We start from the raw sequence: 55,671 nt of genomic DNA, 5'->3' as shown, positions 1-55,671 counted from the left end.
GATCAGTTCCCGGTCGATGTCTATCAGGGCGGCGCCGGTACCTCCGTCAACATGAACACCAACGAAGTGCTGGCCAACATCGCCCTCGAGCTGATGGGACTTGAAAAGGGTCGCTACGACGTCATCAACCCCAATGATCACGTCAACAAGTGCCAGTCCACCAACGATGCCTACCCCACCGGTTTCCGCGTGGCCGTGGTCAACAGCACCGACACCACCCTGCACGCTCTGGAAGCCCTCATCGCCGCCTTCGATGTCAAAGCCAAGGAATTCAAACATATCCTGAAAATGGGCCGTACCCAGTTGCAGGACGCCGTGCCCATGACCCTGGGTCAGGAGTTCCACGCCTTCGCCGTCACCCTGCGTGAAGAGATCAAATCCATCAAGCGTTGCCAGGAGCTGCTGCTGGAAGTGAACCTGGGCGCCACCGCCATCGGTACCGGTCTGAACACTCCGCCCGAGTACTCCGGTCTTGCCATCAAGCGTCTGGCCGAGATCACCGGTCGTGCCTACGTGCCGGCAGAGGACCTCATCGAAGCGACCTCCGACTGCGGCGCCTATGTGATGCTGCACGGTGCGGTCAAGCGTCTGGCCATGAAGCTCTCCAAGATCTGTAATGACCTGCGTCTGCTCTCCTCCGGCCCGCGCACCGCGCTCAAAGAGATCAACCTGCCGGAAATGCAGGCTGGCTCCTCCATCATGCCGGCCAAGGTCAACCCGGTCATTCCGGAAGTGGTCAACCAGTCCTGCTTCAAGGTATTCGGCAACGACGTCACCATCACCTTCGCTGCCGAGGCCGGTCAGCTGCAGCTGAACGTCATGGAGCCGGTGATCGGTCAGGCCATGTTCGAATCCCTCAGCCTGATGGAAAAAGCCTGCATCTCCCTGCGCGAGAAGTGCGTGGAAGGCATCACCGCCAACCCGGACATCTGCATGAACCACGTGCTGAACTCCATCGGCATCGTGACCTACCTGAACCCCTTCATCGGTCACCATGAAGGCGACATCGTCGGCAAGATCTGTGCCCAAACCGGCAAGAACGTCCGCGAAGTCGTGCTGGAACGCGGCCTGCTGACCGCCGAACAGCTGGACGAGATCCTCTCCATCGAGAACCTGATGAACCCGCAATACAAAGCCAAGCGTTACACCCGCGAAGCCACCGTATAAGCGAGCAGATGGGCCGGGGTTATCCCGGCCCATTTAAAGTCAATTCCCGAGCGGTCTCTCCACAGCCCCATCGGGAATTGGCTTTTCAGCCTAATAAAACCTAAAAAAACTGGAAAATGGAGTGTTCGCTATGATTGGAATCGAGTTACTTGTCGTGCTCGCCGCTATCTATCTGGGGGCCCGGATAGGCAGCATAGGTATCGGCTTTGCCGGTGGTCTTGGGGTACTGGTGCTGACCTGGGGGCTGGGCATGCCCATCCCGAGCGATCAGCTGGTGACCTATCTCCCGTGGGACGTGATCATGATCATCGCGTCTGTCATCTGCGCCATCGCCTGTATGCAGCTGGCTGGCGGGATGGATTATCTGGTGCACCTGGCCGAAAAAGCCCTGCGCAAGAATCCCAAGCACATCACCTTCGCCGCGCCGGTCGTCACCTACCTGATGACCATGCTGGCCGGTACCGGTCACACCGCCTTCTCCACCCTGCCGGTGATCGCCGAAGTGGCCAAGGAGCAGGGCATTCGCCCCTCCCGTCCGCTCTCCATCGCGGTCGTTGCCTCCCAGATTGCCATCACCGCCTCCCCCATCTCGGCGGCCGTGGTCGCCTTCTCCGGCATGCTGGAGCCGCTTGGCGTCGACTACCTGACCCTGCTGGCCATCTGCATCCCGTCCAGCTTCATCGCCTGTCTGCTGGGGGCCTTCATCGCCAACCTGCTGGGCAAGCCGCTGGATCAGGACGAAGTCTATCTGGAGCGCAAAGCCAAGGGACTCATCAAGCTGCGCGGTACCAGCCAGGTTGAGATCAAGCCTTATGCCAAGCTCTCCGTCGGCATCTTCGTCGCTTCCATCGTGGCCGTGATGGCCTATGCCACCGCCATCTCCGGCAACGTGGGCCTCATCAGCAATCCGCCGATCCCCCGCGATGGCGCCATCATGGGCATCATGCTCTCCGCCGCCACCCTGATGGTACTGTTCTGCAAACTGGACGCGGCCCAGATCACCAACATGCCGACCTTCAAGTCCGGTATGTCCGCCTGTATCTGCGTGCTGGGCGTGGCCTGGCTGGGCAACGTCTTCGTGAAGGGCAACATGGTCGAGATCCAGGCGTTCGCCGGCGATCTGCTGAGCCAATACAGCTGGCTGCTGGCCGTGGTGCTGTTCTTCTCCTCCATGCTGCTCTACTCGCAAGGTGCCACCACCAAGGCCCTGATGCCTGCCGCCCTGGCACTGGGTGTCAGCCCGCTGGCGGCCATCGCCTCCTTCGCCGCCGTGAGCGCCCTGTTCGTGCTGCCGACCTACCCGACCCTGCTGGCCGCGGTCGAGATGGACGACACCGGCTCCACCCGCATCGGCAAGGCCGTGTTCAACCACCCCTTCTTCATCCCGGGTGTGGCCACCATCGCCATGGCTGTGGCGCTCGGCTTCTTCTTCGGTGGTCTCATCCTCTGACCGGTGAACCACCCCATGCAAAACGGCCCGAACGGGCCGTTTTTTTATGCCAGGCCACCGCCGGGCTCCCATGAAAAAGCCGCTCCCGGGAGCGGCTTTCGTCATCCTGGCGGCATCCTCAGACCGTGGTCTGGCGGGTACCGAAATAGTCAGCCAGGAAGTCGTCGAACGACAGACTGTCACTGCGTTCCCGCTCCCGCTGCTTGGCCAGGGAGTCCCGCGCCTCGCCGGCAAAGTAGGCCTCGTCCCAGTATTGCAGCTCGCCGGCCAGCATCTCTTCCCGGTAGCGGCTCGCCAGCGCATCGCCGAAGCAGCCGTTGTCCTGGCCGCTTGAAAGCAACTGCTTGAGCAGGCGGGCGGAGTAGGTCTGCTCGGGGTCGAGCAGCTTCTCACGGTGCATCGCCAGCGTCTCGCGATAGCGGTTGCGACCACAGCAGCGATCCAGCAGCGCTGCGACCTCGGCCAGCTCGTCGAACAGCTTGAGGCCGTACTCCTTGAGGCCGATGGCATTGCCCTGCTCATCTTCAAGCGTCAGGCCGGGGCGGCGCCCCTCCAGCACCACCTTGTTCTGGTTGCGGCGGTTGCGGGCAACCTCGTCATCCGAGAGCACGGGGGACGGGCGCAACAGGCACCAGACCAGGAAGAGATCGAAGAAGCGGATTTGATCCACCTCGATACCGAACGGGGTGAAAGGATTGACGTCCACCGTGCGCAGTTCGATGTATTCGATGCCGCGCTGCTCCAGCGCATCCGAGGGCTTCTCGCCGCTGCGGGGGGTACGCTTGGGGCGGATCGGCGCGTAGAGCTCGTTCTCCAGCTGCAGCACGTTGTCGTTGAGCTGGCGGTACTCGCCGTTCACCTTGACCCCTATCCTGGCGAAGTCGGGATCATGGGTGTTGATGGCCCGGCGCAGACTGCTCACATAGGCGGGCAGGCTGTCATGACTGATCTTGAGCCCCGCCTGGGCGCTGTTGGTGTAACCGAGATCGGACAGGCGCAGAGCCGTGGCATAGGGCAGGTAAAGGGTGCCCTTGCCGGTCTTCTGGAACGGCAGGCTGCTCTTGCGCCCCTTGAGGAAGGAGTCGCAGATGGCCGGAGACGCGCCGAACAGATAGGGCACCAGCCAGCCGAAGCGGTAGACGTTGCGAATAAGCCCCATGTACTTGTCGGAGATGAAGCGCTGGCTGCAGCAGCCCTCTCCCACCAGATCCTGCCACTCGCACCAGAAGCTGTCCGGCATGGAGAAGTTGAAGTGCACCCCGGCGATCACCTGCATCAGGCTGCCGTAGCGGTTCTTCAGCCCCTGGCGATAGAGGGTCTTCATCCGCCCGATGTTGGAGCTGCCGTACTGGGCCAGGCGGATGCTCTCCTCGTCACCGACGAAGCAGGGCATGGAGAGGGGCCAGATCCGCTCCTCTCCCAGATGATGAATGGTGTGGCGGTGAATGTCGCCGAGCTGCTCGATCAGGCTCTCGATGGAGTCGGTGGCCGGCGTGATGAACTCCAGCAGGCTCTCGGAGTAATCGGTGGTGATGTTGGCATGGGTCAGGGCCGACCCCAGGCTTCTGGGGTGATCGGTCTGGGCCAGGGTCCCTTCGGGGGTGATGCGCAGACATTCGCGCTCGATCCCGCGCCGGATCCCCTTGAGGGCGGTCACCCGTTCCGGGGTGCCCAGCGCAGCCAGCAACTCGGTGAGCGACAAGCTAGTAGTAGTCATATTCACGGCTCATGTGTGGCCGCCCCACCCGGGGCGGCACTTATTGTTGCGACGCCCCTCAGGGCAGTTGCAGTGGATAGATGGGAAGATGAAGCTCGCTCAGGGGTTTTTCAAGCTTTTGCTTGTCTCCCACCACCACAATCACCATCTCGGCCGGATCCAGCCAGCGGGCTGCACTGGCCTTCAGCGTCTCGGGTGACACCGTTTTGATCAGGTTGTTCTGGGCCTGCACATAGTCCGGCTTCAGGTCGTACATGATCATCTGCAGCAGGAAGCCAGCCTTCTGCCCCAGGGTCTCGTAGGAGAGCGCATCCTGCTGGGAGACGGCGCTGCGCATGTAGGCCAGCTCCACCGGGGTCGGCCCGCTCTTGCGGTAGCCGTCCATCTCCTTGAGGAACTGGCGGATGGCATCCACGGTCGCATCGGTGCGCACATTGGCGCCGGTCGCGAAGACACCCGCCTCGCGGTTGGCCTGGAAGCCCGAGCTGGCACCATAGGTGTAGCCCTTGTCTTCCCGCAGGTTGAGGTTGATGCGGCTGTTGAAGTTGCCACCCAGGTTGAAGTTCATCAGGTTGGCGATGAAATAGTCTCCCGTGGTGTCAAACGGCATGGCGCGACGGCCGATACGGATCACCGACTGGGGGGCCCCCGGCTTGTCCACCAGATAGATGCCTGGCTTGGCCTGCTCTCCCCCGGGCTTGAGATCCCCCAGGGTCGGGGCGGCTCCCTGCCACTGGGTCAGGAAGGCGAGACCGGATTCCACCTGCTGGGCGGTCACATCACCTGTCACCACCACCTTGGCATTGGTCGGATTGTAATAGGCCTCATAGAAGCGCTTCACATCCGCCAGGGTCAGCTTCTCCACGTCCGCCAGCACCCCGTCAGAGGGTTGGCCGAGGCGGTTCTGCTTGCCATAGACCAGTTCGCGGAACGCCTGACCCGCCAGCCACTCGGGTTGCTGCTCGCTCTGTTTCATGCCTTGCAGCATCTGGGTCTTGAGCCGCTCGAAGTCCGCTTCCCGCAGGCCGGGTTGCAGCAGCACTTCCCGCACCAGCGCCAGGGTTTCGGGCAGCTTGTCCGCCAGACTGCTGATGGTGATGAGGTTGTTGTACTGGGCGCTGGAGACGCTGATGCTGGCGCCGAGTTTTTGCAGCTCGTCGCTCAGCTCGGCCTCGGAGAGGCGCGTCGTCCCCTGCTCCAGCATGGCGGCGGTAAGACTCGCCAGCCCCAGCTCTCCCTTGCCTTCGGCCCGGATGCCACCCGGCAGGGCGATCATGATGGAGACGGCCGGGATCTCGTCGCTGTGGGTGCCGATGATCTCGATCCCCTTGTCGAGCTTGCCACGCCAGATGGCGGGCACCTTGACGCTCACCGCATCGGCCGCCTTGGGCTGCACGCTGCGATCGAAGTCATCTTTCACCGGCCGCTCGGCCAGCACCTTGTCATGCTTGCTGTAATCCGGCAGCTCCCGCTTGGCGGGAGTGAAGTTCGGGGTCGCGGCCTGCCAGTCGCTCTTGCCCTTGGGCACCACGCTCAGCACCACGGCAGGCTTGTTCTGGATGAACTTGTCGTAGGCAGCCTTGACGTCAGACCCCTTGACCCGGGCGATGGCATCCAGATTCTTGAACACATAGTCGGGATCCCGGGCCAGCACCTGCCCCATGGCAAGCTGGCTTACCTTGCCCTCGATGCTGTCGAGTCCCCAGATGGCGGACGCGCGATAGCTGCTGATGGCCTTCTCCAGATCCGCGGGCTTGATGCCGCGCTGGGCGAACTCGCCGATCACCTTGTCCACCTCGCCCTTGAGGGTCTTGAGGCTGCCATCCGCCGCCGGATTGGGGTAGGCATAGACCGTCAGGGTACAGGCAAGTTCTTCGCAGGAGTGGGAGGCACCCGCCTCGATGGCCTTGCCGGTTTTCACCAGGGACTGGTAGAGCATGGAGCTGGCAGAGCCCCCCAGCACATCGGCAAAGATGTCCAGCGCCGGCTCCTGCGGGTCACCCAGGGAGACGGTCGGGTAGCTGATATACAGGAGCGGCAGATGCACCTTGTCTTCCAGCGTCACGTAGCGGGTTGCCGGCAGGGTGGCCGGCTGAGGCGTCGGTTCGGCCACATCCGGACCGCGCGGGATGGAACCGAAGTACTGCTCAATCCAGGCCAGCGCCTGCTTGGTATCAAAGTCGCCGCCCAGGGTCAGGGTCGCGTTGTTGGGACCATACCAGCGCAGGAAGAACTGCTTGAGGTCGTTGACGTCGACCCGGTCGAGATCCTCCACATAACCGATGGGTTGCCAGGAGTAGGGGTGGGTACGCGGATAGAGTGCCTCCCCCACCCGCTCGCCCACCAGGCCATAAGGCTGGTTGTCGATGCGCTGGGCCCGTTCGTTCTTGACGGTGGCGCGCTGGATCTCGAACTTCTTCTGGCTCACCGCATCGAGCAGGAAGCCCATGCGGTCCGCCTCCAGCCAGAGCACCTTCTCCAGTTGATTGGCCGGCACGGTTTCGTAGTAGTTGGTGCGGTCCTTGTTGGTGGTGCCGTTCATGTCACCGCCCGCCTCGTTGATGATCCGCATGTGTTCCTGATCACCAACGTGCTTGGAGCCCTGGAACATCATGTGCTCGAAGAAGTGGGCAAAGCCCGACTTGCCCACGGTTTCCCGGGAGGAGCCGACGTGATAGGTGACATCCAGGTGCACCAGAGGGTCAGACTTGTCCGGCGCGAGGATCACGGTCAAACCGTTGTCCAGCTTGTACATCTGGTAGGGAATGCCGAGCTTGCCCTCTTGTTTGACCTGCTCGGACACCAGGGTCGGGGCCGCCAGCACGGGAAGGGAGAAGCCCAGCAGCATGCTTAATGGAATGAGTTTGTTCACGGGTACCTCGTGAGTGACAAAAGGGCTAGAAGATCTGACTGGCCAGCAGAAACACCAGGGCATAACGAAGCAATTTGCCAAGCCCGATCAAGATGAGGGAGCGCCAGAAGGAGAGGCGCAGCCAACCAGCCAGCAGACAGAGACCATCGCCGACCACAGGCGTCCAGGCAAGCAGCAGACACCAGTGGCCATGACGTTTGAGCCAACCAAGGGCTTTTTGTTCCCCACGGCCTTGAAAATCTTCCGGTTTTTTCTTGTGGGTGGCGAGCCAGCCGAGCCACCAGGTGGTCATGGAACCCAGGGTATTGCCCAGCGTCGCCCAGAAAAGCAGGCTGGTCATGCTCCACTCCCCCTTGACCGCCATGGCACCCAGCAGCACTTCCGAGCTGCCGGGCAACAGGGTGGCGGAGGTGAAGGCGCTCAGAAACAGCCCTCCCAGCCCCATCCCGGTGAAGTCTATCATCCGGGCTGACCGTCTGCGGCGGACATGCGCAGCAACAGCTTGCCGCGCACATGGCCCTGCTCGATGGCCTGATGGGCCAGCGCCCCTTCTGCCAGCGTGTATTCACCGGAGACAGTGACCTTCACCTCCCCCTGGCGAAGCAGCGTCAGCATCTGGGTCAGCTGCGTTCGATCGGGATGGACCAGCATGCCGACAACCTCGACGCCGAGCTCGGCTCCCGCGTCCTTGAGCTGCTGGGCCGTGATGGTGGGGACCGTCACCAGACGGCCGCCCGGCTTGACGCAGGCCAGCGCCGCCTTGCCGCTCTCGCCCCCCACCAGATCCAGCACCAGATCGAACGGACCATCGGTGATCGCCTCGGTGCACCACCCGGCCTGGTGGTAATCCACCATCCGGCTCGCCCCGAGACTATGAAGGAAGCTGTGATTGTCGCCGCTTGCCGTGGCAACCACGTGGGCGCCATAGGCGGCGGCAAACTGCACCGCCAGATGGCCGACGCCACCGGCACCGGCCAGGATCAGTACCCGTTGCCCCGACTGCAAGCCACCGTGCTCCAGCAGCCCCTGCCAGGCGGTGAGTCCCGCCAGCGGCAGGGCCGCTCCCTGCCTGAGGCTCACCCCATCGAGCTTGACCAGCTCCTCCTCGCGGGCCACCACGGATTCGGCATATGCACCGGCGGCGAGGGGGAAACCCACCATGCCGCACACCTGATCCCCCTCGGCCAGGGAGGTCACGCCGGGCCCCACCTTTTCCACCACACCGGAGACATCATAGCCCGGCGTCCAGGGCAGGTTGTCCTTGTTCTGGGCGGCCGCCCAGCCGAGACCGGCCCGGGTCTTGGCATCGATGGGGTTGACCCCCGCAAAGCAGATGCGCACCCGGACCTCTCCCTCCGCGGGCACCTTGTCCAGGGAAGGGTTGAGCCTGAGTACCGAGGGGTCGCCGAATGCGGTAATCTGTAGCTGCGTCATTGCACAATCCATCCTGTTGATTGATCAAGGGTCAACAGAATAACAGCGAGGACACCATGGCTCGAATGTTTCTTATTCCTCTGTTGCTGGCCCTGGGGTGGTGGGCGTTTCTGCTCTACTTCCGCATCCCGCTCAAACAGGGGGCCAGGGGCTTTTACTGGATCATCGGCATCGGCGGCGGGCTTGCCGCCTTCCTCAGCCTGATGATGGTGCTCACTCACTAGGGTTCGGGGACAAGGGGGAACAAGAGAAGATGCTGCATGGACTGAACCATCTCACGCTGGCAACCGGCGATCTCGACAGCAGCGTTGCCTTTTATGTCGACTTGCTGGGATGTCGCCCCAGGGTGAGATGGGCACGGGGAGCCTATCTCACCCTCGGCGATCTCTGGCTCTGTCTCTCCTGCGATCCTCCCCAACCGGCCAGAGATTACAGTCATGTCGCGTTTGGCATCTCGCCTGAACAGTTTCCAGCCTTCTGCGCCCGTCTGCGCGCGGCGGGCGTCGTGGAGTGGAAGAAGAACAGCAGCGAAGGGGATTCACTCTATCTGCTGGATCCCGACGGGCACCGGCTGGAAATCCATGCAGGCAACCTGGATAGCCGGCTCGCCTCCCTCAGACAGCAACCCTATGAGGGTCTTATCTGGTTCGACTGAGCCGGATTCACCCCTGCTCGGCACGAAGATGGTAGTGACGATTGCTGCCCTGCCCCAGCACGCCCTGCGCCAGCAGATGCTGGAACACCCGGTCCACCTCCTCCAGAGACAGTGACAATGCCTCAGCCACCTTGCGTTTGCTGCATTTGAGCTCGCCGCTCTCCAGCGCACCGCGCACCTGGGCGACCACGGCTGGCTCGGGCATGGGTCTGCTGATGGCTGGCGGCTCCGAGGTCGGCACTGCGGCCCGGGCCTCGGCTTGCGCCTTCTCCCGTTGCCACATCCATTGACGGCGGAAGCGGTTCTCCTCACCGATCAGGCTGACGAAAAAGGCACCAAATGCATCGAGCAGGATAGACAGGAAGCAGACCAGCAGGAACTGCACCTGGCCGATGCTCATGCCCACCCCGTCCGCCAGACTGCTCATCAGCCCCAGCATGGAGGACTGCTCCCCCAGCGGCTTGGCGTCCCGCTCCTGGCGCAGCTCGTCCTGACGCAGCCTGAGCTTGGTGTTGGCCTGCTGCAGACCGCTGACGCCGCTCGAGATACGCGCCATCTCGATGTATTTGCGGGCCGCCTCTTCGTTGAGCTGGATCTGCCGCTCTATGCTGGCTATCTGCTCGTCGAAACGGGCTATCTCCCGCTCGTGACGCGCCTGCTGGCTCAGGATGGTGTTGGTGGCGCTGTTGATGCCGCCGATACTGCCCCCGATGGATATGGCGGCCAGCACGCTGTAGAACAGCAGCGACCAGAAGGCGCCGCCCAGATCCCGCCTCGCCTTGCACTCGCCATACTCGTACCAGACGTAGAACTTGCCCAGCTCGAAGATGATGGCCAGCCCGCCAAACAGCCACTTCATCAGGGGGTTTTCGTCGATGGAGAGAAACAGCAGCAGGGAGAAGACGATGGATGCCAGAATGGCCAGCCCGGTAAAACTGTAGACAGTCGTGAGGGCGAACCATCCCTTGGGGTAACGCAATGCGGCGCAAGCCTGAGTAGTCATGATGAAGCGGGAAACATCTGCAGGAAAAGTTGGCTGCCGATTATAGTCGCCACTCCCCCGGAGAGAAGGGCAAATCCCCGAATTCCCGCCGATGGACGATCAGCTGCCCAGAGTGCGACCAAAACGTGCAAATCGACAGCAGAAAAACACTACAATCGACCCCGTACCTGAAGGACATCTGCGGTTATGCTCGGGTTAAGCCCGCCGCATTACACTCATTTCCACCGAACACGACTCGAGGACATCATGAACAGAACGACGGCTTTGTTGCTCTCTCTTTTTCTGATCACTGGTAGCGCCCTGGCACAGGACGAAGGGAGCCAGACCTTCTCCGTGGATGCGCTGACCTTCAATCTGGACTGGAATGACACGCAGTTTGACTGGTCCCAGAGCAACTGCTTCGATCTCGGGAGCGGTGACACGGCCGCCGCCGACTGCAAGAGGATCAACCTCAATCTGGAGGATGAGACGCAGCGCAACCAGCCCCCCAGCACCAACCAGATCAGCACGCAACCGGATCAATGATCCCCCTGACAGGAGCCTTGATGCGATGACCCACATGACCATGACTTCCCGCGGCGCACTGCTGCTCTCCCTGCTTCTGGTTCAGGGAATGGCCTTTGCTGCCCCCCCCCCTTCCAAACACGATGACGACATCCGGATCTCCACCGACCGGGGCCGGGTAAGCCTGGATTGGGACGACAAGGAGTACGAGTGGTAGCAACACAACTGCCTGGATGTCAGCACCCGGACCAGCCGTATCCAGCTCAACTGCGACAACGTGGATGGCAAATACCGCGACCATTACAACCGCAGCATTCACAGTGGCAACAACCCAGGTCAGGGCCATGACAAGCCCGGAAACAAGCACGGCGGCAACGGCCACCAAAAACACTGACCAGCATGCCCATGGACATGGTTGAGGGGCCTGTGGCCCCTGGAGTCATGTCCCCTACCAGTAGTTTTCCATGCTGATATTGCCGGGGGCGCGACGCAGGTTCTTGGCAAGCCCCAGCCCGAGAAGGGTCTGCTGAGTCTCTTTCACCATGGCGGGGTTGCCGCAGATCATCACCTGGCTCAACTCGGGGGAGAAGTTCAGCCCCACCCTCGCCTGCAAGCTGCCATCGACGATGGCTGCCGGGATGCGCCCTGCCATCGCCCCCGGCCAGGTCTCACGACTGACGAAGGGAACATAGCGAAAACGCTCGCCATGCTGCTCGGCAAAACTGGCAATAAGCGGCTGATAGCTGAGCTCTTCCCCTTTTCTCACCCCGTGTACCAGCACCAGATGCTCGAAGCGGTCGAAGACCTGTCCCTCGGCCAGCATGGCGAGGAAGGGGCCGATGGCGGTGCCGGTTGAGAGCAGCCAGAGGTCCCGTCCCGGGGGAATCTCATCCAGGGTCAGAAAACCGGTGGCCTGGGACTGCACCAGCAGGCGGTCGCCCACCTGCAGGGAACCGAGAGAGGGACTCAGCTCACCGCCGGGGATCTCCACCAGATAGAATTCGTGATAGGGCGTGCCGGGAGGATTGACGAAGGAGTAGGCACGCTGGACTCGACGCTCGCCCTGCTCCAGGGCCAGCTTGGTGAATTGACCCGCCTTGTAGGGGGCAAGTTCCGCCTCCACACGCAGGGAGAGCAGGGTGGGTGTCCACTCGATGCGCTCGATGACCCGACCTTCGACCCAGGCAGCCATAAAGGTTCTCCTCCAGAGGAACAGACCTTCACTTTACCCCTTGATCTGAAAATAAAAAACCCGCGCATGTGCGCGGGTTTTTCTGCAAGAGCGGAACGCTATTACAGAGCAACAACCTGGATTTGTACGGTTGCTTTGACGTCAGCGTGCAGCTGAACAACAACTTCGTACTCACCGGTGTTACGCAGAACGTTGCCCATGCGGACTTCGCTCTTGGCAACGGCTACGCCGGCAGCAGTGATGGCTTCAGCCACGTCACGGGTACCGATGGAACCGAACAGCTTGCCTTCGTCGCCAGACTTGGAGGCGATGACAACGGCAGCCAGCTCACCCAGCTTGGCAGCGCGCTCTTCGGCAGCAGCCTTGTTGGCAGCCAGTTTGGCTTCCAGCTCAGCGCGACGAGCACCGAAGGCTTCGATGTTGGCCTTGGTGGCCATAACAGCTTTGCCTTGCGGGATCAGGTAGTTACGGGCATAACCAGCTTTTACGGAAACTTGGTCACCCAGACCGCCCAGTTTGGCGATCTTATCGAGCAGGATAACTTGCATTACCTTTCCTCTATAAATTTCGTTGAGTTAGGCGTAAGCGCCGGGCCGATTCTTACTTGTTGTGCAGATCGGTGTACGGCAGCAGAGCCAGGTAACGAGCACGCTTGATGGCGCGTGCCAGCTGACGCTGATACTTGGCGCGGGTACCGGTGATACGGCTCGGTACGATCTTGCCAGATTCAGTGACGTAGTTTTTCAGAGTAACGATATCTTTGTAGTCGATCTCGGTAACGTTCTCGGCGGTGAAGCGGCAGAACTTACGACGACGGAAATAACGTGCCATGGCCTTTATCCTCTAATGCGGTGATCTAAGAATTACTCTTCGGAAGACGCTTCAACAGCATCTTCGCGACGCTCGTCGTCACGACGGGTGAAGCGCTCTTCCTTGGCCTTGGCCATCGGAGAAACTTCAGTCACGGCGTGCTTGGTGCGCATGATCATGTTGCGGATAACGGCATCGTTGAAGCGGAAGTTGGTTTCCAGCTCATCGATAACGGCCTGTTCAGCTTCTACGTTCATCAGAACGTAGTGAGCCTTGTGCAGCTTGTCGATCGGGTAAGCCAGTTGACGACGGCCCCAATCTTCCAGGCGATGAATGGTACCACCAGCGGTGGTGATAGCGCCGGTGTAACGCTCGATCATGCCAGGTACTTGCTCGCTCTGGTCCGGATGAACCATGAAGACGATTTCGTAATGACGCATTTTAGCTCCTTACGGATTAATTCAGCCTCCGCCCAGGTGCAGCCAGACCTCGGAGGCAAGGAACATTGTGATGTTTAGACGCTGCTTTCTAGGGCGGCGTATTGTACGAAATCACCTCTCCCACTGCAACTGGCGAAGCAAGATGTTTTTCTCGATGAGCCCGATACAAAACTTTAATTGATAACAATTATCATTTAGATCCATACTCTCCTCATATCCCCACGGAGGATGACAGTATGCAACCTGCGCTCACCACGGCCATCCCGGCCCGCAAATTCAAGCTGACCCTGCTCGGCCCCGCCTTCATCGCCGCCATCGGTTATATCGACCCGGGCAATTTTGCGACCAACATCCAGGCCGGCTCCACCTTCGGCTATCAACTGCTGTGGGTAGTGGTGTGGGCCAATCTGATGGCCATGCTGGTGCAGACCCTCTCGGCCAAGCTCGGTATCGTCACTGGCAAGAACCTGGCGGAACACATTCGTGATCGTCTGCCCAGGCCCGCAGTCTGGGCCTATTGGGTGCAGGCCGAGATCATCGCCATGGCCACCGATCTCGCCGAGTTCATCGGCGCTGCGGTCGGCTTCAAACTGCTGCTCGGCATCACCCTGCTGGAAGGGGCCTGCATCACCGCCGTGGTCACCTGGGGGATCCTGATGCTTCAATCCCGCGGCCAGAAGCCGCTGGAGTTCGTGGTGGGCGGCCTGCTGCTGTTCGTGGCCGCCGCCTACATCGTCGAGCTGATCTTCTCGCGCCCCCACCTGCCGAGTCTGCTGGAAGGGGCACTCTTCCCCGGCCTCCCCAATGGTGATGCTGTCTATCTTGCCGCCGGCGTGCTTGGTGCCACCGTGATGCCCCATGTCATCTATCTCCACTCGGCCCTGACCCAGCACACCCAGGAGCAGGGCACGGTGACCCAGCGACTGCACAGCACCCGGGTCGACGTGGCCATCGCCATGACCATCGCCGGCTTCGTCAACCTGGCCATGATGGCCATGGCGGCTGCCGCCTTCCACAGCTCCGGCAACCAGCAGGTGGCCGAGCTGGAATCGGCCTACCAGACCCTCACGCCCCTGCTGGGCCCGGCAGCCGCCACCCTGTTCGGCCTCTCCCTGGTCGCCTCCGGCATCTCCTCCACCGTGGTGGGGACGCTGGCGGGACAAGTGGTGATGCAGGGCTTCGTGCGCTTCACCATTCCGCTCTGGCTGCGCCGAGCCATCACCATGGCCCCCGCCTTCGTGGTGATCGCCATGGGCCTCAACACCACTGAAATCCTGGTGTTGAGCCAGGTAGTGCTGAGCTTCGGCATCGCCCTCGCTCTCATTCCGCTGCTGATCCTGACCGGTGATCGCGCCCTGATGGGGGCACATCGCAATCACCCCGTCACCCAGGCCGTGGGGCGCCTCATCGTCGCCCTGGTGATCGGCCTCAATGCCTATCTGCTGGTCACCACCCTCTAACGCCATCTTGAGGCTCATTGACCCGGGTTGATGAGCCTCTTCGCACTTTCGCGTATGCTGCCCCTTTCCCTTCTCATCATCTCGTTGCGGGAGCCCTGCCATGGAACATACCCGAGCCAGCTTCGTACTGGGCCACCATCAGGAACAGGCCAGCGTCGTCTGTTGCAAACAGGGGGATCCGACCCTGCTGGTCACCGACCTCACCCCCTTTCATCCCCAGAGCCACCTCTGGCCCGATCAACCCGGTGACGTGGGCACTGTGCGCTGGGAAGGGGGGGAAGCGGCCGTGGGCCCCTGCCGCATGGGCGCCATCAGTCCCGAGGGCGAGCTGTTCGTGGATACGGAGATTCCGGTCAAGCGGGGGGCGGATGGGTGGGCTTTCGTGGTGGTGCATCCCCTCGCCGGTTCCCATCACCTTGCCATTGGCTCGCCTGTGGAACTGACAGTGGATGCCGAGGCACGCCATGCCCTGAGCCTGGGCCACAGCGCCTGCCACCTGGTGGCACTGGCCCTCAATCGGGCGCTCACGCCCTATTGGCGAAAGGAGACGAGCGAGCTTGACGCTCTCGGGCAGCCGGATTTCGACCGCCTCGCCATCCAGCACTCCCGGGTCGAGCCCAGAGGATCAAAGGAGCAGTACCGGATCGGCAAGAGCCTTCGGAAAAAGGGAATCAACAGCGAGGCACTGCTGACCGACCTCGACAGGATAGCGCTCCAGGTCAACGAGCAGCTGATGCGCTGGCTCAAAGAGGGAGGCGAGATCCGCCGTAGCCGGGCCGGTGATGCCGTCATCGATTCCCGCTACTGGCATGGCATGGTGGACGGTCGGGAGATCACCATTCCCTGTGGCGGCACCCATGTGAGCAGTCTGACCGAGTTGGGCCAGGTTCAGGTGACGCTGGCCCCCAGTGAAGAGGGATTTACCCTCACCACCCGGGTCACTCCCTGAACCACCCCAGCCCTCCTGATGCCGCACCGCCCTGACCGGGGCGGTGCCCCGACAGAGAGGCCCGCAGGCAGATCAGCGCGGCGGTATCTCACCCCGGACTGACGACCACATGACCACGGGGTAGCAAAAAACCATGAGATGCACCACGGATGAGGGGCCACTTGCCCCTTTCCTGGCGCCTGACGATGTCAGGCAGGCTCCCTTCGCATCCCCATGTGAGGGATGTCATCTTCCAGATACCCTTCCCCTTCGGCCACGAAACCATGCTGGCCGTAAAAACCTTGCAGGTGGGCCTGTGCACCGAGCCAGATGCTGTGTGCAGGCCAGCGTGCCTCGCACTCTCTGACCGCTTGCGCCAGCAGGCGGTGACCCAGTCCGCCCCCCCGCGACGTGGGAGAGGTGACCACGCGGCCGATGGCGGCGCCGCTGTCATCACCAATGCCGGGTGCCATGATGCGGGCATAGGCCGCCAGGTGATCCCCCTCACGACCGAGCAGATGCAACACGCCGTCACGGCGATCCAGCCCGTCCAGATCCTGGAAGGGACAGGTCTGCTCCACCACGAACACCTCGGCGCGCAGGGCAAGCAGCTCATACAATTCATCCGTGGTCAGCTCGGACCAGGATTTCATACTCCAGTTCATGAATGACTCCTGTTTAATGGGGTCTGACAGCATAATCTTGCTCCCGACGAGGGGCATTAACCTTGGTTAAGTTGGCCCCCTTCTCATCCAATGCGGACATGGCCGGCAAAGAGCCGATCTCTGCCCAGGTTCATCGGCAACCCCTTCTGGCTCAACCCTGATCGCGCGTTTTCAGCCGCCTGCGGATGCGGCTCAGGCTGATGGGGGTGATCCCCAGATAGGCGGCAATCTGGTGATCCGGGACCCTGGCATCCAGCGCGGGGAAGCTTCGCAGAAAATGCTGATAGCGCGCCTCTGGGCCCCCGGTCAGCCGCAACAGCTCTTTCTCCTCCTTGATGCGCAGTTGCACTTCAAGGAGATGGTGATACCAGGCGGGCCAGCAAGGGAGTCGGCGCAGATCCGCCAGCGGAAGAAGCTGCAGTCGGCAAGGCTCCAGCGCCTCCACGCTGTAGCGGGCGGGCTCACCACTGAGCAGGTGGTGGAAGTCGATAAACTCGTCCCCCTCCCAATAGAACTCCTTGATGTACTCGCGGCCATCCGCCAGCACCACCTTGGCCCGCAGCAACCCCTCCTCCACCCTGACCAGCAGCGCCGGACTGTCACCGGCATGCCAGAGGCAGGTGCGAGGGGGCAAGGTCAGGGAGCGGACAAAAGAGAGGAGGCGCTCGGCCTCCTGCTCATCTGCAACCCGTTCCCAGACAAAGGGGGGTCTGTCGGTCATCGTCTTGTCAGACGCGGCGCTGGCGCACGGCTTCGAACAGGCAGACACCGCTCGCCACCGAGACGTTGAGGCTGGATACCGCCCCCGCCATCGGGATGCTCACCAGCTCGTCGCAGTGCTCGCGGGTCAGGCGGCGCATCCCCTTGCCTTCGGCCCCCATCACCAGCGCCATGGGGCCGGTGAGTTTGGCCTGATAGAGATCGTGATCCGCCTCGCCGGCGGTGCCGACGATCCAGACGCCGCGCTCCTGCAGCTCGCGCAGGCTGCGGGCCAGGTTGGTGACCTGGATGAGCGGCACCACTTCGGCGGCGCCACAGGCGACCTTGCGCACCACGGACGTGAGGCCGGTGGCCTTGTCCCGCGGCACGATCACCGCATGCACCCCGGCCGCATCGGCACTGCGCAGACAGGCACCGAGATTGTGCGGATCGGTCACCCCGTCCAGTACCAGCAGGAAGGGCGCTGTCTCTTGCGCCGCCAGACCGTCCAGTAGGCTGGCCAGGTCATGCTCGGCCAGCTTGGGCGCTTCAATCACCTTGGCCATGATGCCCTGGTGATTGTTGCCTTCCGCCTTGTCATCCAGCGTCTTGCGGTTCACGCTCTGCACCCTGATACCGAGGGACTCCAGCTCGGCCAGCAGGGGATGCAGCCGCTCGTCATCGCGGCCCTTGAGAGCCCACACCTCGATGAAGCGCTCGGGGGTACGCTCCAGCAGCGCGGAGACGGCGTGAATGCCGTAGATCAGTTCAGTACTCATTTAGTGCTCTTGGCCTTGTCGCGAGCCTTTTTGCTCGGTCGTCTGTTGCTGGGCTTGGCACGGCCACCCTTGTCGGATTTACCGCTCTCCTTGCCCTCTTTGCGTTTCTCGTGGCGCTGGGCGCTCTTGGCCTTCTCTTTCTTGATCTCGGCCTGCTTGCGCGCCATCTCCTTGGCGTTCTTGCCGGTGGCCTTGAGGGGCTCTTCCACCATCACGAAGTCGATCTTGCGATCGTCCAGGTTCACGCCTATCACCTTGACCCGCACCTTGTCACCCAGACGATAGCGACGGCGGAAGTTCTCGCCGATCAGCTGCTGGTGCAGGGGGTCGAACTGGTAGTAGTCGTTGGTGAGGGTGCTGACGTGCACCAGACCGTCGATGTGGATCTCCGCCAGACGCACGAAGAAGCCAAAGCCGGTGACGCTGGCGATGACGCCGTCAAACTCGTCACCCACGTGATCCAGCATGTACTCGCACTTGAGCCAGTCTGCCACGTCGCGGGTGGCGTCATCAGCACGGCGCTCCGTCATGGAGCAGTGCTCGCCCATCGGGTCCACTTCTTCCAGCTGGTAGTGGTAGCCACCGCTCGGCGTCCACTTGTGGCGCAGGTTGCCCTGCTGCTCCTTGGCGGTCTGATACTTGATCGCCCGGTGCAGGATGAGATCCGGGTAGCGACGGATTGGCGAGGTGAAGTGCGCGTAGGACTTCAGGGCCAAACCGAAGTGACCGATGTTGTCGGCCTGATAGATGGCCTGACGCATGGAGCGCAGCAGCATGGTGGAGAGCAGTTCCGCATCCGGGCGCCCTTCGAATTTGGCGGCCAGGTCGGCAAAGTCCTTCGGCTCGGGCTCCAGGCCCCCCTTGAGCTCCAGACCCAGTTCGGCCAGGAAGTCGCGGAAACCGGTGAGACGCTCCTCGCCCGGGCGGTCGTGCACCCGGAACAGGGCGGCGGCCTCGTTCTTCTCGATGTAGCGGGCGGCCGCCACGTTCGCCTGGATCATGCACTCTTCGATGATCTTGTGGGCGTCATTGCGCACCAGCGGTACGATACGGTCGATCTTGCGCTGGGCGTTGAAGATGAAGCGGGTCTCCTCGCTTTCGAACTCCACCGCACCGCGTTGATGGCGGGCATGCTTGAGCGCCTTGTAGAGGTTGCTCAGTTCCTCGATGTGGCCCACCAGCGGATCATACTGCTGACGCAGCTTGGGATCCCCGTCCAGGATCGCCGCTACCTTGGTGTAGGTCAGGCGAGCGTGGGAGTTCATTACCGCTTCGTAGAACTTGTAGCCGGACATGCGGCCGGCGGCGGAGATGGTCATCTCGCACACCATGCAGAGCCGGTCGACCTGCGGGTTCAGGGAACACAGACCGTTGGAGAGCACCTCCGGCAGCATGGGCACCACGAACTCGGGGAAGTAGACCGAGTTGCCGCGCTGATAGGCTTCAGTGTCGAGGGCGGTGCCCGGCTTCACGTAGGCGGAGACGTCGGCGATGGCGACCCACAGGCGCCAGCCGCCACCGCGCTTGGCTTCACAGAAGACAGCGTCATCGAAGTCGCGGGCGTCTTCCCCGTCGATGGTCACCAGCGGCAGGGCGCGCAGGTCGATGCGACCCTCTTTGGCCTTCTCCGGCACCTGCTCACCGAGACCGGCGACCTCCTTGGTCACCTCTTCCGGCCAGGTGTGCGGAATGCCGTGGGTACGCAGGGCGATCTCGATCTCCATACCGGGCGCCATGTTCTCACCCAGGACTTCCAAGACGGTACCGACCGCATTGAAGCGGGCAGTGGCGCGCTGGTTGATGCGCACGACTACGACCTGGCTCTGGCGAGCCCCCTTGTTCTCCCCTTCCGGGATGATGATGTCCTGGCCGATGCGGCTGTCATCGGGTACCACGAAACCGACGCCGTTCTCGACGAAGTAACGACCGACGATGTCCGCCTCCCGGGATTTGAGCAGGCGCACCAGACGCGCTTCCTGACGACCCTTGCGATCGATCTCGGTCGGCTGCACCAGGGCATAGTCGCCATGCATCAGGCGCTGCATCTCGCGGTTGTTCAGGAAGAGATCCGCTCCACCACCCTCGGGGCGCAGAAAACCGAATCCATCTTTGTGGCCAAGCACATAGCCTTTGACCAGATTCAGGCGATCCGGCAGGGCGTAACATTGGTTGCGGGTGAACACGAGCTGCCCGTCGCGCTCCATGGCGCGCAGACGACGTCGCAAGGCTTCCAACGGCTCTTCATCGGTCAGCTTGAGGACCTTGGCCAGCTCTTCCCGGGACATGGGTTTCTCATGGCCCTTGATGAGCTCCAGCAGCATCTCGCGACTGGCGATGGGGTTTTCGTATTTTTCGGCCTCGCGTTGGAGGAAAGGATCTTTTTGAGACATAAGCAGGCCTTAGGGTAGGTAATAACGCAGACATTATATCGGAGGGGGGAGCTAATGGCATCCATCGACTGCCTTTTGGCCATTCTCTCTGTCATACTGGACACAGTTTGCAGGTATGTGAGACTCGGAACTCATGAGCAAGGACTCGTTCGCCCAATCTGCCGCCTATTTGAAACAAGCGGTTCCCCTGATGATCAAGTATCAAATTCCCACCACGCCGAACAACTATCACCTTTGGTACAGCTATGTCTCCGGCGACATGCCCGAACTCAACCATGCCGTCGATCAGGCGATAAAACAACAGGGGACCTTCTCCCTGACCACCTGTGAGCGTCTCTACCACCAGCACCTTGCAGCCCAGGATGAGCAGCAGATCGAGGCGATGAAACTCAACCTGGCTGCCATGGCCAGCGAGCTGAGTCACTCGATGCAGGATGCCATCTCCGATACCGGGCTGTTTCAGGAGATGCTCGACAAGAGTTTCGACAAGCTGAGCAAGATAGACGACGAGGGGCTCAGCCTGGAAGACACCATGGGGATCCTGCGGGATCTCGTGCGCGAGTCGCGTGACGTACGCATGTCCACCCTCCACTTTCGCAACCAGCTCAGCAGCGCCGAGAAAGAGATCAAGGAGCTGAAACAGGCCCTGAACGAGACGAGAAAGCTCGCCACCGAGGACCCGCTCACGTCTCTGCTCAATCGACGCGCCTTCGATCTCGAGATGGACAGCCTCATCCGCAGCAAGCAGCCCTTCTCGCTGATCCTGACCGATATCGATCGCTTCAAGAACTTCAACGACGAATACGGACATCTGCTGGGGGACCAGGTGCTTCGCATCGTCGGCAAGCGGCTGCGAGAGGCCAGCAAGGAGGGCATAACCGCCTATCGCCTGGGGGGTGAGGAGTTTGCCCTCTTGGTGCCAAACCGCGCCCTGGCGCTGACCCGCCAGATGGCCGAGAGCCTGCGTCGCGTCATCGAGCGGATGTCGATTCTGGATCGCAAATCCGGGCGACGCATCGATCACATCACCGCCTCGTTCGGTGTGGGGGAATACATCCCTCAGGAGACGGCAGACACCCTGATCGAGCGTACCGACAAGCTGCTCTACAAGGCCAAGGAGCTGGGACGCAATCGGGTGATGCCACTGCCCTCATGATCCCACCAGATGCAAAAAGGCCGGTCATTGACCGGCCTTTTTCATGTTTCCCTTCTCGGGATCAGAGGCTTTTCAGCTTCTCTTCCGGCAGGGCCAGCTCGTCATTGTGGTTGACACCGATACCGCGCTCCAGCACATGGCGGGCGATGGCATGGGCCTCTTCCAGCGAATGCATGCTGTAAGTACCGCACTGGTATTCGTTCAGCTCGGGGATCTTGCCCTGATCCTGCACGGTCAGCACGTCGCTCATGGCGGCCTGCCAGGCAGCGCCAACACGGGCTTCATCCGGCGCACCGATCAGGCTCATGTAGAAGCCGGTGCGGCAACCCATGGGAGAGATGTCGATGATCTCCACCCCATTCCCATTGAGATGGTCACGCATGAAGCCGGCAAACAGATGCTCCAGAGTATGGATGCCGCGCTCGGAGAGGATCTCCTCGTTCGGCACGCAGAAACGCAGGTCGAACACGGTGATGGTGTCCTTGTTCGGGGTCTGCATGGTCTTAGCCACCCGCACTGCCGGGGCGGCCATGCGGGTATGGTCGACGGTAAAACTGTCCAATAACGGCATTTCTGACTCCTGATTTGGTTACCAGAACCAGCCCCCGCTGGAGAGCTGATCCTTGCATTGTCGATACTGGGCACCGTAGCGCTGGGCACGGGCCTCCACCTTGCGGGAGACCTTCATCAGCCATCCCTTGCTGCGGTAGCTGCCACGTCGGTAGCCCCCCCAGCCTTCGTGATAATTGAGATACTGGCCATAGGCATCCCACTTGGACGTGCCGTTGAGCCGCTGTGCCTTGTGAGTGTACCAGCCCATGAAATCGATGGCGTCGGCAAAGTCGTCGCGATCGCTCCAGCCGTTGCCGGTTTCCCGCTGGTAGTCGGCCCAGGTTTCGTCTTTCACCTGGGCATAGCCGTAGGCTGAACTGGCCCGCCCGGTGGGGATGAAGAGGAAATACTGCATCGGCGGCTGGGCATCATGCACGAAGGAGGACTCCTGGTACATCATGGCCATCACTACCTGGACAGGTGTCCCCCACTTCTCGTTCATCTTGAGCGCCGCCTCGTGCCACTCGGGTTTCTCCCGAAAGATCTGGCACAGGTTTTCCGGCTGGGCCGGCGGCCGGGTACTGCACGCGGTGAGCGCCATCAGGCACGCCGCCACGACCCCGATACGGTACAACGACATCAGAACGACAGACTCTTGCTGTTCATCACAGGGCACATCCACCACATCAGATCGCGTCTTCGTTCTCTTCACCAGTACGAATACGAATGACGCGCTCCACCTCGCAGACGAAGATCTTGCCATCACCGATCTTGCCGGTACGCGCTGTGTTCTGGATGGCTTCCAGGCAGGCATCGAGATCCTCGTCCTGCACCACCAGCTCCACCTTGACCTTAGGCAGGAAGTCGACCATGTACTCGGCACCGCGATAGAGCTCGGTATGGCCCTTCTGGCGGCCGAACCCCTTGACCTCGGACACTGTCATGCCGTTGATGCCGATCTCGGCCAGGGCCTCGCGTACATCGTCCAGCTTGAACGGTTTGATGATGGCTTCAATCTTCTTCATGGTGACTCCTTACCAGTTCTGTTTGCCGAACCCGGACGTGATGGGATAACGGCGGTCCTTACCAAAGTTGCGAGCCGTGATGCGAGGGCCGACGGCGGCCTGACGGCGCTTGTATTCGTTGAGATCCACCAGGCGGATCACCTTGCGTACCACCGCCTCTTCGAAACCTTCCGCCACCATGTCGGCGACAGACGCATCCTCTTCCACGTAGCGCTTGAGGATGGCATCCAGAATGTCATAGGGGGGTAGGCTGTCCTGGTCCACCTGATCCGGTGCCAGTTCGGCCGACGGGGGACGATCGATGACCCGCTGCGGGATCACGTACTCCACGCTGTTGCGATATTCGCACAACTTGAAGACCAGGGTCTTGGGGACATCCTTGAGCACATCAAAGCCACCCGCCATATCGCCATACAGCGTGGCATATCCCACGGCCATCTCGCTCTTGTTGCCAGTGGTCAGCACGATACGGCGGCGCTTGTTGGAGAGCGCCATCAAGAGCACGCCGCGGCAGCGGGCCTGCAGGTTCTCTTCGGTGGTGTCGCGGGCAGTCCCTTCAAACAGAGGCGCCAGCTGGGTCATGAAGCCTTCGAACATGGGTTCGATGGAGATGATGTTGAACTCCACCCCCATCCGCTCGGCCTGCTCCTTGGCATCCTCCACGCTCATCTGGGCGGTGTAGCGGAACGGCATCATCACCGCCTGCACCTTGTCCGCCCCGATGGCATCGGCCGCAATGGCCAGGGTCAGCGCCGAGTCGATACCACCGGAGAGGCCCAGCACGGCGCCCTGAAAACCGTTCTTGGTGACATAGTCGCGCACCGCCAGCACCAGGGCCTGATAGGTCTCGGCCAACGGCTCCAGCGGTGCGGCGGGTTCCCGCTCCTTCACCGGCTGACCATCGGCAAAGCGCACCAGCGCCAGCTCTTCGGCAAAGGGGGCAAGCTTGTGGGTCAGCTCGCCCTGGCTGTTGAACACTTTGGAGCAGCCGTCGAAGATCAGCTCGTCCTGGCCGCATACCTGGTTGAGGTAGATGAGCGGCAGGCCGGTCTGATCGCAGCGTTCCGCCATCAGCTCGCGGCGGATCCAGGGTTTTTCCTGATCATAAGGAGAGGCATTGATGGTGAGCAGCAGCTCGGCCCCCGCCGCCTTGGCGGCCAGCGCCGGACCCGGCTGCCAGAGATCTTCGCAGATGAGCAAACCCAGCTGATGGCCACGGAACGGCACCACACAGGTATCGGTCGCCGCAGTGAAGTAGCGCTTCTCGTCGAACACCCCGTAGTTGGGCAAGTCCTGTTTGAAATAACGTGCCCGCAGTTGACCGCGCTCGTAGAGAGACGCCGTATTGTAAAGCGCCCCCTCTTCGCGCCAGGGATGGCCCACCAGAATGGCACATTGTCCCTGCCATGCCGCGATGCGGGACAGCGCGGCCTCGACCCGGATCATCAGGTCGGCGCGCAGCAGCAGATCCTCAGGCGGGTATCCTGTCAGGGCCAGCTCGGAGCAAACCAGCAGATCGGCCCCTTGCTGATCGGCCTGGGCTGCTGCCGCCAGTACCTTGTCACAGTTATCTTCGATGGCGCCTACCGTCAGATTTAACTGGGCAAGCATCAGAGAGAGGGCTTTTGCCATGGCGATGCATCTTGAATTCGAAAATGATGGGGAATGATAAAGAAAAGGCGCTGGCTGTGCCAGCTCAACACTTGGGCTTTGCGCTGGTGTTCTGGCTGTCTGGAGATAAGATGTAACTAATCGAGGGAGATATTGACATGATCAAGGACGAGAAAGGATTCACCCTGCTGGAACTGATGATCGCCGTCAGTCTGGGGGTCATCTTGCTTGGCATTGGTGCACCGGCCATGTCGAGCCTGCTCAATGAGAATGCCTTGAAATTTGAATCTCGCACACTCTTGAAATATCTGCGTTTTGCTCGTAGCCAAGCCATCGACAACCAGCAATCTGTCACTGTGTGCCTTGCCAATGCCAGTGACAATTGTGTCACCGCCAATCCGACCCAATTCCTCGTTTTCGTCGACGGTAATGGCAATGACATTTTCAATAACGGTGAGCAGATCCTGGCAAGAAGCCCTCAGCTATCTGACTCGCTGACTGCTGCAAACAATCGAACGTCCACTACCTTCAGCCCTGATGGCACCAGCCTGGGTACCAATGCCACCATCATGCTGTGTCGTTCAGGAAATGCCCAGATAAATCTGGTCATCTCTCCCTCCGGCCGCACCACCCAATCTACCCAGGCAAATATCTGCCTCTGAATGAAGTCCTTCGCTATCGCAGTTGACGGGCATCCTGTTGCTGACCCTCTTTTGACTGGAAATTTTCCTCCGCAGTGCGGCATTCCAGGATTTTCTTCACAGGCTGTACCGCACCATCCACCTCGTATCCTCTTTGTTTGAATTTATCCTGCACCGCCTTTGGCGTGCTGTCTGCCACAGTACCGTGCAGGACAACCTTCTGGCCGTTAACCAACTCGACATAACATTTTATGTCATCTGCCAAGACGGACCCGGATAACAAGAGGCACAAACCCAACACCCCGCTGCGTGTTTTCATTGCGCCTCTCCTTCGTAGAGGTAAATTTTCTTGGGCGACATATCCATCTCAGCCTCCTCTGCCCCCTGGTTGCACTCTCCCGCTCCGGTACAACGCTCAGGCTCACCATCCCCTTCATCTTTCAGGATGACCTCTTCCCCGACACCGCCTCCAATAATGCGGATCTTGGCATCGTCTCCTGCATGCACCACCAAATCGTCGGCAACCTTGTTCTGTACTTCGACATAACGCTCAGGTGTCTGGTTGCCTTCAAGATCAACCACATAACGGAAGGAACTGCCATAATGCATGTCTACCATGTATTGGCGTGCAGCCCCGATGGATTGAATGGTGCATTGCTGGAACGACTGCACTTGCGGCAGGAACGAGGTGAAGTAAAGCTTGCCCTGAAGTACGACCCCGGCCCCCATGGATTTCTCACCCGGTTCGTTCAACCAATTGACCCACCCTTTGGCAGTGGTAATTCCCGCCTTGGTCGCCAATATTCCATCCGTGTTTGTCTGGGCAGACAAAGGATCAGAGGTCACATCATAAAGGTCAGTAATCAAGATGGGGCTTCTCGTCTGCGCATTGGCGGCACGCGGCACGACATCATAATCACGCAACATGAAATAGCCATTGCGGACGGTCGCTTCCGATGAGGGGCGATTGCGGTCTCCACTCCCAATCAGCACTGCATCAAAGGGACGATCCTGATAGGAGTAGACCACATTCCCTCCCACAACGGTGCGGGTGACCTGCTTGTTGATGGTACGCACCACGATAGGCTGGGTGAAGAAACGGCGATCATCGGCTTGAGTGACATCCGACCCCAGGCTGGCAAATTTGAAGACGCTCCAGTCAGACTTGTTGGTGCTAGGGAGATCCATGCGCCAGATATTGCCCCCCGTATCACCCACATAGATGCGATCGACTTTGCCATCACCATCGCTGTCAAGCGTAGCTACCGACCCGGGCATACTGTCGGTCATCCCCGTGACCCTGAGGTTGCTGGTTGAAGTCGCAGCAGGGGTCGCACTGAATATCAGCGCCCCAGTATCGGCATTGACGATGTAGATACCTCTCCCCATGCTGTCACTGGTTCCCAATCCCAGCACGCTCTTGTTCACGTCATAACCGCCAGCAAAGATAAGCACGGGATCACTGACTCCCGGCACAAACGCGACTTCCGGCACCGACCAGGTCAGCCCCAGCTCACCAAAACCAGTCGTCAGACTGTTCAGACGCCATTTCAGTGTCGGCGTATCCGGGCTGGAAACGTTGAATGCATAATAGGCTTTGCCGCCGCTCCTCAAGCCGGTGAATACCCAGACAAAATCGCTCTCCGAGGATTTCAGCACCCCGTTGCGATTGGCATCTTTGATAAGGGCCACCGGAGAAGAGTCAACGCCGTAGATATGTTCGGCTGATTCCGCATTGAGACGCAGCGCCTTCTGATTGGCCATGAACTCATAAGGTATCGCCGCCCAGCTTTCGTCTATGGTGCTCCCCATGTCCTTGAACATATGCAGGAAACCGGCATTGGTCCCAAACAGAATACGCAAGTCCGGTGCATCCGTCGGGTTACCGGATTGCGGGCCATAGTTCAGCACCAGGGGACGTGAGTGCAGGGGGTCACCCATGATATGGGCGCGGATCAGGGTTGATGTATCAAAGTCCTCATCGTCGACATCCAACCCCTTGGTCCAGTTGATCAGGGAATCGAGTTCAGTCGTCGTAACTGCCTGCATGAAGGTCATGAGCACGGCTTCACTGCCAGCCTGCGTTACCAGATTTGCCTTGGTCAGCTGATCGAGACGGTTCTGGGCATTGTTGATGACATAGAGGCTGCGGTTGCTTTTCCCCGCCAACATCTCTTGCGCCCCACCTTCGGCCACAACGTTCCCGTCACGGCCGGATGACCAGAAAGTCTGGGCACTGTCGATGATGGTGCCATCAAACTTGATAGCAGGCAGTCCCCGGCTGTCAGCCACATAGCCGTCAGGAGAAAAGATCAGTTTTTTCAGATTGCCCCGCCATCTGGGACCATCATCCGGCTCAAACATGGCGTAATAGATGTTGTTGAGACTGCGTGTCCGGTCAAAGTTGTTGCTGGCAATGGCGGGGGACACCAGCGAGGTATTGATCCGCAGGATCGCCAGCAGCGATGCCTTCAACGCATCACTCAAGGCAGAGGCGTTGGTTGCCGGATAATAAACGCCGCCACCACGACGGGCAGTTTCAGCAAGCAAATTACCGGCCCCGCTTATCGCCTCGTCACCAAACCCGACGGTAAAGGTCGTGACTGTCTGGGTACCAGGGGAAACGGCATTCACATCCTTGTGTTTCATATAACCCGCCAATGCGGCCAGATAGCTGCTGGACCTGTTCCCTGACCCATAAGTAACGGTAGTGCCATAAGCCGCTTTTTCATCGCTGGACAATGTATTTATCAATCCCTGGACAAAGGTATTGGCATCCCCATCCTGAGTCGGCTCTCCATCGGTGATGTATATGACGTAACCGTTGTTTGAGCAGTTGTCATAGGGTGCTTGATAGGTACCAGCCGGGCTTTCGGCGGTCGTATCTCTCGTACCTCCTTGCAAGCCATAAACAACGCTTCGTCCCCCGAAGAAGCGATACGCCTCACTCAACGTCTCGCATAATGGTGTGTTGGTACTGGCAGTCAGTCCTTCGACCCTGTCGAGCAGGTCTTGTTCTCCGGTCTTGCCATTTGACAACGTGATCTCGCTACCCAGAATATCCCGGACAACTCTGCCGCCATTGGTACTGCTACTGTCATTCCTGTTGAAAATAGCCAGACCAAAATCAACCCCGGGGGCAGATGATATCAATCCTTTGACTGCATCTTTGGCAATACGCAGCCGGGATTCTATAGAGTAACCCGTAGGCCCGTAATACCACCTGATATAGTTGGCAGAATAAAGCACCACGGCCGTATTGCTGGCATTAACAGAGTCTCTTGTTGCCGCTGTATAAAACCATGAGCCTTGATTATTGCTGGTTTTATTGACCGGATACCCGGTGCCAACACTCCAAGTACCTGTGTATGGGTTGGCAGGGTTATTTGCGGTCACATCCTGCTTGCAATCGACCAAGTCGATGTTGTTTTCCTGATAACCACTAATTGAATACCAGCTTCCCCTCCCTCTCCCCGGAGGGTTGCCACTTGTCACTTCATAAGTCCAAACTTGCGACTGAAAATAACCGATACTTGCAAGAGGTCCCTTGGAGGTGGCACAAGCGTTCAGTTTGTCAGAGAAACGCTTGTTGCTATTAATAGCGGGAATGCTCCCATCGGTTGAAAAATAGATATATCGGTTAGTATTGCTTTTGTCGGGATCATTGCTCAAGGCTGGATAGACAGTCGCTGGATTATAAGCTTCCTTTATCTGTTCCATGGTGTCAGCCATACTGCCGGAGTTATCAAATATCAACAGCACTTTAGGTCTGAAATCACCAGCCTTATTAAAGTCGTATATAAAAAGCTCGGTGTCATCGGCTCGTGTTGACGTCATGCCAAAAACAAGACTGCACCAGCATAAAATTGAACCGAATCGTTGTAACCACATATCCTTCGCTCCTATTTTGTGAGCAGTGGCTGTTCCACACCCGCAGTCCAGGTCAGCGGGCGAGAATATTTTCCATAATTGACACCGGCCTGTAGCTCGACATATTTGCATACAGGAATCACATTGCTGCTGCTGGCATCCACCTTGCGTTTGCAGACAGTTTCCGTGCGATTGGTGAGGGCCACATTGGCTGAATTATTGCTGCTATTGACACTGATGGCAGCACTCGCCCCCTGCGCAGAACCTATGTTTGCAATCACCGTCGATATGTTATTGCTCTGTACCGCCGCTTCGATGATGCCTTCCAGTCTGTGTTCTGCCTGCCTGAAATTGGCCGCAGAGCCTGCCATCTTGAGATCCTGCCCGGAGGACTGCATCACCACCACGGCGATCAGCGTCAGAGGTACCAGGATGATCAGAGCGACGATCAGGGCTACGCCATGCTGAGACCTCATGAACCACCTCCAGTCATGACCACCGGGTTGCGCAGCGACACGCTGCTCTCCAGCAGCAAACGACGAAATCCATCCCCATTGCCTGATACGCTGGTACTGCCTACCTGATAGATGTTGTTGTTCACATAGCTGCTGGATGCTTGCGACGACCGCACCAGAATAAAGACACGGGCAGCAACGACACGCCCTTCGCTCCATTCCTGCTCGGTCACGTTTGTAGACGCGACATAGCGATCAATGACCCCATCGGCAACAGGAGTGTCGTCAACACCAAACAGCACCGTCATGCGCTCAATCCCTTCCGCCATGGGGCCTCCGATCAGAACCGAGCCCCCATTGGCAGTCAGGTAACGCTTTCTCAGCTCCGGGTTGCCTGCGGCATTGGGAGCGAGATAATAGATAAAGTGCTGGTATTCCCAGAGCTGACGAGCCGGCATATCTGTCATCGTGGGCACTGTTTCTCCCCCTTTGAACATCAGCGCCGCTTGCGTCGTAGTAGCAAGATAGAAGCGATTGCCAGTAGCTGCGGCATCGGCCAGGGGCTGCCCAATCAATCGCTTGATGCTGATGACATCCGTATTGGCAACACGTGACGTCACGGGAATACAGGCAAAAGCCCCCCCGTTAATCGCCCTGTTGTTGTCCACCCGCGCGACCCAGACCCCCCGATTGGTTCCCACGCTGGGCGGCAAGCTGCCACGCCCCAAATTGTCCAGACAATCGTTCGCCGAAAGCACCGCAGACCCGCTGCTGAGAGTCACGCCTTGCCCCGTTGCCATGGGGGAACCGGTGTAGTCCCCCCAGAAGCCCGCCCACTTCAGGTCCTGTGTCACCAGACGCATCGCAATACGCCCGTTCTCCTGCAACTCGCTCTGATCGAATGCATCCTCCGTTGTGGCACGGGAAGCCACGAAGATGCTCAAGCCGCCACCGACCAGAAATACGCCGATCAACATGGCAATCAACCATTCAATCAGGGTGAAACCGCGGGCATTCATAGTGTGGTCGTCAGTACGAACTGACGCCTCTGTCTGTCTGCTGCATTGCCCAACCCACAACTGTTGCGCACTGCGGCCACTGCACCGGCACCATCGGACAGAGACTCCCGCCCCTGCCAGAAGATCCCTATGGTCAAACTGTTGTTGGCGCCACGAATCACGCAGCCGACCGGAGATTGCAGAGGTGACGCGGCACCGGATACCGCGGTTCCCAGCAGAGACTGCTGCCAGTAGAAGAGGTCCAGTGCCTGCCGCTCAGTCCTGCTGCAATCCGACATGGTGCCATTGTTGTTGGCACAGCTCGGCATTTCCAGGATCGCGTTGCCGGATACCACTGTCGTTCCCTGACCAGCCCAGCTGTCTTTGTTGATCCTGGCGCGTTCGACCAGATCATTGGCCAGCCAGTTGGCGATGGTGCGCTGACGCGCTTCGTAGCTGGAAAACTTGGCGGTGACCTGCATGGCAACCAATCCCAGCAAGCCGAAGGAGAGCACCACGGCCGCAATCATCACCTCCAGCAGGCTGAATCCCCTCGTGTGTCGATGGTGCAGTGGTTTCATCGCCTAGTCCCAGCAAGCATTGTTGACGGTATCCCCGAGCCGGGTGGCACTCCGGGTGCCATCCTGATCGATGGAGAAAATGATGCAGTCGCTGTCTGACCCCTGCGCACCAGAGGCTGTGGCAAACAGGATGTATGTATTGACCCCGGCTGAGATGACCAGGTGATAGAAGCCGGATTCGGAGTTCTCCGAGATATTCAAATCGGCTGCGGATGAGGTATATCGATTGAAGTCCATAAAATAGGTTTCTTGTCTGTTGGCGGCGTCCAACAGCATTTTTTTGGCATCAATTCGGTGGCTGGACAGCAGGTAACGCTGATAGGAGGGATAGGCAATAGTGCCAAGAATCGCCACGATTGCGACGACAATCATCAATTCAATGAGAGAAAAGCCTCGATAGAACCCAATCATAACCCATCCTTGGTGACTGGCGGTTCATATAGTCTAATGCCGGATAGGTCGCAACGACAAATCCGGCATCAGGAACATAACTCTTTATTCTCAGGCCATCCTGGCCACATTCAAATAATTCTAAGCTCGGGCGGCACTTCAAACACCACATTCTCTTCCCGGCCAGGATGCTCGGTCACTATCTTGCCTCCCAGCTCGCGCAGCCGGGCGATGACATTCTGAACAAGCACATCGGGGGCTGACGCACCCGCCGTGACCCCGATACGGGCAACCCCGTCCAGCCATTGCGGCTCAATCATGGAGGCATCGTCGATGAGGTAGGCCTTGGCGCCCACCTTCTCGGCCAGCTCCCTCAGACGGTTGGAGTTGGAAGAGTTGCGCGACCCCACCACCAGCATGGCGTCCACCAGCCCGGCCATCTCCCGCACCGCATCCTGGCGGTTTTGGGTGGCGTAGCAGATGTCATCCTTGCGCGGCCCCTGGATCTTGGGGAAGTGCGCACGCAACGCATCGATGACATCCGAGGTCTCGTCCACGCTGAGTGTCGTCTGGGTCACGAAGCAGAGGTCGTCCGGGTTCTTCACCTTGAGTTTGGCCACATCTTCCGGCGTCTCCACCAGATACATGCCACCCTCACTGTTCTCGTACTGTCCCATGGTGCCGATCACCTCGGGGTGGCCGGCATGGCCGATGAGCACGGCTTCGGAGCCCTTGCGACTGGCGCGATGGACCTCCATGTGCACCTTGGTCACCAGCGGACAGGTGGCATCGAACACCTTGAGGGCGCGGGATTTGGCCATCTCGCGCACGACCTTGGCGACACCGTGAGCGGAGAAGATGACGATGCTGTCATCCGGCACCTCGTCCAGCTCTTCGACGAAAACGGCACCCGCCTCCTTGAGCTTGTTCACCACATAGCGGTTGTGCACCACTTCGTGACGGACATAGATCGGGGCACCGAACTTCTCCAGCGCGCTCTCGACGATGCTGATGGCCCGGTCGACACCGGCACAGAAGCCACGGGGGTTAGCCAGCAGAATATCCATCAGTGCACCTTCTCCTCGTCATCAACCCCCAGGATCTCCACCTCGAAGGTGACGGTGTGACCGGCCAGGGGGTGGTTGAAATCGACCGTGACCGACATCCCTTCCACCGCCCGGATGATCCCGGGCAGTTCGCTGCCGTTGGGCTGGTCGAACAGAATGATGGTACCCACCTTGGGCTCAACTTCGTTACCGAACTTGGCGCGATCGAGATGGTAGATGTTGTCAGGATTGGAGAGGCCGAACGCCTCTTCCGGCGCCAGGGTAAAGCTCTTGCTCTCCCCTTCCCGCAACCCCAGCAGGCACTGCTCGAAGCTCGGCGTCAGGCTGCCGTCTCCCATCCGCAGACGGGCAGGCTTGCCGTGCAGCGCCGTGCTGTCGGCCACCGAGCCATCTTCCAGTTTGATAGAGAAATGGAACAGCACGCTGCTGTCCGCAGCAATCAGCTGGCTCATGAGGTCGCGTCCTGTTTTTTCTCGCCACGGAAGCCGTCCAGCACGATCATGGCGGCACCGATGAAGATGAAGCTGTCAGCCAGATTGAACGCCGGCCAGTGGGCGCGCTGCCAGTAAAAGTCGAGGAAGTCGACCACATGGCCCAGCACCAGCCGGTCAAACACGTTGCCGAGCGCCCCGCCGATGATCAGGCTGTAGGCGATACCGCTCCAGCGCTGGGTGACCGACTGCTTGCGCAGCCAGTGGATCAGCAGGCCACAGATGGCGAACGCCAGCACAGCGAAGAACCAGCGCTGCCAGCCTCCCTGATCCGCCAGGAAGCTGAAAGCCGCCCCCTTGTTGTAGACGTGGACCAGGTTGAAGAAGGGGGTGATCTCCACCCCCGGGTAGCCAAACGGCAGCAGCTTGACCACGGCGAGCTTGCTCGCCTGGTCCAGTACGAAGGCCAGCACCGCCAGCCACAGCCAACGCAGGCCGCTTTTATGTTGAGTCATGTTCATCAGGCAAATTGACGAGTTTCGCCGTCACCCTCGACGTTGGTGACGCAGCGGCCACAGATCTCTTCATGGCCCGCAATAGTGCCCACGTCTTCCACATGGTGCCAGCAGCGGTCGCACTTGGCGGCGGCAGACTGGGCCACGCAGAGCCACAGGTCATCACGCTCGGTTGCCACGGCCTCTGCCGGTGCAGCATCGACGCTGACCACCTTGGCCTTGGAGGTGAGCAGCACGAAGCGCAGCTCATCGGCCAGGGCGTTCAGACGCGCGGCCAGCTCCGGCTTGGCGAACAGGGTCAGCTCGGCCTGCAGAGAACCGCCGATGCGCTTCTCGCCACGGGCCACTTCCAGCGCCTTGTTCACTTCACCGCGCACGGTGAGGATCTCGGCCCAGAACTCGTCGTTCAGCACTTCGCCCGCTTCCAGCCCGAACAGGCCGTCGTACCACTCCTCGGTGAACACGAACTCGCCGCGCTCACCCGGCAGCAGGGCCCAGATCTCGTCGGCGGTGAAGCTCATGATGGGCGCCATCCAGCGCACCATGGCCTCGGCGATGTGATAGAGGGCGGTCTGGCAGGAGCGACGGGCCAGGCTGTCAGCCTTGGCGGTGTACTGGCGGTCCTTGATGACATCCAGATAGAAGGAGCCCATCTCGATGGAGCAGAACTGCATCAGCTTCTGGGTCACGCCGTGGAAGTTGTACTCATCGAACGCGGCTACGATCTCGGCTTGTACCGCTTTGGCACGGCCCACTGCCCAGCGATCCACCACTACCATGTCGGCAGGCGACACCATGTCGGTCGCCGGATTGAAACCGTTCAGGTTGGCCAGCAGGAAACGGGCAGTGTTGCGGATACGACGATAGGCGTCGGCGGAGCGCTTGAGGATCTCGTCGGAGACGGTCATCTCACCGGTGTAGTCAGTGCTCGCTACCCACAGACGCAGGATGTCGGCACCCAGCTTGTTCATCACGTCCTGAGGGCTTATCACGTTGCCGATGGACTTGGACATCTTGCGGCCCTGACCGTCCACGGTGAAGCCGTGAGTCAGCACCTGGTTGTAGGGTGCCTTGTCCTTCATGGCGACGCCGATCATCAGGGAGGACATGAACCAGCCACGGTGCTGGTCAGAGCCTTCCAGATACATGTCGGCCGGCTTGCCGTTGAACTCGGGACGGGCGTCGACCACGGAGGCGTGGGTAGAACCGGAGTCAAACCAGACGTCCAGGGTATCAGGCACCTTCTCGTAGTTGTCGGCGTCCGCGCCCAGCAGCTCGGCCTTGTCCAGATCCCACCAGGCCTGGATGCCGGACTGCTCGACCCGCTTGGCCACCTCTTCCATCAGGCGCACGGACTCCGGGTGCAGCGCCTGGGTATCCTTGTGAACGAACAGGGAGATGGGCACGCCCCAGGTACGCTGACGGGAGATGCACCAGTCAGGACGGTTCTCGACCATCGCCTGGATGCGGTTTTTACCCCAGGCCGGGACCCAGCCGCTTTGACCGTGCTGGGCAATGCCCTCTTTCTCGATACGCTCGATCTCTTCAAGAGCACGCTTGCGCAGACCCTTCTGCTCCATGCTGATGAACCACTGGGGGGTGGCACGGAAGATGATCGGAGTCTTGTGACGCCAGCAATGCGGGTAGGAGTGGTTGAATACCTTGTGATGCAGCAGGGCGCCGCGCTCGGTCAGCACCTCGACCACGGCCGCATTGGCCTTGAACACGTGCTGGCCGGCAAACAGTTCGGTATCCGGCAGATAGACGCCGTTGCTGCCAACCGGGTTGGCCACTTCCAGACCGTACTTCTGACCGACCACGAAGTCTTCCTGACCGTGACCAGGGGCGGTGTGTACCGCGCCGGTACCGGCGTCCAGAGTGACGTGGTCACCCAGCACCACAGGTACGTCGAAGCTGTAGAAGGGGTGGTTGAAGCGCAGCAGCTCGAGTGCAGCACCCTTGGCATAGCCCAGGTTGTGGAAGTGCTCGATGCCGGCGCGATCCATCACGTCCTTGACCAGCTCGGCGGCCAGGATCAGACGCTCGGGATTGTCGCCCTCTACCTGCACCAGTGCGTAGTCGAGATCGGCATGCATGGCGATGGCGCGGTTGGCCGGCAGGGTCCACGGAGTGGTGGTCCAGATCACGGCAGAGAGCGCGCCCTTGCCGGTGTGGCCTTCGGCGCAATCAAACTTGGCGGCAACGGCAGCCTCGTCGACGGCCTTGAAGCGCACGTCGATGGAGGGAGAGTTCTTGTCGTAGTACTCCACTTCCGCTTCAGCCAGCGCGGAGCCGCAATCGGTACACCAGTGCACCGGCTTGGAGCCTTTGTGCAGGTGGCCGTTTTCAACGATCTTGGCCATGGAGCGGATGATGTTGGCTTCGGTGCCAAAATCCATCGTCAGGTAGGGGTGTTCCCAGTCACCCAGCACGCCCAGACGGATGAAGTCGGTCTTCTGCGCTTCGATCTGGGTTTTGGCGTATTTGCGGCACTCGGCGCGAAACTCGGCGGCGGAAACCTTCTCGCCCGGCTTGCCGACCATGCCTTCCACTTTCAGCTCGATGGGCAGACCGTGGCAATCCCAGCCCGGTACATAGGGGGAATCGAAGCCAGAAAGGCCTTTGGACTTGATGATGATGTCTTTGAGGATCTTGTTGACCGAGTGACCGATGTGAATGCTGCCGTTCGCATAGGGGGGGCCATCGTGCAGAATGAAAGAAGGCTTGCCCGCTTTGGCGCGGCGAATGGCGCCGTAAAGATCCTGATCGTACCAACGTTTCAACATGTTGGGTTCGCGTTTGGCCAGATCGCCACGCATCGGAAACTCGGTTTCCGGCAGATTCAGGGTGTGTTTATAGTCGCTCATCAGTCCTGGGTTCCCTTCTTTTCTAAAAGAGTGCTGGGTAAATGAAATTGTGGCAGCCCGAACCAGGCTCGGGCCGCCAGGGCATCTCGTTCGATCTGCTCTTTCAAGGCGGTGAAAGAGTCAAATTTCTGCTCTTCGCGCAGCTTGTGGCGAAGCAGCACCTTGACCTGCTGACCATATAGATCACCAGAAAAATCAAATAGATGTACTTCCAATCTGGCTTGTGTACCACTCAAGGTCGGACGTACACCCACATTGGCGACACCGGGGAAAGTCTTGCCGGAACATATCACTTCCACCGCAAACACGCCACCGACCGGGACAACCTGGCGTTTGAGGGCCAGATTCGCGGTGGGAAAACCTATGGTGCGCCCCAGCTTGTCGCCGTGGGCCACCCGGCCGCTGATGGCATAGGGGCGACCGAGCATCAACTCCACCTCCGCCATGCGGCCCGCTTTGAGGGCCTCGCGCACCAGCGTACTGCTGACCCGCTGGCGGGAAAGCTGGAAACTCTGGGTGCTGATCACCTCGAACCCGAAGCGCCGACCGGCCTCCTCCAGCAGGTGGAAGTCCCCTTCCCGCCCCTTGCCGAAGCGAAAATCGTCGCCGACCACCAGATAGTGCACGCCGAGTTTCTCCACCAGCAGTTGCTCGATGAAGGTGCTGGCCGCCTGCTCGGCAAAACGATGGGTGAAACGCACGCAGAGCATGCGATCGATCTGCATTCCCTTGAGGGCTTCGTACTTCTCCCGCCAGCGGCTGAGGCGGGCGGGCGCGGCACTGCCCGCAAACAGCTCCAGCGGCTGGGGTTCGAACAACATGACGCAGGCTGGCAGGCCAAGTTGGGCGGCCTTATCCTGCAAACGGGCCAACACCGCGTGGTGCCCCTGATGAACCCCATCGAAGTTGCCTATGGTCAATACACAGCCCCGGTGACGGGGCTTGATATTGTGAATGCCGCGAATAAGCTCCATCAGTGCCTTGTGCGTTGCTGCCATGGAAATCGGCGGATTATATATCAGGCAGCAGGCAGGGTCAGCCCTGCCGTTGAGCCGATTTAGCCATCCCGCCCACTTCTCGGACTCGGCCAGGAGCATCGCACCTCGTTGGCGGGTTAACCCGACAGCCCCTGAGACCGCTCCCCCATCGACCCTGTACTGTCCCCTCCCTTGCAGCTGGCTCCTTATTGCTGACCGGCTCTCAGGTGCCGTGGCCGGATCCCCAATGCCAAGAGGACAATGCCATACAACGCTCCGCCCAGGCAGAGCAGCAGGGTCAACTCCAGGCTGGCCTTGCCCATGCTCCAGGCCCCCCATTGGGCGAGATCCGGTGACAGATAGGCCAGAAGCCCCCCCATCAAGACCGTTGCCGCCAAGAGCTTGAGGCAGAACAGCCCGGTGTTGCGGGAAGGGCGATAAACATCCTGCTGATAGAGCCCCTTGAACAGCAGTGCGGCGTTCAGGGTGCCGGAGCAGGCGGTCGCCAGCGCCAGCCCGACGTAGCCGAGCGGATAGATGAAAATAAGGTTGCACACCATGTTGGCTACCATGGCCATGATGCCGATACGCACCGGCGTCCTGGTGTCCTGGCGGGCGTAATAACCGGGGGCCAGCACCTTGATGAGCATCAAGGAGAGCAGCCCCGTAGTGGAGGCCAGCAGGCTGGCACTGGACATGCTCACCTCGTGCAGACCGAACTCACCGCGCATGAAAAGCACCCGCAGTATGGGCTCGCGCAGCACGGCGATGCCGACCATGGCTGGCAAGCCGAGCAGCATCACCATGCGTACTCCCCAATCCATGGTGCGAGAGAAATCCGCCGGATCCGCATCCACGTGTTTCCTGGCCAGGGCAGGCAGGATCACCGTGCTGATGGCCACCGCAAAGAGGCCGAGGGGGAACTCCAGCAACCTGTCAGAGTAGTAGAGATAGCTGATGGCGCCGGTGGCCAGAAACGAGGCCAGCATGGTGTTGATCAGCAGGTTGATCTGGCTGACCGACACGCCGAACAGGGCCGGGATCATCAGGGTACGGATCTTCACCACCCCGGGATGGTGCCAACCCCACTTGGGCCAGACCAGCATGTTGAGCTGGCGCAGAAAAGGGTACTGGAACAAAAACTGGACCAGACCGCCGAGGAAGACACCGATCGCCAGGGAGATCTCGGGGCGCTCCATCAAGGGCGCTATCCACCAGGCCGCCGCAATCATGGTGATGTTGAGGAACACCGGCGTGAAGGAGGACACGGCAAAACGGCCAAAGGTATTGAGAATGGCCCCCGCCATGGCGGTGAAGGTGATGAACCAGAGATAGGGGAAGGTGATCTTGAGCATCAGACTGGCCAACTCGAACTTCTCCGCCGCCGGTCCGCCGTGCAGCCAGTCCCAGAACCAGCCCCAGCCAAAGAGGGCCGTCAGGACACCGGAACCCAGCACCCCGAGCAAGGTGACCACGGTGACGATGCCACCCAGGGTGCCCGCCACCGCCGCCAGCAACTCCCGAACCGCCTGCTCGTCACCATTTTTCTTGTACTCCGTCATCACGGGCACGAAGGCCTGGTTGAATGCCCCTTCGGCAAAGAGCCGGCGCAAGAAGTTGGGAATGCGATTGGCGAAGAAGAAGACGTCTGCGGCCACCCCGGCACCGAGCAAATTGGCGATGACCACATCGCGCACCAAGCCCATCACACGGGATGCCAGCGTCATTCCGGACACTATCATGCCGGATTTGATCAATTTCTTACTCAAGACGAGGCCTCTGGAACTGTCGGAAAGAAAAGAATGCTGTTAGAATCGGCCGACAGTTTAACCGTCTCCCATCTGACACACCACCGGGGGGCGGTGTTTATTTGCACAAATCATTTGACAATATGTGGTTGGGAAGGCATATTTCCGGGCCTTTTCAATACACTCGCTAAGACAGTTTTAGGAGTTTTACCTTGGCTAACATCAAATCTGCTAAGAAGCGTGCTCTTCAGTCAGAGAAACGTCGTCAGCACAACGCCAGCCGTCGTTCCATGACCCGTACCTACCTGAAGAAAGTGATCGCTGCCATCGCCTCTGGTGACAAGGCTGCTGCCACTGCCGCTTTCGCTGTTGCTCAGCCGATCATGGATCGTATGGCGACCAAAGGCCTGATCCACAAGAACAAAGCAGCTCGTCACAAGAGCCGCCTGTCTGCCCAGATCAAAGCCATGGCTTAATCAGCATCCGCTGATGAAAGCTGAAAAAACCGGCCTAGTGCCGGTTTTTTATTTGGGGTCGCTACAGTACAGTCTGTGCAACAGTCCGATCATCTCACGCACTTCATGGCTGCGCAGGGAATAATAGACCGTCTGGGCTTCCTTCCTCGTCGCCACCAGCTCATCCCGGCGCAACACCGCCAGATGCTGCGACATGGCTGACTGGCTCAATCCCAAGACCTCGTTCAGCTCGCCGACCGACAGCTCCCTATCCAGCAACTGGCACAAGATAAACAGCCGTCGCTCATTGGCCAATGCCTTGAGCAGGGTGACGGCACGCCCGGCATTCGCTTCCATCTCTTCCAATTGCATCTCACCCTCCTCTTCCAAGACAGGCATCATAGCGCCGTCACCGTCGATTTAAAACGAGAGGCTTGCCGGCTGAATGGCCGTGAAATCCTCCTGCCCGGCAAAGAGGAAGGAGAAATCACTCTCGCATACTCGCTTAACCGCAGGATGTTGGATCATCCGCTCGGCAAAGATGACGTAATACTCCTCCATCAGATCCTGGGTTTCACCTAGCAGCATCACCTCCTCCCCCTCCAGGATCTCTTCCCGATAGATGGTCGGAGCCATGAAGATGCCCTGGTTGAAGAAGCCGAACGCCTTCATCAGCGCCGCATCATCGAATTCTCCCAGAATACTGGGGGAAATCCCCTGCTGCTCGAACCACTGGGTCAGTTGACGACCCATGGCGGTACGGCGGCCCGGGATGAGCAGCTTGCGCTCTTCCAGGCAAGCAGGGAAAGGCTGGGAGGGCAAAGGCGCCTTGCAGAAGAAACTGACGCCACATCCCCCCAGACGCTTGGACAGCAACCCGGCATGCTGGCTGGAGTCCACCGGGCAATCAGAGAGGATCATGTCGAGCTTGTGCTCGCTCAACTGCTCCAGGAGCAGTTCATGGGTCGACTCGAAGCAGCGCAGGTGAATGGAACCGTCATTGGGGATCACGGAGAGCAGTACCCGGCTGGCGAGACGCTTGGAGAGTGCATCGGCGATGCCCACGTCGAACAGGATCTGGCTCTCCTTGCGGTAGTTGACGATATCCAGCATCTCGTAGGAGAGGCTGAACATCTTGTCCGCATAGCGAAATACCAGTTGGCCAAGCTCGGTGGCCTCAAGGGAGCGCCCCTTTCTGATCAGCAACTTGCCGCCAAGACGCTGCTCAAGCAGTTTGATCTGACCGGTCACGGTCTGTGGGGTCAAAAAGAGGGCTTCCGCCGCCTGCGTGACGGAGCCCTTCTTCTGAGTCATCCAAAAATAGTAGAGATGGTTGTAGTTAAGGTGTGACATCCGATGGGGTTCCCGCGCCAGGCGGGCTCCGGTAGCAGCTGAGTTCAACCGCCAGAATGTCATACATGTCGCTGATCGAGTCAACCTTGTTCGCGTCGAACTGTGCCTGCAGATGGGCCTTGAGACGACCGGCATCCGGCATTCGCTCGGTGCAATAGCGCTTGTTGGACAGCTTGACTCGCTCGCCGGCACGACTGCTCAGTGCCCGTTCGGCGAAGGTCTCTCCGAACCGGGCTTTTACCTGAGAGTCCCCCAGCATGAGTGCGCTGTCGACCACCCCGTTGAGATAGGCAGAACAACTTGCCGAGGTGGCATCCCGCTGACAATCGGCCAGACTATCTGCCCAGAGTGCAGGGCTCGCCAGCATGACTAACCATCCTAGTTTTCTCATAACCCCTCCGTACTTTGATTCGCCTCCCGATTGGGCAGCGATATCCGCAGGGCGATGTAACCGATCACGGCCGCGAGTGTGGAACCTGCCAGGATCCCGAGGCGCGAGTAGCTGCCGTAGTCCAGTCCGCCATGCTCGAATGCCAGCGATGCGATAAACATCGACATGGTGAAGCCGATGCCACACAGGATGCTGACGGCAAAGATCTGTCTGAAGTTCACTCCTTGCGGCAATTGGGCAATGCCTGATTTCACTGCCAGCCAGCTGATGGTGAAAATCCCGAGCGGCTTGCCGACGAAGAGCCCCAGGATGATCCCCATGGGGAGCGGATTGAGCAGAGCCGAGAAGTAGACCCCCTCCAGCGATACCCCGGCGTTGGCGAAAGCGAACAGCGGCAGGATCAGGAAGGCGCTCCAGGGGTGCAGCACATGCTCCAGATGCTTGAGTGGCGATGCGTAACGCTTGCCGTTGAGGGGGATCATGAAGCCCACGATGACCCCCGCCAGGGTCGCATGGACACCGGACTTGAGCACGGCAACCCAGAGCACCAGGCCGACTAGCATATAGAGTCCAATCCTGTCCTCACCACGGCGATTCATCCAGAGCAAGGTCAGGGTGGCCACCACACCTATCGCCAGCGCAGTCAGCGACAGTTGCTGGGTGTAGAAGAGGGCAATGATGATGATGACCCCCAGATCGTCCATGATGGCCAGCGCCAGCAAGAAGACCTTGAGGCTGGTCGGTACCCGCTTGCCCAGCAGCGCCATGACCCCGAGAGCGAAGGCGATGTCGGTTGCGGCCGGAATCGCCCAGCCAGCACGGGTAGCCTCGTCTCCGTAGTTGAAGAAGCTATAGATGAGGGCCGGTGCCAACATCCCACCCACGGCGGCAATGGCCGGGAAGGTTGCCTGCACCCGGGAGGAAAGCGCCCCCTCCAGCATCTCTCGCTTCACCTCGAGACCCACCAGAAGGAAGAAGATCGCCATGAAGCCATCGTTGATCCAGAGCAGCAGCGGCTTGTTGATGTCGAGCGCCGCGATGCGAACTTGCACCTCGGTATTGAGGAAGCTCTGATAGTGTTGCGCCAGTGCCGAATTGGCCAGGCCGATGGCAAGCAGGGCGGCCAGGATCAGAATGATCCCGGAAGCAGACTCCAGTTTGAGAAAACGCTTGAATACATCGCTCATATCTAACTACCCATAAGATTCCATTTTTTCAGTCTAGGGCCCGAGTAGCTCAATGAAAAATCGTTTCTAACGGCCGATAAAAACGGAAAAACCGAAAGCAAAACAGATAATGCCTGCTATAAGCCGGTTACTACCCTCTTTCAAGAGCCTTCTCTCCACCCGGAACATCGCATATAAATTCACATAAAATGCAAAAGGCGCCCGCAGGCGCCTCTAACAGCTGAGTGTCAATTCATCGTCACCTGAGAGGCGGGACTCGCCCCAGGCTCATTACTTACTCAAATAGCGACAGGCGCCTTGATCCCAGGATGGGGATCATAGCCCTGGATCTCGAAATCCTCGAATCTGTAATCGAAGATGGAGTCAGGTTTGCGCTTGATCACCAGTTGCGGCAAAGGGCGCGGTTCACGGGTGAGTTGCAGTGCGGTCTGCTCCATGTGGTTGGAATAGAGGTGCACATCACCACCGGTCCAGACAAAGTCCCCCACTTCCAGATCGCACTGCTGCGCCATCATGTGGGTCAGCAGCGCATAGCTGGCAATGTTGAACGGCAGGCCAAGGAAAACATCACAACTGCGCTGGTAGAGCTGGCAGGAGAGCTTGCCATCCGCCACATAGAACTGGAAGAAGGCGTGGCAGGGTGCCAACGCCATCTTGTCCAGCTCGCCCACGTTCCAGGCGGAGACGATGATGCGGCGGGAATCCGGGTTGTGCTTGATGTCATCCACCGCTTTCTGGATCTGGTCGATGACAGATCCATCGGCCGCTGGCCAGGAGCGCCACTGGGCACCATAGACAGGCCCCAGATCACCGTGCTCGTCGGCCCACTCATCCCAGATGCTGACACCGTGCTCTTTCAGATAGGCGGTGTTGGTATCGCCATTGAGGAACCAGAGCAGCTCATGAATGATGGAGCGCAGGTGGCACTTCTTGGTGGTCACCAGCGGGAATCCTTCCGCCAGATTGAAGCGCATCTGATGACCGAACAAGGAGACTGTCCCGGTGCCGGTGCGATCGGATTTGACGGTCCCTTCATCCAGAATTTTCTGCATCAGGTCGAGATAGGCACGCATTACTTCGCCTCCTTCGGTGCATTGCCGAACAGACGGGGCTGCTTGTAGGCGGCCCAGACCATGAGCCCCCCCGCCACTATCATCGGGGTAGAAAGGATCTGACCCATGCTGATCTCATTGAAGTAGAGACCCAGCTGGCTGTCTGGTTGACGAACAAACTCCACCAGGAAGCGGAACAGACCGTAGAACAGCAGGAACATCCCGGAAATGGCGCCACGGGGTGGGTGCTTGCGCCAGAACAGGTTCAGGATGATGAAGAGCACCACCCCTTCCAGCGCGAACTGGTAAAGCTGGGACGGGTGACGCGGCTCGGGCCCAGCCTCGGGGAAGATGATGGCCCAGGGGACATCGGTGACCCGACCCCACAGCTCGCCGTTCATGAAGTTGCCGATGCGGCCAACACCGAGGCCGAACGGAATGAGCGGCGCCACGAAATCCGCCACGGTGAAGAAGTGGCGCTGGGTTTTGTGGGCAAACCAGATCATGGCGGTGATCACCCCGATGAGGCCACCGTGGAACGACATGCCACCGGTCCATATCTTGAACAGATAGGTCGGGTCGGCAAGGAAGAGATCGAAGTTGTAGAACAGCACATAGCCGATACGGCCACCCAGGATCACCCCGAGGAAGCCATAAAACAGCAGGTCGGATACCTCGTTGCGGGTCCAGCCGCTGTTGGGTGCATCGGCACGGCGACCTGCCAGCCACATGGCGAAGGCAAAACCGAACAGGTACATGAGACCATACCAGCGTACCGATAATGGTCCCAAACTGAATGCTACGGGATCAATCTGCGAGAAAACCCAATATCCGTCGTGCTGCATAGGCGGCCCCAATCATAAGAAAAGCCGCATTCTCCTATCATTCTTACGCAGTAACAAGACGGAATATCAATCGGGCAGCCTGACCTTGTGCCCAGCCCGCAGTAAGCCTCCCAGACCGTGCTCTTCCAGATAGCGGGCAAACAGGCCGCGCAGAACGTGAGGATTGTCATGCTTGAGACCATCCGCCATCAGCGTCTTCAACTCACCAAGGTCGGATTGCCGCAGCACGTATTTGATACGGGAGATGTTGTGGGTATTCATGCTGAAACGGCGATAGCCCATGGCCAAGAGCAGCAGCACTCCGACCGGATCGCCAGCCAGCTCGCCACAGACAGAGACCGGCTTGTGATAGCGCCGGGAGGCATCGACCAGCAGTTGCAAAGCGCGGATCACCGCGGGATGGAAGGCATCGTAGATGCTGGCGACACGGGCATTGTTGCGATCCACCGCCAGCAGGTACTGGGTCAGGTCGTTGCTGCCCACCGACCAGAAGTCGATGAGCGGCGCCATCTCCGGCAGGATGTACAGCGCGGAGGGGACTTCGATCATCACCCCGAGACTGGGGTAGCGGATCACCGCATCGCGGCTGGCCGCTTCTTCCGACACCTCGCGCCACGCCTGATCCAGCAGACGACGGGAGGCCTTGATTTCACTGACACTGCTGATCATCGGCAGCATGATGGCCAGATTGTCCAGCCCTTCGCTGGCCCGCAACATGGCCTTGAGCTGCACCAGGAAGAGTTCGGGGTGATCCAGGGTGAGCCGGATCCCCCGCCAACCAAGGAAGGGATTTTCCTCCACGATGGGAAAATAGGGCAGTTGCTTATCCCCCCCCACGTCCAGAGTCCGCATGCAAACCGGGCGATCCCGATAGGTTTCCAGGATCCCGCGATAGCGGGCAGTCTGCTCCCACTCCGAAGGGAAGCTGTCCTGCAGCATGAAGGGGATCTCGGTGCGATAGAGCCCGACCCCGTCCGCCAGATGATTGAGGGAGATCTCGGTATCCGCACTCAGCCCTGCGTTGAGCAGCAGAGAGACCTTGGTGCCGTCGGCAGTCTCGGAGGGCTGGTTGTCGACGCTACGCACCAGGGTGTCGAGTGCCCGCTCCTCACTCAGCAGTTGCCGGTACTCGGTCAGGATCACCTGGTTGGGTTCGATGAAGAGATCGCCGCTGTAGCCATCGATGACCAGAGTGCGCCCACCGATGTCACCGAGGGGCAGATCCACCCCCATGATGGCCGCCACCCCCATGGCACGGGCCAGGATGGCGGCATGGGAGTTGGTCCCGCCCTTGAGCGACACCACACCGCTCAGAAATTCCCTCGGGATCTCCGCAAGGATGGTGGCCGTCACTTCATCGGCGACCAGCACCACGGGTTCGCCTATGGTGAGCTGCTCGGGTTCGTCCTGAACCAGCCGGCTGATGAGCCGCTGGGCGATATCTTTCACATCGGTGGAGCGTTCCCGCAGATAGGGATCCTTCATCCCCTTGAACTGCTCTATCAGCCGATCGCTGATGAGTTTGACCGCCGAGATCGCCGTCCAGTGTTCCTTGCTGACCTTGTTGCGGATGGGCTTGATGTAGCCGGGATCGTTCAACAGGTGCAGATAGATGTCGAAGATGGCGACCGAGTCCTGGCTGTAGCTCTCGCGAAAGCGCAGTGCGAGGCTCTCCAGATCGTGGCGCACTTCCTCCACCGCCAGCTCGAGACGGGCAAGCTGCTTGGCATGATCCTCGTCCTTGCGCGGCGTGATGGTATTGAGCGCCTTGCGCGGACGCCACACCCAGGCCTTGGCGATGGCGATGCCACTCGCCCCGGCAATACCGCGCAGCGGCTTGCTCCAGTCGGTCTTCTGCAGCCACCCCTTGGCCTGGGCCTGGGCGATGCGGGCAGCCAGCTGAGCCGCCAGGGTGACCATGAAGGACTCCTCCCCCTCATCGAAGAGGCGGCTCTCCTTCTGCTGCACGACCAGAATCCCCACCACCTGACGCTGATGCATGATGGGAGCGCCGAGGAAGGAGCGAAACGCCTCTTCCGCCACATCGGGCAGGAACTTGAAACTGGGATGGGAGGGGGCATCCGCCAGGTTGATCAGCTCTTCACGCTGACCCACCAGACCGACGATACCCTGCTCGAACGGCAGGGTGGCCTTGCCCACGGCCGATTCGGCCAGACCATCGGTCGCAGCCAGTCGATAGCGGCGCATGTCGGGCTCGGCCACATAGACGGAGCAGCAGTCCACCGTCATGGCGAGCCGGGTCTGGCTCACCAATGCTTGCAAGGCCTGTTCGAGGGTGTTGGCCTCGGCCATGCTTTCCACGATGCGTCTGAGTTCCGTCAGCAACTAGTTGTGCTCCTTAACGCGAGCGGTTGCGCCGCCCATCTTTTCGGTTAGCCTGCACCACGGGGACTGGCATGGCCAGCGGGGCAAACTCCTTCATCACCCGGCGGTAAACCTCCCGCTTGAAGGAGACGACCTGACGAACCGGGTACCAGAAGCTGACCCAACGCCAATCATCAAATTCCGGGTGACCATGACAGCCAAACTGGATCCTGGCCTCTTTGCCAGGATCGAGCTGCAACAAAAACCATTTCTGCTTCTGGCCAATACAGACCGGTGAACTGTCCCAGCGGACGAGTCGTTTGGGTAAGCGATACTTCAGCCAGTTGCGACTGGTCGCCAGTATGGTCACATCGTCCTGCTTGAGGCCTATCTCCTCATACAGCTCACGATACATGGCCTGTTCCGGCGATTCACCATCATCAACCCCCCCCTGCGGAAACTGCCAGGAGTGCTGCCCATAGCGCTTAGCCCACAATACTTGTCCGTCACGGTTACAGATCACGATGCCGACATTGGGACGAAATCCGTCACCATCTATCACGTGATCACCTTATAAAGGCTGAATCTATAACGAGATTGTTCCACATTCACCCCGTGGCGGCAAACAGGGACTGTCATCTTCCATTCATGAATAACTTGGCATTTCAAGCAAAGTTATAAACAAATTGAAGGTTCATGCTAGGCAAGTTGCCCACCCAGACTGTGCATAAACCTGTGATCAAGCAGGTATATACAGTAGTTTTATACTGTGGCATTGCACGGAAGCATATCATACCCGATTCACTTAAAAACAAAATATACATTTAAATACATAAGGTTATAGTTTAATTGCTGGATCAAGATCCATGTCTTTTGCCTAAGAGGATCCAGCCTGTCAATTGTGAACAAGTTCGACTGCTCAAAGATCCACCAAGACGGATTTATCCACAGATATGGCGCATTATCTGCACCGAAATGGCGCTGAAAATCGGCGTACTCTCACATTTATTTCTGGTGCCACGCTTCCTTTCACCACTTTACGCCAGTTATCCAAGATTTCTGTGGATAACTGTGTGCAACAGCTCGCACAAACCCTTGGACAACTCGTTTATGCGGGGAACCGGCGGGCCAACATACTGGATAAATAAAGTAAAACCCTTTAAAATCATTTAGATATGTTGAATTCTGTCCCCCATATCTCCCTGTGTATAGTCGGGCGAGGATCGGTTATAAAATCAGCGATACCATGCAAGGATCCGTATTGCGATGTCTATTATCTCCAGAGGAGCCCTCATGCCTGCCAATCCCCAGTCAGAACAAGAGCTGCTCAGTCGAGCCTACGCCATGGCTGGCTTCACTCTGGCCCAGCTTGCCGCAACGGCGGGCATCCCCGTACCGCGGGATCTCAGACGTGACAAGGGCTGGACAGGGCAGTTGATCGAGTGGCAGCTGGGGGCCAGTGCAGGTAGCCGTCCCGAGCAGGATTTTCCGGATCTCGGTATCGAGCTCAAGACGATCCCCGTCGATCCTCAAGGGCGCCCGCTGGAAACCACCTTTGTCTGCGTGGCCCCCCTCATCGGGGTCAGCGGCCAGCGCTGGGAGGAGTCGAACGTGCGCAACAAGCTGTCGCGGGTGCTCTGGATCCCGGTGGAAGGCAGCCGCGACATCCCTGTCGGCGACCGTCGCGTCGGCATGCCGCTGCTATGGAGCCCGAATAAAGAGGAAGAAGAACTGCTACGCCAGGACTGGGAAGAGCTGATGGACATGATAGTGCTGGGGGAAGTGGAGCAGATCAGCGCCCGCCACGGCCAGGTATTGCAGCTACGCCCCAAGGCGGCCAACAGCAAGGCGCTGACCCGCGCCATCGGCCGCAATGGCCAACCCATCATGACGCTACCACGGGGCTTCTACCTCAAGATCGAGTTCACCCATCAGCTCCTGAAGCGCCATTTTGCCCTCCCCCTTTGATCCTGTTTATCAACATCCTTGTCATAAAGTGATATAAAAATAACCAGCACTACTTTCTTCGCAGCCAGTGACAAGGAGTCCATATGCCGATCAACAAGCAATTCCTCAAATCCCGTCCCGAGGTCAAGGTGACCTTTGCCGTCGAAAAGGAGGCCGCCGGTGATGCCGAGCAGGTCTTGCTGCTGGGTGAATTCAGCCAGTGGCAGCCCATTGAACTGAAGAGGATGAAAAACGGGGAGTTCAAGGCGACACTCAACCTGCCGACCGATGGCCCCAGCCATTTCGAGTATTGCTATCAGCTAGTGCAACCCGATGGTGAAACTCTTTATGACAACGACTGGGAGGCGGACGACTACGTGCCTGGCCCCTTCGGGCGTGACAACTCTGTGGTGCGGGTCAGCCAGCCCAGTTGAGCCAATACCCAGCACACGGATACAAAAAAGGCTCGCCATTGGCGAGCCTTTTCACTACCTGTCGAGCTTTTCGCCGACATACCGACACCAATTCGAATCGAATTAGTTGAGCTTCTCTTTGATACGAGCAGCTTTGCCGGACAGGTTGCGCAGGTAGTACAGTTTGGCGCGGCGAACATCACCACGACGCTTCAGTTCTACACTGTGGATCAGCGGAGAGTGAGTCTGGAATACACGCTCAACACCTTCGCCGTTGGAGATCTTGCGAACGGTGAAAGCAGAGTGCAGACCGCGGTTACGCTTGGCAATCACGATGCCTTCGAAAGCCTGCAGACGCTCTTTACCACCTTCTTTAACACGAACTTGAACACGTACGGTGTCGCCCTGGGCAAAAGCCGGGATGTCGGTACGCAGTTGCTCTTGTTCAAGCTGCTGAATAATCTTGCTCATTGTCTTTCCTTACCTAGGATAAACTGAAAACTCTACTTAACGCTGTCACGCACTTCGCGGACATACTCGGCAAGAAGTGATTCTTGCTCGTCAGTCAGAGCTAGGTTGTTAATAAGTTCCGGCCTTCTCTGCCAGGTTCGTCCGAGCGATTGCTTGAGTCGCCAGCGCCGAATCACTTCGTGATTGCCGCTTGTCAGCGCCTCGGGCACCGTCAGCCCATCCAACACCTCCGGCCGAGTATAGTGGGGATGATCCAGCAGCCCATCCGTGAAGGAGTCCTGCTCGGCACTGGCCTGATCACCCAAGACCCCCGGGACCAGACGCGAAACCGCATCGATCAGGGTCATGGCAGGCAACTCGCCACCACTTAACACGTAATCTCCGATAGACCACTCTTCGTCGACTTCGGTTTGTATCACGCGTTCATCGATACCTTCGTATCGACCGGCAACCAGAATCAGTTTCTGATTCGTCGCCAACTCGGTCACGCCCGCTTGAGTCAGCTTGCGCCCCTGAGGAGAGAGATAGATGACTTTCGCCCCGTCTCCCGCCGCTTGCTTGGCTGCATGAATGGCATCACGCAACGGCTGAACCATCATCAACATGCCGGGCCCACCACCATAAGGACGATCATCGACCGTACGGTGTTTGTCGTGGGTGAAGTCCCGAGGGTTCCAGCACTCAATCTGCAGCAGGCCACTCTTGACGGCCCGACCCGTTACCCCGTGCTCGGTAATGGCTCGGAACATTTCCGGGAAGAGGCTAATCACCCCAATCCACATAAGAAACCTCCGGCACCCGTGTTAGCGCGGGAAACTAGAAACCAGGATCCCAATCAACTTCGATTGTTCGAGCAGTCAGATCAATATTCTTGATCACCTGCTCTTCCAGGAACGGTATCAACCGCTCCTTTGCACCAAAGGCATCTTTTACATTGGCCTCAACCACCAACACATCGTTGGAGCCGGTTTCCATCAATTCGGTCACCTTGCCCAGGTCGTATCCCTTGGTGGTTACCACTGTGCAACCAATGAGGTCACGCCAGTAGAACTCCCCTTCGGGCAACGCAGGCAACAGATCGGCGGGAACGCCAATCTCGACGTTGGTCAATGCCAGGGCATCCTCACGCACATCGATACCATCGAGTTTGCAGATCAGACCCTTGTTGTGACGCTTCCAGGATGACACCCGGATTTCACGCCACGCCCCGTTCTGATTGATCAGCCAGGGGTTGTAATCGAAAATCGCTTCGGCAACATCGGTGAAGGAGTTCACTTTAAGCCAGCCCTTGATTCCGTAAACGGTCCCCAGGGTGCCCAGAACTACAGGTTTTTCCACCTTAACTCCCTACCGTTTGGCTGATTAAGCAGCTTTGGCAGCGTCTTTGATCAGCTTGGCAACGCGGTCAGAAACAGCGGCACCAGTAGCAACCCAATGCTCGATACGAGCCAGGTCCAGGTTCAGCTTTTCAGCGTTACCAGCAGCAACCGGGTTGAAGAAACCGACGCGCTCGATGAAACGACCGTCACGGGCGTTACGGCTGTCAGCAACTACTACCTGGTAGAACGGACGCTTTTTCGCGCCACCACGTTGTAAACGAATGGTTACCATATCGTCCTCATAAACATCTAATGAACAAGGCCTGCAAATACGCAGACCCTAGCTTAAAATAAGCCGCGTAATTCTACTTGGATTCGTAATAATTGCAACCAAGCCAGCTATTTTTTGCGCAGGGATTGGCATGAAAAAGGCTCACCAGGGTGAGCCTTTCTGCCTGACCAGCAGGAAAATCAGAACGGACCGCGACCGCCACCACCGAATCCGGGGGGCAGCATGTTCTTCATCTGGCCCATCATCTTGCGCATGCCACCCTTGCCGGACATCTTCTTCATCATGCGCTGCATCTCGGTGAACTGCTTGAGCAGCTTGTTCACATCCTGGACCTGCATGCCGGAGCCCGCAGCGATGCGGCGCTTGCGGGAGCCCTTGATGAGATCGGGATGGGCACGCTCTTTCGGCGTCATGGAGCTGATGATGGCCTCCATCCGCACGGTGAGCTTGTCATCCATCTGATCCTTGATGTTGTCCGGCAGGCCGGACATGCCGGGCAACTTGTCGAGCATTCCCATCATGCCACCCATGTTGCGCATCTGGGCCAACTGCTCACGGAAGTCTTCCAGGTCGAAGCCCTTGCCGCTCTTGACCTTGCTGGCCAGCTTGGCCGCCTTCTCTTTATCGACGTTGCGCTCCACCTCTTCGATAAGAGAGAGCACATCCCCCATGCCGAGGATGCGGGAGGCGAGACGATCCGGATGGAACGGCTCCAGCGCGTCAGTCTTCTCACCCATACCGATGAACTTGACCGGCTTGCCGGTGATATGGCGAACCGACAGTGCGGCACCACCGCGGGCATCACCGTCTGCCTTGGTAAGGATCACACCGGTGAGCGGCAGCGCTTCGTTGAAGGCCTTGGCGGTATTGGCAGCATCCTGGCCTGTCATGGCATCCACCACGAACAGGGTTTCGACCGGCTTGATGGTGGCGTGCAGATCCTGGATCTCCGCCATCATTTCGCCATCGACGTGCAGACGACCGGCAGTATCGACGATCACCACGTCATAGAACTTCTTGCGCGCCTGATCGATGGCGGCAGTGGCGATGGCGATCGGTTTCTGGCTGGCATCACTCGGGAAGAAGTCGACACCGATGTCGCCCGCAAGGGTCTCAAGCTGCTTGATCGCCGCCGGACGGTAGACGTCCGCACTGACCACCAGCACCTTTTTCTTGCTGCGCTCCTTGAGCAGTTTGGCCAGTTTGCCGACCGTAGTGGTCTTACCGGCCCCCTGAAGACCTGCCATCAGGATGATGGCCGGCGGCTGGGCAGCCAGGTTGAGCTGTTCGTTGGCCTCCCCCATCACGGTGACCAGTTCGCCATGGACTATCTTGATGAAGGCCTGGCCCGGGCTCAGGGACTTGGCCACTTCCTGGCCCACGGCTCGTTCCTTGACGCGCGCCACGAAATCGCGCACCACCGGCAGGGCGACGTCCGCCTCGAGCAACGCCATGCGGACTTCGCGCAGGGTATCCTTGATATTCTCTTCGGTCAGACGGCCGCGGCCGCTGACGTTGCGCAGGGTGCGCGAGAGTCGTTCAGTCAAATTCTCAAACATGACGCTTTCCGGTTCTTGGCGTGACACTGGGGGCATTATACCCCGGTCAGCACTCTAGGGACGATTACTCGCCGCTTGCCGCGGCGGCCTGCCATCGAACGGGCAGGTCAACAAATGGAGGGCAGTATACCCCAGTCAACGCCGGAGGACGATTATTCGCCGCACGGTGACCATCAACGCCTACTTATATGTGGGCAGTTAGCCTCTGGCACAACTGGCGAGCATATCTTGTGCAAGGTATACTGCCCCTCTTATCCATAAAGCTTGTTTGACAACGACCTGGTTATGATCGTGATCTCTGTTCTGGCCCTGGCGTTTTACCTGCTGGCCATCATCGCCTCACTGCACCTGCTGCTCAGCGCCAAGCCCGTCGGGCAAGTATCGCTGTTCGCCTGTGTCGGCCTGGCCCTGACCGCCCATGGCATGGCGGTGGGCAGCGAAGTGCTGGCCACCCATTCCGGCCAGAATCTCAGCATGTTGAACGTGGCGTCCCTGGTCAGCCTTATCATCAGTTGCTTCATGACCTGCGTCACCCGACGCTTCAACGGCTGGATCCTGCTGCCCGTCGTCTACAGTTTTTCAGCCCTGCTGCTGGCAGCCAGCGCGCTCATTCCCGGGCGCTACATCACCCATCTGGAAGCGCATCCCCAGTTACTGCTGCACATAGGCCTCGCGCTGATGGCCTATTCGGTACTGATGATCGCCTGCTTGTTTGCCCTCCAGCTTGCCTGCCTGGACAGGCAACTGAAATCCAGAAAGATCAGCCACCTGCCAGCCATGCCACCCCTGATGACGGTGGAGAAGCGCCTGTTTCAGCTCATTTCCGCAGGTCTGCTGCTGCTGACCCTCTCCATCGCATCCGGCCTGTTCTTCCTGGAAGACATGTTTGCCCAGGGCAAGTCCCACAAGGCAATCCTCTCTATCCTGGCCTGGTGCGTCTACGCTCTGCTGCTCTGGGGCCACCATACCCGTGGCTGGCGCGGCCGCAAGGTCATCATGCTGAGCCTCATCGGCAGCTTCATTCTGACACTGGCCTATTTTGGCAGCCGTTTCGTCAAGGAAGTGCTGCTTAGCTGACATACGAACATTCCCCAACCATCCTTACAGGAGCCCTTCTTGGACAGTATCTCAACGAGTACATTGCTGATTGTTCTCGTTATCTTGATTCTTTTGTCAGCCTTCTTCTCCAGTTCCGAAACCGGTCTGATGTCGCTCAACCGCTACAAGCTGCGGCATCTGGCCCAGACCAAGCACAAGGCTGCCCGCCGGGTCGAGAAGCTGCTGGCCAGGCCGGACCGCCTGCTTGGCCTCATTCTCATCGGCAACAACCTGGTCAACATCCTGGCCTCCGCCATCGCGACCATCGTCTGCATCCGGCTGTTCGGGGATCTCGGCGTCGCCATTGCCACCTTCGGGCTGACCCTGGTGGTGCTGGTATTCGGGGAAGTCACCCCCAAGACACTGGCGGCCATGTTCCCTGAGCGGATAGCCTACCCTGCCTCCTGGATCCTCAAGGGGCTGATGGTGCCGTTCGCTCCCCTTGTCTGGCTCATCAACAGCATCACGAACCTGCTGCTGAAACTCTTGCGTCTAGAGCACAACAAGGATGACTCCCTCAATTCCGAAGAGCTGCGCACCATCGTCAACGAGGCGGGCAATCTCATTCCCAAGCACCACCAGGAGATGCTGATAAGCATCCTGGATCTCGACAAGATGACGGTGGAGAACATCATGGTCCCGCGCAGCGAGATCTCAGCCATCGACATCAATGACGACTGGAAGATCATACTGCGCCAGCTGGCCCACTGCGCCCACACCAAGATCCTGCTCTATCGCGACAACATTGATGACGTCGTCGGCTTCCTGCACTCACGGGATGCCCTGAGACTGGTCGCCCGGGATCAGTTCAGCAAGTCCAGCCTGCTGCGGGAAGTCGACCCCATCTATTTCATCCCCCAGGGGACCCCCCTCAACGTGCAGTTGGCCAAGTTCCAGCGCAACAAGGAGCGAATTGGCCTTATCGTCGACGAATATGGCGATATTCAGGGGCTGATCACCCTGGACGACATCCTGGAAGAGATTGTCGGTGACTTCACCACCTCCATGACACCAACCCCGAGTGACGAGATCCATCCCCAGCCGGACGGCTCCTTCCTGGTCGAAGGCTCCGCCAGCATCCGCGAGCTGAACAAGGAGATGGACTGGCACCTGCCCATGGACGGCCCACGGACCCTCAATGGCGCCATCCTGGAGTACCTTGAGGAGATCCCCCAACCCAACATCAGTGTCAGGCTGGCGGGCTACCCTATCGAGATTCTCGAAGTGGAGAACAACATGGTGAAGATGGCGAGGATCATGCCGCACCTGTACCGGGACGACTCAGGGTACGAGGATTGAAAAAAGGCTGCCAATGGCAGCCTTTTTGTTTCACTCGCTCTCGTCATCCGGCTCCAGCACCAGAGTGGGGATGAGCTCACCGAACACCTGCTGCAACTCGTCACGGTTTGCCAGCAAATCCTGAAGCGTATAACCATCCATCACCGCGAGGAAGGCGTTCATCGCCTCCTTCAAGGCACTCTTGAGCAGACAGACTGAGACGATATGGCAGACCGGGGAGCTGCAGTCGATCCCGTCCAGATTGCCTTCCAACGCCCGGATCACTTGCCCGATATTGATCTCGTCGGGGGAGCGCGCCATGCGGATGCCACCATTCTTGCCGCGTTGTGACTGCAGATAGCCCAGTTTTACCAACTGATTCACCACCTTCACCATGTGGTTGCGGGATACGTCGTACAAGGCGGATACCTTGGCCACGCTCGACAGTTCCCCCTCCGGCAGGGTGGCCAGATAGAGCAGGGCTCTCAATCCAAAATCGGTATAGCTCGTTAGTCTCATAGTGCCTGTAGCGCCTAGCGCGAAGAATTGATGATTGATCCAGATCAATTAAACATTTAGGATGCAACTTAATAAGTGACATTCCAGATGTTCAATTAGAAAGGACCTCCTATGTTAG

At 59.2% G+C, this 55,671-nt stretch carries 58 protein-coding genes and 1 pseudogene (2 of these 59 running past the window's edge); 16 read left to right on the top strand and 43 right to left on the bottom strand.

From position 1 onward, the window contains the following. Both aspA and H7R73_RS02980 read left to right on the top strand, forming a co-directional pair. Positions 1-1,167: the 3' portion of an aspartate ammonia-lyase gene (gene aspA, locus H7R73_RS02985; RefSeq protein ID WP_010673133.1), read on the top strand. The gene continues 276 nt to the left of window position 1, outside the view; only the last 1,167 of its 1,443 coding nucleotides appear in the window; its start codon lies beyond the left edge, outside the window; the stop codon is at positions 1,165-1,167. A gap of 130 nt (positions 1,168-1,297) precedes the next feature. Further along, positions 1,298-2,617 (top strand): anaerobic C4-dicarboxylate transporter, encoded by a 1,320-nt coding sequence (locus tag H7R73_RS02980; protein ID WP_010673132.1) that lies wholly within the window; start codon positions 1,298-1,300, stop codon positions 2,615-2,617. A 118-nt stretch (positions 2,618-2,735) separates the two neighbouring features. Here the strand turns inward: H7R73_RS02980 and gshA are convergent, their stop codons facing one another. The 4 genes from gshA to H7R73_RS02960 are packed head-to-tail and all read right to left on the bottom strand — an operon-like array spanning position 2,736 to position 8,640. Beyond that, the gene (gene gshA, locus H7R73_RS02975; protein WP_029313807.1) at positions 2,736-4,334 is read right to left on the bottom strand and encodes a glutamate--cysteine ligase; all 1,599 of its coding nucleotides are present in this window, start codon (positions 4,332-4,334) and stop codon (positions 2,736-2,738) included. Positions 4,335-4,392: 58 nt separating this feature from the next. Beyond that, positions 4,393-7,206 (bottom strand): M16 family metallopeptidase, encoded by a 2,814-nt coding sequence (locus H7R73_RS02970; protein WP_182951467.1) that lies wholly within the window; start codon positions 7,204-7,206, stop codon positions 4,393-4,395. Between the two features lie 25 nt (positions 7,207-7,231). Next, positions 7,232-7,669, bottom strand: a complete 438-nt coding sequence (locus tag H7R73_RS02965; RefSeq protein ID WP_029313803.1) for a YqaA family protein — start codon at positions 7,667-7,669, stop codon at positions 7,232-7,234. Beyond that, positions 7,666-8,640, bottom strand: coding sequence for an NADP-dependent oxidoreductase (locus H7R73_RS02960; protein ID WP_182951466.1), 975 nt, complete (start codon positions 8,638-8,640; stop codon positions 7,666-7,668). The genes H7R73_RS02965 and H7R73_RS02960 overlap by 4 nt, the downstream gene beginning before the upstream one ends. 56 nt (positions 8,641-8,696) lie before the next feature. Here H7R73_RS02960 and H7R73_RS02955 point away from each other — a divergent pair, with 56 nt between their 5' ends. Together H7R73_RS02955 and fos are read left to right on the top strand one after the other, a co-directional pair. Next, positions 8,697-8,864 (top strand): hypothetical protein, encoded by a 168-nt coding sequence (locus tag H7R73_RS02955; protein ID WP_162513465.1) that lies wholly within the window; start codon positions 8,697-8,699, stop codon positions 8,862-8,864. Positions 8,865-8,893: 29 nt separating this feature from the next. Beyond that, positions 8,894-9,295 (top strand): fosfomycin resistance glutathione transferase, encoded by a 402-nt coding sequence (gene fos, locus H7R73_RS02950; RefSeq protein ID WP_039040005.1) that lies wholly within the window; start codon positions 8,894-8,896, stop codon positions 9,293-9,295. Positions 9,296-9,302: 7 nt separating this feature from the next. Here the strand turns inward: fos and H7R73_RS02945 are convergent, their stop codons facing one another. After that, on the bottom strand, positions 9,303-10,298 hold the full coding sequence (locus H7R73_RS02945; RefSeq protein WP_103260835.1) for a Preprotein translocase subunit SecY: 996 nt from the start codon (positions 10,296-10,298) through the stop codon (positions 9,303-9,305). A gap of 246 nt (positions 10,299-10,544) precedes the next feature. Here H7R73_RS02945 and H7R73_RS02940 point away from each other — a divergent pair, with 246 nt between their 5' ends. Together H7R73_RS02940 and H7R73_RS02935 are read left to right on the top strand one after the other, a co-directional pair. Continuing rightward, complete coding sequence (locus H7R73_RS02940; protein ID WP_050485177.1) at positions 10,545-10,823, top strand: hypothetical protein; 279 nt, start codon at positions 10,545-10,547, stop codon at positions 10,821-10,823. Positions 10,824-10,848: 25 nt separating this feature from the next. Continuing rightward, a pseudogene (locus H7R73_RS02935) lies at positions 10,849-11,196 on the top strand (hypothetical protein). Between the two features lie 54 nt (positions 11,197-11,250). Here the strand turns inward: H7R73_RS02935 and H7R73_RS02930 are convergent. The 4 genes from H7R73_RS02930 to rpsF form a co-directional block, all read right to left on the bottom strand. Continuing rightward, on the bottom strand, positions 11,251-11,994 hold the full coding sequence (locus H7R73_RS02930) for a ferredoxin--NADP reductase (protein ID WP_103260836.1): 744 nt from the start codon (positions 11,992-11,994) through the stop codon (positions 11,251-11,253). A gap of 101 nt (positions 11,995-12,095) precedes the next feature. Then, a complete protein-coding gene (gene rplI, locus H7R73_RS02925) occupies positions 12,096-12,542 on the bottom strand; it encodes a 50S ribosomal protein L9 (protein ID WP_010673120.1) in 447 nt (148 codons plus the stop codon). 52 nt (positions 12,543-12,594) lie between these two features. Continuing rightward, entirely contained in the window at positions 12,595-12,825 is a 231-nt protein-coding gene (gene rpsR, locus H7R73_RS02920) for a 30S ribosomal protein S18 (RefSeq protein WP_005313392.1), read from the bottom strand. 32 nt (positions 12,826-12,857) lie between these two features. Further along, a complete protein-coding gene (gene rpsF / locus H7R73_RS02915; RefSeq protein ID WP_005331771.1) occupies positions 12,858-13,244 on the bottom strand; it encodes a 30S ribosomal protein S6 in 387 nt (128 codons plus the stop codon). A gap of 236 nt (positions 13,245-13,480) precedes the next feature. On the opposite strand from rpsF, the gene H7R73_RS02910 reads away from it, so the two are divergent. Together H7R73_RS02910 and H7R73_RS02905 are read left to right on the top strand one after the other, a co-directional pair. After that, a complete protein-coding gene (locus H7R73_RS02910; RefSeq protein WP_042014875.1) occupies positions 13,481-14,704 on the top strand; it encodes an Nramp family divalent metal transporter in 1,224 nt (407 codons plus the stop codon). Positions 14,705-14,804: 100 nt separating this feature from the next. Further along, positions 14,805-15,653 (top strand): hypothetical protein, encoded by an 849-nt coding sequence (locus tag H7R73_RS02905; RefSeq protein ID WP_103260837.1) that lies wholly within the window; start codon positions 14,805-14,807, stop codon positions 15,651-15,653. 188 nt (positions 15,654-15,841) lie between these two features. On the opposite strand, the gene H7R73_RS02900 is transcribed toward H7R73_RS02905, so the two are convergent. From H7R73_RS02900 to rnr, 4 genes are all read right to left on the bottom strand, one after another. Continuing rightward, positions 15,842-16,297 (bottom strand): GNAT family N-acetyltransferase, encoded by a 456-nt coding sequence (locus tag H7R73_RS02900; RefSeq protein WP_049636452.1) that lies wholly within the window; start codon positions 16,295-16,297, stop codon positions 15,842-15,844. 151 nt (positions 16,298-16,448) lie between these two features. Continuing rightward, on the bottom strand, positions 16,449-17,018 hold the full coding sequence (locus tag H7R73_RS02895; RefSeq protein WP_103260838.1) for a Crp/Fnr family transcriptional regulator: 570 nt from the start codon (positions 17,016-17,018) through the stop codon (positions 16,449-16,451). 7 nt (positions 17,019-17,025) lie between these two features. After that, positions 17,026-17,775: a 23S rRNA (guanosine(2251)-2'-O)-methyltransferase RlmB gene (gene rlmB, locus H7R73_RS02890; RefSeq protein WP_041214488.1), complete on the bottom strand. Its 750-nt coding sequence runs from the start codon at positions 17,773-17,775 to the stop codon at positions 17,026-17,028. Further along, on the bottom strand, positions 17,772-20,165 hold the full coding sequence (gene rnr / locus H7R73_RS02885; protein WP_103260839.1) for a ribonuclease R: 2,394 nt from the start codon (positions 20,163-20,165) through the stop codon (positions 17,772-17,774). The genes rlmB and rnr overlap by 4 nt, the downstream gene beginning before the upstream one ends. 133 nt (positions 20,166-20,298) lie before the next feature. On the opposite strand from rnr, the gene H7R73_RS02880 reads away from it, so the two are divergent. Next, complete coding sequence (locus tag H7R73_RS02880) at positions 20,299-21,321, top strand: GGDEF domain-containing protein (protein WP_010673113.1); 1,023 nt, start codon at positions 20,299-20,301, stop codon at positions 21,319-21,321. Between the two features lie 61 nt (positions 21,322-21,382). Here H7R73_RS02880 and luxS read toward each other — a convergent pair whose 3' ends face one another. From luxS to H7R73_RS02860, 4 genes are read right to left on the bottom strand one after another with little or no spacing between them, the layout of a single operon-like run. Further along, positions 21,383-21,892: an S-ribosylhomocysteine lyase gene (gene luxS, locus H7R73_RS02875; RefSeq protein WP_010673112.1), complete on the bottom strand. Its 510-nt coding sequence runs from the start codon at positions 21,890-21,892 to the stop codon at positions 21,383-21,385. Between the two features lie 18 nt (positions 21,893-21,910). Further along, a complete protein-coding gene (locus tag H7R73_RS02870; protein WP_041214486.1) occupies positions 21,911-22,513 on the bottom strand; it encodes a transglycosylase SLT domain-containing protein in 603 nt (200 codons plus the stop codon). A 46-nt stretch (positions 22,514-22,559) separates the two neighbouring features. Next, a complete protein-coding gene (gene glnB, locus H7R73_RS02865) occupies positions 22,560-22,898 on the bottom strand; it encodes a nitrogen regulatory protein P-II (protein WP_005308848.1) in 339 nt (112 codons plus the stop codon). A gap of 9 nt (positions 22,899-22,907) precedes the next feature. Then, on the bottom strand, positions 22,908-24,530 hold the full coding sequence (locus tag H7R73_RS02860; RefSeq protein WP_103260840.1) for an NAD+ synthase: 1,623 nt from the start codon (positions 24,528-24,530) through the stop codon (positions 22,908-22,910). Between the two features lie 137 nt (positions 24,531-24,667). Here H7R73_RS02860 and H7R73_RS02855 point away from each other — a divergent pair, with 137 nt between their 5' ends. Next, on the top strand, positions 24,668-25,171 hold the full coding sequence (locus H7R73_RS02855; RefSeq protein WP_103260841.1) for a GspH/FimT family pseudopilin: 504 nt from the start codon (positions 24,668-24,670) through the stop codon (positions 25,169-25,171). A 13-nt stretch (positions 25,172-25,184) separates the two neighbouring features. On the opposite strand, the gene H7R73_RS02850 is transcribed toward H7R73_RS02855, so the two are convergent. From H7R73_RS02850 to murJ, 12 genes are all read right to left on the bottom strand, one after another. Next, a complete protein-coding gene (locus tag H7R73_RS02850) occupies positions 25,185-25,469 on the bottom strand; it encodes a TapY2 family type IVa secretion system protein (protein ID WP_039039995.1) in 285 nt (94 codons plus the stop codon). Beyond that, the gene (locus H7R73_RS02845; protein WP_442859279.1) at positions 25,466-29,041 is read right to left on the bottom strand and encodes a pilus assembly protein; all 3,576 of its coding nucleotides are present in this window, start codon (positions 29,039-29,041) and stop codon (positions 25,466-25,468) included. Before H7R73_RS02845 ends, H7R73_RS02850 begins: the two co-directional genes overlap by 4 nt. Positions 29,042-29,052: 11 nt before the next feature. Further along, positions 29,053-29,496: a type IVa pilus pseudopilin TppD gene (gene tppD, locus H7R73_RS02840; protein ID WP_042014886.1), complete on the bottom strand. Its 444-nt coding sequence runs from the start codon at positions 29,494-29,496 to the stop codon at positions 29,053-29,055. Then, positions 29,493-30,494, bottom strand: a complete 1,002-nt coding sequence (locus H7R73_RS02835) for a PilW family protein (protein WP_081332015.1) — start codon at positions 30,492-30,494, stop codon at positions 29,493-29,495. Before H7R73_RS02835 ends, tppD begins: the two co-directional genes overlap by 4 nt. Continuing rightward, positions 30,491-31,054: a type IV pilus modification protein PilV gene (gene pilV / locus H7R73_RS02830; protein ID WP_103260843.1), complete on the bottom strand. Its 564-nt coding sequence runs from the start codon at positions 31,052-31,054 to the stop codon at positions 30,491-30,493. Before pilV ends, H7R73_RS02835 begins: the two co-directional genes overlap by 4 nt. Before the next feature lie 3 nt (positions 31,055-31,057). After that, entirely contained in the window at positions 31,058-31,465 is a 408-nt protein-coding gene (gene tppA / locus H7R73_RS02825) for a type IVa pilus pseudopilin TppA (RefSeq protein ID WP_039039991.1), read from the bottom strand. Between the two features lie 110 nt (positions 31,466-31,575). Further along, positions 31,576-32,511 carry a 4-hydroxy-3-methylbut-2-enyl diphosphate reductase gene (gene ispH / locus H7R73_RS02820; protein WP_039039990.1) on the bottom strand — a complete coding sequence of 312 codons (936 nt, stop codon included), beginning with the start codon at positions 32,509-32,511 and terminating at the stop codon, positions 31,576-31,578. Continuing rightward, on the bottom strand, positions 32,511-32,963 hold the full coding sequence (fkpB, locus tag H7R73_RS02815) for an FKBP-type peptidyl-prolyl cis-trans isomerase (protein WP_041210958.1): 453 nt from the start codon (positions 32,961-32,963) through the stop codon (positions 32,511-32,513). Before fkpB ends, ispH begins: the two co-directional genes overlap by 1 nt. After that, positions 32,960-33,463: a signal peptidase II gene (gene lspA, locus H7R73_RS02810; protein WP_010673100.1), complete on the bottom strand. Its 504-nt coding sequence runs from the start codon at positions 33,461-33,463 to the stop codon at positions 32,960-32,962. The genes fkpB and lspA overlap by 4 nt, the downstream gene beginning before the upstream one ends. Further along, entirely contained in the window at positions 33,463-36,324 is a 2,862-nt protein-coding gene (gene ileS / locus H7R73_RS02805; protein WP_103260844.1) for an isoleucine--tRNA ligase, read from the bottom strand. Before ileS ends, lspA begins: the two co-directional genes overlap by 1 nt. Further along, a complete protein-coding gene (gene ribF, locus H7R73_RS02800; RefSeq protein ID WP_048209146.1) occupies positions 36,324-37,298 on the bottom strand; it encodes a bifunctional riboflavin kinase/FAD synthetase in 975 nt (324 codons plus the stop codon). The genes ileS and ribF overlap by 1 nt, the downstream gene beginning before the upstream one ends. Positions 37,299-37,507: 209 nt before the next feature. After that, entirely contained in the window at positions 37,508-39,070 is a 1,563-nt protein-coding gene (murJ, locus tag H7R73_RS02795; protein ID WP_048209144.1) for a murein biosynthesis integral membrane protein MurJ, read from the bottom strand. A gap of 191 nt (positions 39,071-39,261) precedes the next feature. Between murJ and rpsT the strand changes: the two genes are divergently transcribed. Then, complete coding sequence (gene rpsT, locus H7R73_RS02790) at positions 39,262-39,525, top strand: 30S ribosomal protein S20 (RefSeq protein ID WP_005308808.1); 264 nt, start codon at positions 39,262-39,264, stop codon at positions 39,523-39,525. A 48-nt stretch (positions 39,526-39,573) separates the two neighbouring features. On the opposite strand, the gene H7R73_RS02785 is transcribed toward rpsT, so the two are convergent. The 8 genes from H7R73_RS02785 to rppH all read right to left on the bottom strand — a co-directional run bounded on the left by H7R73_RS02785 (position 39,574) and on the right by rppH (position 47,219). Continuing rightward, positions 39,574-39,876, bottom strand: coding sequence for an ArsR/SmtB family transcription factor (locus H7R73_RS02785; protein ID WP_029313781.1), 303 nt, complete (start codon positions 39,874-39,876; stop codon positions 39,574-39,576). A 48-nt stretch (positions 39,877-39,924) separates the two neighbouring features. After that, a complete protein-coding gene (gene nhaR, locus H7R73_RS02780; RefSeq protein ID WP_010673095.1) occupies positions 39,925-40,857 on the bottom strand; it encodes a transcriptional activator NhaR in 933 nt (310 codons plus the stop codon). Then, positions 40,844-41,224, bottom strand: coding sequence for a hypothetical protein (locus H7R73_RS02775; protein ID WP_175429470.1), 381 nt, complete (start codon positions 41,222-41,224; stop codon positions 40,844-40,846). Before H7R73_RS02775 ends, nhaR begins: the two co-directional genes overlap by 14 nt. A 20-nt stretch (positions 41,225-41,244) precedes the next feature. Next, complete coding sequence (nhaA, locus tag H7R73_RS02770) at positions 41,245-42,435, bottom strand: Na+/H+ antiporter NhaA (RefSeq protein ID WP_049636461.1); 1,191 nt, start codon at positions 42,433-42,435, stop codon at positions 41,245-41,247. Positions 42,436-42,713: 278 nt separating this feature from the next. Next, positions 42,714-43,508 (bottom strand): thymidylate synthase, encoded by a 795-nt coding sequence (gene thyA / locus H7R73_RS02765; RefSeq protein ID WP_039039983.1) that lies wholly within the window; start codon positions 43,506-43,508, stop codon positions 42,714-42,716. Further along, on the bottom strand, positions 43,508-44,332 hold the full coding sequence (gene lgt / locus H7R73_RS02760; RefSeq protein ID WP_043153049.1) for a prolipoprotein diacylglyceryl transferase: 825 nt from the start codon (positions 44,330-44,332) through the stop codon (positions 43,508-43,510). The genes thyA and lgt overlap by 1 nt, the downstream gene beginning before the upstream one ends. Positions 44,333-44,398: 66 nt before the next feature. Continuing rightward, positions 44,399-46,678 (bottom strand): phosphoenolpyruvate--protein phosphotransferase, encoded by a 2,280-nt coding sequence (gene ptsP, locus H7R73_RS02755; protein ID WP_069784304.1) that lies wholly within the window; start codon positions 46,676-46,678, stop codon positions 44,399-44,401. 13 nt (positions 46,679-46,691) lie between these two features. Next, positions 46,692-47,219, bottom strand: coding sequence for an RNA pyrophosphohydrolase (rppH, locus tag H7R73_RS02750; RefSeq protein ID WP_041210952.1), 528 nt, complete (start codon positions 47,217-47,219; stop codon positions 46,692-46,694). Between the two features lie 731 nt (positions 47,220-47,950). Between rppH and mutH the strand changes: the two genes are divergently transcribed. Together mutH and H7R73_RS02740 are read left to right on the top strand one after the other, a co-directional pair. Continuing rightward, entirely contained in the window at positions 47,951-48,625 is a 675-nt protein-coding gene (gene mutH / locus H7R73_RS02745) for a DNA mismatch repair endonuclease MutH (protein ID WP_103260845.1), read from the top strand. An 83-nt stretch (positions 48,626-48,708) separates the two neighbouring features. After that, positions 48,709-49,038: an isoamylase early set domain-containing protein gene (locus H7R73_RS02740; protein WP_103260846.1), complete on the top strand. Its 330-nt coding sequence runs from the start codon at positions 48,709-48,711 to the stop codon at positions 49,036-49,038. 102 nt (positions 49,039-49,140) lie between these two features. Here H7R73_RS02740 and rplS read toward each other — a convergent pair whose 3' ends face one another. The 5 genes from rplS to ffh form a co-directional block, all read right to left on the bottom strand. After that, positions 49,141-49,488, bottom strand: a complete 348-nt coding sequence (gene rplS, locus H7R73_RS02735) for a 50S ribosomal protein L19 (RefSeq protein WP_005313505.1) — start codon at positions 49,486-49,488, stop codon at positions 49,141-49,143. 32 nt (positions 49,489-49,520) lie between these two features. Beyond that, on the bottom strand, positions 49,521-50,270 hold the full coding sequence (trmD, locus tag H7R73_RS02730) for a tRNA (guanosine(37)-N1)-methyltransferase TrmD (RefSeq protein ID WP_010673086.1): 750 nt from the start codon (positions 50,268-50,270) through the stop codon (positions 49,521-49,523). 34 nt (positions 50,271-50,304) lie between these two features. After that, positions 50,305-50,826 (bottom strand): ribosome maturation factor RimM, encoded by a 522-nt coding sequence (gene rimM, locus H7R73_RS02725; RefSeq protein ID WP_039039979.1) that lies wholly within the window; start codon positions 50,824-50,826, stop codon positions 50,305-50,307. A 24-nt stretch (positions 50,827-50,850) separates the two neighbouring features. Next, entirely contained in the window at positions 50,851-51,099 is a 249-nt protein-coding gene (gene rpsP / locus H7R73_RS02720) for a 30S ribosomal protein S16 (protein ID WP_010673084.1), read from the bottom strand. A gap of 179 nt (positions 51,100-51,278) precedes the next feature. Further along, a complete protein-coding gene (gene ffh / locus H7R73_RS02715) occupies positions 51,279-52,658 on the bottom strand; it encodes a signal recognition particle protein (protein ID WP_010673083.1) in 1,380 nt (459 codons plus the stop codon). Positions 52,659-52,943: 285 nt separating this feature from the next. Between ffh and H7R73_RS02710 the strand changes: the two genes are divergently transcribed. Beyond that, positions 52,944-53,735: a cytochrome C assembly family protein gene (locus H7R73_RS02710; protein WP_039040017.1), complete on the top strand. Its 792-nt coding sequence runs from the start codon at positions 52,944-52,946 to the stop codon at positions 53,733-53,735. A gap of 39 nt (positions 53,736-53,774) precedes the next feature. Continuing rightward, a complete protein-coding gene (locus H7R73_RS02705) occupies positions 53,775-55,055 on the top strand; it encodes an HlyC/CorC family transporter (RefSeq protein WP_010673081.1) in 1,281 nt (426 codons plus the stop codon). Between the two features lie 30 nt (positions 55,056-55,085). On the opposite strand, the gene H7R73_RS02700 is transcribed toward H7R73_RS02705, so the two are convergent. After that, the gene (locus H7R73_RS02700; RefSeq protein WP_039039978.1) at positions 55,086-55,553 is read right to left on the bottom strand and encodes an Rrf2 family transcriptional regulator; all 468 of its coding nucleotides are present in this window, start codon (positions 55,551-55,553) and stop codon (positions 55,086-55,088) included. A gap of 111 nt (positions 55,554-55,664) precedes the next feature. On the opposite strand from H7R73_RS02700, the gene hmpA reads away from it, so the two are divergent. After that, a protein-coding gene (hmpA, locus tag H7R73_RS02695) for an NO-inducible flavohemoprotein (RefSeq protein ID WP_103260847.1) crosses the window boundary here: on the top strand, positions 55,665-55,671 show its start. It continues 1,187 nt past the right edge of the window; the window shows 7 of its 1,194 coding nt (coding positions 1-7); its start codon is at positions 55,665-55,667; its stop codon lies off the right edge, out of view.

The sequence above is a fragment of the Aeromonas sp. WP2-W18-CRE-05 genome, from assembly GCF_014168615.1.
GTDB lineage: Bacteria > Pseudomonadota > Gammaproteobacteria > Enterobacterales > Aeromonadaceae > Aeromonas > Aeromonas caviae.
Note: the sequence above shows the minus strand (reverse complement) of the source record. Positions and strands in the feature narration are given on the sequence as shown.

What these genes read in the sequence shown, in the direction of transcription:
- H7R73_RS02880 (WP_010673113.1), top strand. Translation starts at nt 20,299, where the DNA reads ATGAGCAAGGACTCGTTCGCCCAATCTGCCGCCTATTTGAAACAAGCG.
- mutH (WP_103260845.1), top strand. Translation starts at nt 47,951, where the DNA reads ATGCCTGCCAATCCCCAGTCAGAACAAGAGCTGCTCAGTCGAGCCTAC.
- H7R73_RS02965 (WP_029313803.1), bottom strand. Translation starts at nt 7,669, where the DNA reads ATGATAGACTTCACCGGGATGGGGCTGGGAGGGCTGTTTCTGAGCGCC.
- H7R73_RS02785 (WP_029313781.1), bottom strand. Translation starts at nt 39,876, where the DNA reads ATGCAATTGGAAGAGATGGAAGCGAATGCCGGGCGTGCCGTCACCCTG.
- H7R73_RS02910 (WP_042014875.1), top strand. Translation starts at nt 13,481, where the DNA reads ATGCAACCTGCGCTCACCACGGCCATCCCGGCCCGCAAATTCAAGCTG.
- lgt (WP_043153049.1), bottom strand. Translation starts at nt 44,332, where the DNA reads ATGCAGCACGACGGATATTGGGTTTTCTCGCAGATTGATCCCGTAGCA.
- rpsF (WP_005331771.1), bottom strand. Translation starts at nt 13,244, where the DNA reads ATGCGTCATTACGAAATCGTCTTCATGGTTCATCCGGACCAGAGCGAG.
- rpsR (WP_005313392.1), bottom strand. Translation starts at nt 12,825, where the DNA reads ATGGCACGTTATTTCCGTCGTCGTAAGTTCTGCCGCTTCACCGCCGAG.
- tppA (WP_039039991.1), bottom strand. Translation starts at nt 31,465, where the DNA reads ATGATTGGGTTCTATCGAGGCTTTTCTCTCATTGAATTGATGATTGTC.
- H7R73_RS02960 (WP_182951466.1), bottom strand. Translation starts at nt 8,640, where the DNA reads ATGACGCAGCTACAGATTACCGCATTCGGCGACCCCTCGGTACTCAGG.
- rplI (WP_010673120.1), bottom strand. Translation starts at nt 12,542, where the DNA reads ATGCAAGTTATCCTGCTCGATAAGATCGCCAAACTGGGCGGTCTGGGT.
- H7R73_RS02775 (WP_175429470.1), bottom strand. Translation starts at nt 41,224, where the DNA reads ATGCTGGCGAGCCCTGCACTCTGGGCAGATAGTCTGGCCGATTGTCAG.
- tppD (WP_042014886.1), bottom strand. Translation starts at nt 29,496, where the DNA reads ATGAGGTCTCAGCATGGCGTAGCCCTGATCGTCGCTCTGATCATCCTG.
- H7R73_RS02845 (WP_442859279.1), bottom strand. Translation starts at nt 29,041, where the DNA reads ATGTGGTTACAACGATTCGGTTCAATTTTATGCTGGTGCAGTCTTGTT.
- H7R73_RS02870 (WP_041214486.1), bottom strand. Translation starts at nt 22,513, where the DNA reads ATGTCGTTGTACCGTATCGGGGTCGTGGCGGCGTGCCTGATGGCGCTC.
- H7R73_RS02895 (WP_103260838.1), bottom strand. Translation starts at nt 17,018, where the DNA reads ATGACCGACAGACCCCCCTTTGTCTGGGAACGGGTTGCAGATGAGCAG.
- H7R73_RS02905 (WP_103260837.1), top strand. Translation starts at nt 14,805, where the DNA reads ATGGAACATACCCGAGCCAGCTTCGTACTGGGCCACCATCAGGAACAG.
- trmD (WP_010673086.1), bottom strand. Translation starts at nt 50,270, where the DNA reads ATGTGGATTGGGGTGATTAGCCTCTTCCCGGAAATGTTCCGAGCCATT.
- H7R73_RS02860 (WP_103260840.1), bottom strand. Translation starts at nt 24,530, where the DNA reads ATGGCAAAAGCCCTCTCTCTGATGCTTGCCCAGTTAAATCTGACGGTA.
- H7R73_RS02740 (WP_103260846.1), top strand. Translation starts at nt 48,709, where the DNA reads ATGCCGATCAACAAGCAATTCCTCAAATCCCGTCCCGAGGTCAAGGTG.
- rplS (WP_005313505.1), bottom strand. Translation starts at nt 49,488, where the DNA reads ATGAGCAAGATTATTCAGCAGCTTGAACAAGAGCAACTGCGTACCGAC.
- ribF (WP_048209146.1), bottom strand. Translation starts at nt 37,298, where the DNA reads ATGGAGCTTATTCGCGGCATTCACAATATCAAGCCCCGTCACCGGGGC.
- ispH (WP_039039990.1), bottom strand. Translation starts at nt 32,511, where the DNA reads ATGGATATTCTGCTGGCTAACCCCCGTGGCTTCTGTGCCGGTGTCGAC.
- H7R73_RS02980 (WP_010673132.1), top strand. Translation starts at nt 1,298, where the DNA reads ATGATTGGAATCGAGTTACTTGTCGTGCTCGCCGCTATCTATCTGGGG.
- gshA (WP_029313807.1), bottom strand. Translation starts at nt 4,334, where the DNA reads ATGACTACTACTAGCTTGTCGCTCACCGAGTTGCTGGCTGCGCTGGGC.
- nhaA (WP_049636461.1), bottom strand. Translation starts at nt 42,435, where the DNA reads ATGAGCGATGTATTCAAGCGTTTTCTCAAACTGGAGTCTGCTTCCGGG.
- H7R73_RS02835 (WP_081332015.1), bottom strand. Translation starts at nt 30,494, where the DNA reads ATGAATGCCCGCGGTTTCACCCTGATTGAATGGTTGATTGCCATGTTG.
- rlmB (WP_041214488.1), bottom strand. Translation starts at nt 17,775, where the DNA reads ATGAGTACTGAACTGATCTACGGCATTCACGCCGTCTCCGCGCTGCTG.
- ffh (WP_010673083.1), bottom strand. Translation starts at nt 52,658, where the DNA reads ATGTTTGAGAATTTGACTGAACGACTCTCGCGCACCCTGCGCAACGTC.
- H7R73_RS02945 (WP_103260835.1), bottom strand. Translation starts at nt 10,298, where the DNA reads ATGACTACTCAGGCTTGCGCCGCATTGCGTTACCCCAAGGGATGGTTC.
- H7R73_RS02700 (WP_039039978.1), bottom strand. Translation starts at nt 55,553, where the DNA reads ATGAGACTAACGAGCTATACCGATTTTGGATTGAGAGCCCTGCTCTAT.
- lspA (WP_010673100.1), bottom strand. Translation starts at nt 33,463, where the DNA reads ATGAACATGACTCAACATAAAAGCGGCCTGCGTTGGCTGTGGCTGGCG.
- glnB (WP_005308848.1), bottom strand. Translation starts at nt 22,898, where the DNA reads ATGAAGAAGATTGAAGCCATCATCAAACCGTTCAAGCTGGACGATGTA.
- H7R73_RS02900 (WP_049636452.1), bottom strand. Translation starts at nt 16,297, where the DNA reads ATGAACTGGAGTATGAAATCCTGGTCCGAGCTGACCACGGATGAATTG.
- ileS (WP_103260844.1), bottom strand. Translation starts at nt 36,324, where the DNA reads ATGAGCGACTATAAACACACCCTGAATCTGCCGGAAACCGAGTTTCCG.
- H7R73_RS02940 (WP_050485177.1), top strand. Translation starts at nt 10,545, where the DNA reads ATGAACAGAACGACGGCTTTGTTGCTCTCTCTTTTTCTGATCACTGGT.
- rnr (WP_103260839.1), bottom strand. Translation starts at nt 20,165, where the DNA reads ATGTCTCAAAAAGATCCTTTCCTCCAACGCGAGGCCGAAAAATACGAA.
- rpsP (WP_010673084.1), bottom strand. Translation starts at nt 51,099, where the DNA reads ATGGTAACCATTCGTTTACAACGTGGTGGCGCGAAAAAGCGTCCGTTC.
- thyA (WP_039039983.1), bottom strand. Translation starts at nt 43,508, where the DNA reads ATGCGTGCCTATCTCGACCTGATGCAGAAAATTCTGGATGAAGGGACC.
- H7R73_RS02855 (WP_103260841.1), top strand. Translation starts at nt 24,668, where the DNA reads ATGATCAAGGACGAGAAAGGATTCACCCTGCTGGAACTGATGATCGCC.
- H7R73_RS02850 (WP_039039995.1), bottom strand. Translation starts at nt 25,469, where the DNA reads ATGAAAACACGCAGCGGGGTGTTGGGTTTGTGCCTCTTGTTATCCGGG.
- fkpB (WP_041210958.1), bottom strand. Translation starts at nt 32,963, where the DNA reads ATGAGCCAGCTGATTGCTGCGGACAGCAGCGTGCTGTTCCATTTCTCT.
- luxS (WP_010673112.1), bottom strand. Translation starts at nt 21,892, where the DNA reads ATGCCGTTATTGGACAGTTTTACCGTCGACCATACCCGCATGGCCGCC.
- fos (WP_039040005.1), top strand. Translation starts at nt 8,894, where the DNA reads ATGCTGCATGGACTGAACCATCTCACGCTGGCAACCGGCGATCTCGAC.
- nhaR (WP_010673095.1), bottom strand. Translation starts at nt 40,857, where the DNA reads ATGTCACACCTTAACTACAACCATCTCTACTATTTTTGGATGACTCAG.
- H7R73_RS02710 (WP_039040017.1), top strand. Translation starts at nt 52,944, where the DNA reads ATGATCGTGATCTCTGTTCTGGCCCTGGCGTTTTACCTGCTGGCCATC.
- pilV (WP_103260843.1), bottom strand. Translation starts at nt 31,054, where the DNA reads ATGAAACCACTGCACCATCGACACACGAGGGGATTCAGCCTGCTGGAG.
- H7R73_RS02955 (WP_162513465.1), top strand. Translation starts at nt 8,697, where the DNA reads ATGGCTCGAATGTTTCTTATTCCTCTGTTGCTGGCCCTGGGGTGGTGG.
- H7R73_RS02930 (WP_103260836.1), bottom strand. Translation starts at nt 11,994, where the DNA reads ATGGCTGCCTGGGTCGAAGGTCGGGTCATCGAGCGCATCGAGTGGACA.